This window comes from Streptomyces sp. YKOK-I1 (assembly GCF_054660435.1).
Window position 1 is genome coordinate 2,446,390 of the sequence record NZ_BAAGDR010000001.1, and the last position, 55,093, is coordinate 2,501,482.

Below are 55,093 nucleotides of genomic sequence, written 5' to 3' on the forward strand. Positions count from 1 at the left end.
GTGGCCGCCGCCGTTGTCGCAGTCGTTGCCGAAGGACGGGTTGAGGACCCCGACGGCGTCGACGCTGTTGCCGCACACGTTCACCGGGACGTCGATCGGGGCCTGGACGTGGTTGCCGGAACCGACGCCGGGCGAACCACCGGTGTGACCGCCCGCCTGTGCGCCCCCGGAGCCCGGGTACGCGCCGTAGCCGCCGTCGTGACCGCCCCAGTGGCCTCCCCCGTTGGCCCCGTTGCCCCCGTTGCTGCTGTGACCGCCGCCGTGCTGACCACCGCCGGGCCGGCCGCCGTGCTTCCCGCCGCCGTACGCGTGGTCGTCGGCGCCGTAGCCGCCCGGTGCGCGGTGGCGGCCGCCCTGGTTGGCGCAGGAGTTGCCGAACGCCGGGTTGAGGAGCCCGACGACGTCGATGGTGTTGCCGCACACGTTGACCGGGACGTTCACCGGCGCCTGCACCGTGTTGCCGGACGCGACGCCGGGCGAGTCGGTGGCGAAGCCGTTCGCGCCCGAGTCGGCGTGCGCGTAGCCGCCTGCGGCGGCGATCACCCCCGTGGCCGCCGCCACGGTCATGAGGCTTTTGCGGGTGACCTGTCGCATTGCTGTTTCCCTGCTTTCGATCTCGTCCTCGACCTGAATTCCCGCATCATTCCAGTTCCCGGGAAGACTCTCGGGGACATTCGGGCCGTTCGAATTCTTCGGCCATTCCTTCGGAAAACACTCCTTCGGAAAAGACCGGTAGGCCCCGGAGCGCAGGGTGCGCTCCGGGGCCGACGGTGTGGACGACCCCTCAGCGGGTCGACGTCACTTGTTGATGCAGACGTTGCCGAAGGCGGGGTTCAGCAGCCCGATCACCGAGATCGTGTTGCCGCAGACGTTCACCGGGACGTGCACCGGAACCTGGATCACGTTGCCGGAAGCGACACCCGGGGAGTGCACCGCGGCACCCTGGGCACCGGCATCGGCGACGGCCAGGCCCGCGCCCGCGAGAACCAGCCCACCAGTGGCAGCCGCAGCAGCGACGACCTTCTTGATCATTATTCCTCCTTGTTGGCAAAAGCGATCCTCAGCAGCGGACCGCATCACCAGTAACGAGGGGGAATTAATGAGGCTACGCGCTTATCGGCGCATTCACTCTTCTCAGTCGCATCCGCACGGGCGCGCGAATTTCCTCGGGTGATTCAGGACGCGTCGATGAACCGGTCGAGCACCCGCACCCCGAACTTCAGCCCGTCCACCGGCACCCGCTCGTCGACGCCGTGGAACATGCCCGCGAAGTCCAGCTCCGGGGGCAGCTTCAGCGGGGCGAAGCCGAAGCCGCGGATGCCGAGGTCGTCGAAGGACTTGGCGTCGGTGCCGCCGGAGAGCATGTAGGGGACCGCCTTCGCGGTCGGGTCCTCGGCGAGCAGCGCCGACTGCATGGCCTCGACGAGCGCCCCGTCGAAGGAGGTCTCCAGCGCCTTGTCGGAGTGCACGTCCTCGCGCCGCACGTTCGGGCCGAGGAGGCGGTCGAGGTCGGCGAGGAACTCCTCCTCGTACCCCGGCAGGAAGCGGCCGTCGACGTGCGCGGTGGCCTCGCCCGGGATGACGTTGACCTTGTAGCCGGCGCCGAGCTGGGTCGGGTTGGCGGTGTTGCTGAGGGTCGCGCCGATCAGTTTGGCGATGCCGCCGAGCCGGGCGAGGGTGGACTGCATGTCCTCGGGGTCCAGCTCGGTGCCGAGCGCGTCGCCGAGTTCGTCGAGGAAGGCGCGGGTGGTCTTGGTGACCCGGACCGGGAAGGTGTGCCGGCCGAGCCGGGCGACCGCCTCGGACAGCTCGGTGATCGCGTTGTCCTTGTGGATCATCGAGCCGTGGCCGGCGGTGCCGGCGACGGTCAGCTTCATCCAGTGCATGCCCTTCTCGGCCGTCTGGATCAGATAGAGCCGCCGCTCCTCGCTCACCGTGAACGAGAAGCCGCCGACCTCGCTGATCGCCTCGGTGACGCCGTCGAAGAGCCCTCGGTGCTGGTCGACGAGGTGGCGGGCGCCGTACAGGCCGCCGGCCTCCTCGTCGGCGAGGAACGCGAGGACGATGTCCCGGGGCGGCTTGCGCCCGGAGCGCATCCGGTCGCGCACGACCGCGAGGGTCATCGCGTCCATGTCCTTCATGTCGACCGCACCGCGCCCCCACACGCAGCCGTCCGTGACCTCCCCGGAGAAGGGGTGGTGGGTCCAGTCGACCGCGTTGGCCGGGACGACGTCGAGGTGGCCGTGGATGAGCAGCGCGGGCCGGGAGGGGTCCTCGCCCTCGATCCGGGCCACGGTGGAGGCACGCCCCGGGTGCGACTCGAAGATCTCCGGCTCGAGCCCGACCTCGGAGAGCTTCTCGGCGACCCACTCGGCCGCCTTGCGCTCACCCGGGCCCGAGTGGTCGCCGTAGTTGCTGGTGTCGATCCGGATGAGGTCGCGGCAGAGGTCCACGACCTCGTCCTCGCCGGTGACGTTCCTGGCCGTGTCGCTCACGCTGCTTCCTCCCGCTGTCCTGGCCGGTCCCCCACATCCTCCCTCCCGGTGCCGCCCCCGCCCAAGACCGGTCCCGGCCCGTCACACTCCGTTCACGCGGGGCGGCGCCTCCCGTCCGACCAGGCGTGATCGGGCACCCTCGAAAGCCTGGTAGTGTTTACGACGTCGCCGCGAGGGAAACCCCGCCGCGACAGACACCTTGTCCGGGTGGCGGAATGGCAGACGCGCTAGCTTGAGGTGCTAGTGCCCTTTATCGGGCGTGGGGGTTCAAGTCCCCCCTCGGACACTTTGAGAGGGACCTTCACGAGATCGTCCCGAAGCGTTCACGGATTACCGGTCGAGTCATGTGACTCACCGGTATTTCGTCGTTTCTGGGCCTCGACCCTCGTGATCGGCCCGGTGAGGGGGTGGGGCGGTAGCGGTCCAGGTACTGCGCCTCTCACCTGCGGAAACAGGACATGCCTGTGCGACGGCTGGTAGCCGTGGCACAGGCATGTGGGGTTTTCAGGGGGCGGAGCGCGGCGGATGTGTGTCACTCGCGTGGCGAAGGCTCGGCCTGCTCGGTCGGAAGCGGTCGCGCCCGGGGCGGGTCGGAGGGCTCACCGGGCTGGGTTGCGGCGCTCTGCGTGCTGGCTTCGCGGGGCTGGACGCCCTGGTCGCGGCGGAACCAGTCGAGGTCTTGGCATCCAGGAAGCGCATCTACGACGCCGAGTTCCGCGATTGTCCAGTCCACGAGCAGAGTCGGGTCTTGGTACGACAACGCCGTGAGCGAGGCGTTCAACAGCGTCCTCAAAGTCGAGTACGTCCACCGCCGTGCCTTCCGCACCCGCGCCGAGGCCCGCCTCAAGATCGCGACCTGGATCACCGACTTCTACAACGCCAGGCGGCTACACAGCGTGTGCGGGTTCAAGAGCCCGATCGACTGCGAACGTGACTACCGAGCCCCCGAGGGGACGACACCGCCGGAACGGCCTGCCTCCAGCACGACGGGCAACTCCGGCCGTGGGTCGACGGCTAGCATGAGCGCGAAGTCCGCCTGTAGTCGAACAAACACACCGGCATCGGAGGAGCGTCTGGTGCTCGTGCGCGCGTCGACCATCGAAACCGTGCCGCAGGACGAGGTGACGGTCTCGACTTATCGCTCCGCCGACCTCGGGCCCATCAACATCGGCGAGGTCGTCATCAACGGCGAGTTCCGCCTGGAGTGCGACGACATCGGAACCGGCTTCTATGTCCAGTTGCCGATCACGGGGCGCTTCGAGTCGCGGCACCGGGGCGTGGACATGATGATCAACCGCCTGTCCTCGGCGCTGTACCGGCCCGACGGCGGTGCGTTCACGGCCCGTTGGCCAGCCGGCTACCACGCGCTGTGCGTCCGCATCGACAGGCCCGCCGTGGAGACCGTGATGGCCCGTCTGATCGGTGAGCGCGCCGCCAGTCGGGTCGTCTTCGATCCCGTGATGAACATCGCCGACGGTTTCGGGCGCAACTGGGCCCAGTTGCTGCTGTCCGTCAACCGGCAGCTCACCGCCCCGGACAGCCTCCTGTCCCAGCCGCTGGTCGCCGCACCACTGGCGGACAGCATCGTGAACGGGTTCTTCATGGCGGCGACGCACTCGCAGACCGAGGCGCTGACGGCGCCGGTCGCCGCGGTAAGGCCGGCTTCGGTCCGCACCGCCGTCGACATCATCGAGTCGGATCCGCAGGCCCCGCTGACGCTCTCGCTCCTGGCGGACCGCTGCGACGTCGGTCCGCGGACGCTGCAGAAGGCGTTTCAGCTCCATCTCGGCATGTCACCGATGGAGTATCTGCGTGATGTGCGGCTGCGCCGGGCGCACGAGGAGCTGCGCGCAGCCGATCCGTCCACCTGTTCGGTCGCCGTGGTTGCCCGCCGCTGGGGCTTCGCTCACCTGGGCCGATTCGCGGCGGCGCATGAAGCGAAGTTCGGCCAGAAGCCGCTGCGTACGCTTCGCGGATAACCGGATTCGCGTACTGGACATTCGCTTTCCTGGTCCGGGCCTAGTTATTACATTTTCAATCACCAAGCCCTTCCGGGAACTTCTGGCACCTTCTGGGAATGTGAACTATGAACAACGAACCCCTCGCCGACGTGCGTGACATGTACATGTCTCACACCATGTTCCGTCGCGAGATCGGGCTCGCCCCAGCCCTCATACGCGGCGTGGCCGACGGTGACGTCGCACGCGCCGGAGTCGTCGCCGACCATCTCCGGATCGTCGACAACGGCCTTCACCACCACCACGTCGCCGAGGACAAACACCTGTGGCCCCGGCTGCTCGAACGGAACGCCGCCGACGCCGAGCCCGTCGTACAGGTCATGGAGGAGCAGCACGACGTCGTCGACAAGCTCCTGGACGAGGTGCGCGTCGGGCTGGCGCAGTGGCGTGGCACGGCCGACGCCGCACAGGGGCAGGCGCTCGCCGCGACTACGGCGCTGCTCGCCGACCGGCTCGCCGAGCACCTCGCGGCTGAGGAGGACCTCGCGGTGCCGCTGCTCGCAAAGCACGTCACCGCCGCCGAGTGGGGGCAGATGATCGCCGACAGCGCGGGGGACGTCGCGCCCGAGCAGATGCCCCTGATCTTCGGCATGATGGCGTACGAGGCCGACCCGAGCACCGTCCGCGACATCATCGCGCAGATGCCGCCCGAGATCAGCGGTGTCATCGGCGATCTGGCCGCACAGGCCTACGCCGCGCACGCGGAGCAGGTCTACGGCACCGCCACCCCCGAGCGCATCGGTACCCGCGACGGGGCTGCCAGGTGACCACGTACGACGTAAGTTTCGGCGCCCTGCTGGAACCGACTGCGGACCGTCCGCAGGACGTCGTCGAGCTGGCCGTGCTGATGGAACGGCTCGGATACGACGTCGTCACGCTGTCCGACCACCCGTACTGGCCCGAACGGCTGGACACCCTCTCGCTGCTGACCGCCATGGCCGTCAGGACCGAGCGCATCACGGTCATGTCCAATCTGCTGAACCTGCCGCTGCGCCCGCCCCCCGTACTGGCCCGCGCCGCCGCGACCATCGACATCCTCAGTGGTGGCCGCTTCGAACTCGGCCTCGGCACCGGCGCGCAGCAGATGTGGCCGTCCATCCTCGCGGAGGGAGGTCCGGCACGCACTGCCGGACAGTCGGTCGAGGCACTGGAGGAGGCCACCCACCTCATCCGAGCGCTGTGGACGTCCAAGATGGACGTCACGTTCGAGGGCAGGCATTACCGGCTCGACCACGCGAAGCCGGGACCCGAGCCGCTGCACGAGATCGGCATCTGGTTCGGGGCTTACCAGCCGCGGATGCTGCGGGTCGTCGGAACGATCGGTGACGGCTGGATCCCCAGTTCGCCGTTCTTCCCTCCGGCCGCGCTGCCGGACGCCAACCGCGTCATCGACGAGGCGGCCGCCGCCGCGGGCCGGTCCCCGCGGGACATCCGCCGCGGTTACAACATCGAGGGCACCTTCGACGGCGGATCCGGGTTCCTCCAAGGTCCCGCGAAGGTATGGGCCGAGCAGTTGGCCGAACTCGTGCTCGGCAAGCAGGCCGACACGTTCTTCCTCTACCGCGTGAGCTCGTCCGACTTCCTGCGCCGCTTTGCCGCCGAGGTCGTACCCGCCGTCCGCGAACTCGTCACCCCCGCCTGACCGTTCCGGGCTCGGTGCGAGAGGCGGGCCGGCGTTCCGGCCGGTCCGCGTCTCACACCCCCCGAAGCCAGTGGAACGCGGACTGGAACTCGGCGCCGTTGTCCGTCTGGATGACGCAGTCGAGGAACTGGATCGCGGTCGCCTGGTTCAAGGTCGGGTAGATCCGCAGGACCGCAGCCGGGTGCAGTCGTCGACAGCAGAACGGGAAGTTGCTTCTCGTAGCGCTTCCACCGGTGGTCGTGGCGCTTGAGGTACATCGCGATCTTCTCGCTGTGCTCGGGTGCCTTGGAACGGGTACGCAGGAAATGGCGACGTTGCCGCTGGCCTCTTCGACATGGCGTATCACCGACAAGCGCCGCTTGGCCTCACGGTCAGGCGGCGGAGTGGGGTTGGAAATACGCACGGCAGTCGTCGGTGAACTCAGCTCTTCTGGGTTTCCGAAGTGGTCTGCACGACCGTCACTACTGTGTCCGCCGGTGTCATGGTGTGGCCGTCAGCGCAGTGGACCTCGACGACGACGGGTTTGCCGCAGTCGGCATGGGTGAGTGTGACTGCTCGCCCCTGGTCGTGTGGCAGTCCGTCGGCGAACTGGACGAGGGCGGCGACGACGGGGAAGATTTCCAAGCCGCGTTCGGTGATGGTGTACTCGTAGCGGGTCCGTTGTCCTGGTTCCTTGTAGGGTCGGCGTTCCAGGAGTCCGTGGTCGACCAGCTGGTGCAGACGCTGGGAGGCGATCGCTGCAGTCACTCCGGCCCGGCGGGCGAGGTCGTCGAACCGGGTGGCTCCGTAGAAGACCTCGCGCAGCAGTGTCATCATCGAACGGGTGCCGATCAGGTCGAGCGTGCGTTCCATGGGACACCAGTCCGCCGCCGTCCAGCTGTCCCGATCGGAGAGCGGCGATGCCAGCGTGAAGACGTCATTCATCGTTTCCTCCGGTCGGCTCGCTTCACTGAAGTATAGCCAAGGCGTGACGGCCTCACCCGGCTGTTCCAGCGGGGCGGATCCTCGGCGAGGCGGGACACGCATCACTGGGCTTCTTCGAGTTGGCCACCGATCAGGTGACGGTCCATGAAGCGCAACGAGCGAGGCCCCCGGGGCTGTTGATCGAGATGTCCGACGTCTCAACCACGCTGCTCGGGGCCTCGTTGGTCATCTGTCCTGCCGCACTCGAGCTGCCGCGTGCGCTCGTGGAGTGGGTGACGATGCTCGTCGTCACCCGTGAGGGTGACCGGCGCTGCAAGCTCCGCCCGTCCCGGCGCGCGATGGTGACACTGGTGCACCTACGCGAACACACCACCCTGGCAAAGACCGCTGCCGGGTTCGGGATCAGCGAGTCCACCGGCCGGGTCATCCACCTGCTCGCCGAGTGCGACCGGGTCGGCGACGGACGGGCCGACTGCTCCCACTGTGAGGATGGTGACTGTGTCGTTCTGGTCATGGCTTGACTCGTACTCTCACTGGCCGTTTGTGCCTTGTGCTTGATCTGTCGGCCTGGCCGGAACGACACGTACCGGCACCGGGCTGGCGGAGCGTGTCCCGATAGGGGCCTTGGCCTCGAAGGCACCGTCACAGTTCTGACCGTTCCACCGACCGGCGTCGGCTATCGGTACGTCGTCGAACAGGAGCATCGTGACCACCCTCGGCATGCCTGCGGTCTTTCCTGCGGTCTTTCCTGCTGTCCACGCTGTCGAGCCAGCGGCCGAGCCACGCGCCGTGGTGCTCGGCGTCGACACTCACAAGGACATGCACGTCGCTGCCGTCCTTGACCACCTTGGCGGGCTGCTGAGCAGTAGGGAGTTCCCGGCCACCGCGGCTGGCTACCGCCAGCTTCTCGACTGGGCGCACCGACACAGCGGCCGTGGGTCGTCGCGGCACTTCCCGTAGCAGCGGGCCGACGGTGCCGTCCTGCGTTTCCACTGCCGCCGCCCGGTGACGGCGACCCCCGATCCACCTGAGTTGCGTTGACTATAGTCAGCGACTACAGTCTGGGTATGGTCGAGTCAAGTCAGGGCCAGGTGTCAGCTTCGCGGCCCGCGTACCACCCGAATGTGATTCTTCTGGTTCTCTGCCTTGCGGCGTTCATGGCGAGTCTGGACGTATTTATCGTCAATGTGGCGTTCGAGGACATCGGTCACGACTTCCGCGTGCAGTTGTCTGACCTGTCGTGGATTTTGAATGGATACACCATCATTTACGCGGCGCTGTTGGTCCCGGCCGGAACGATTGCGGACCGGTTCGGCCGCAAGGGCGCGTTCATGGCAGGCCTGGGGTTGTTCACGGCTGCCAGTGCGGCCTGCGCAGTCACGGACGGCGTCTGGTGGCTGGTGGTCTTCCGAGGCTTCCAATCCGTCGGCGCCGCTCTGCTGACACCGGCGAGTCTGGGCTTGGTCATCGGAACTGCGCCGGCGGAGCACCGCGTCAGGTCGGTGCGGATCTGGGCCGCGAGCGGGGCTTTCGCCGCCGCGCTGGGCCCGGTCATCGGAGGCCTGCTCGTTGAGGTGTCCTGGCGGTGGGTGTTCCTGGTCAACGTTCCGGTCGGGATCGCGGCGCTCGTCGCGACCGTTCTGATCGTGCCGCGCATGCCTATCGAGGCTGCAAAGAAGCTTCCGGACGCTCTGGGGGCGGTGTTGCTGATCGTCGCGACCGGGGCGCTGACGCTCGGGCTCGTCGAGGGATCCGACTGGGGCTGGACCGATGCGCGGATCTGGGTCGCCTGGGCCGTCACGCTCGTCGCACTGTGCGGATTCCTGTTGAGTTCGAGCCGTCACGCCGCACCGGTGATCGACCCCGCCTTGCTCAAGGTGCCAACATTCACCTGGTCGAACGTGACGGCCCTGCTGTTCTCGGTGCCGTTCGCAGCGGCTCTCCTTGCCAACATCCTGTGGCTGCAGCAGGTCTGGAACTACTCGGCAATCAAGACTGGCTTCGCTGTGGCGGCCGGCCCCCTCATGGTCCCGCTGTTCACCATGATCGCGCACCGGTTTACCCGCCGAATACCGATCGGCTACGTCGTCGCAGCAGGAAGTCTGATGTACGCGATCGGCACCTTCTACACCGCCGTGACCGTCACCGCCCAGCCGAACTACGCGACGTCGTTCCTGCCGAGTCTTCTGCTGGGCGGTGCAGGTGTAGGTCTGGCACTTCCGGCGATCCTTTCCTCGGCCACCACTGACCTGGCGCCGGCACAGTCGGCCACCGGCAGTGCCATCGTCAACATGAGTCGGCAGCTTGGGACCGCACTGGGCGTCAGTATCCTTGTCGCGATCGTCGGCAATCCGGTCGGTTATGCCGCTACGCACACCGTCTTTCAGCACGCCTGGATTGCTTTGGCGGCAACTGGGGTCATCGCCGCTGTAGTGGCACCCGCGATGACCCCGAAACTTCAGCAGACCAAGTCTCATGCCCTGAGCGCGGTGGAGAAGAACGAAAAGGCTGAAAGCCTACCCTCTCGGCTTACTTCACCCTGATCGACGGGAAGCCGGGCCGACCATTCGCAACCATGTCTGCGCCGGAATCAATCCTTTATATAATCGGAGGTAATCATGACTGCAATCAAGGGTGCCAATGTGTTCGTTACGGGGGGCGCCCGAGGCATCGGAAAGGCGATGGTCTCGGAGCTTTTTGCGCGCGGCGCCGCGAAGGTGTACGCCACGGCCCGTGACCCCCGCAGCGTGGCGAACTCGGATGCCGTTGCGGTGGCACTCGAGGTTACTGATCCGGCATCCGTGGCGGCTGCTGCCGAGCAGGCCCAGGACGTCACCATCCTGATCAACAACGCCGGCGCCACGTCGCGCGCTTCGTACCTGGACTCCTCGATGGACGAGGTGCGCAAGGACCTCGAGACCAATTTCTACGGTCCGCTGCTGGCCACCCGGGCCTTCGCCCCCATCATCGAGCGTAACGGTGGGGGCCACATCCTCAATGTGCACTCTGCCCTCTCCTGGCTTGCTGAAGGGACGCCCTACAGCGCTTCGAAGGCAGCCTTGTGGTCGCAGACCAACTCCCTGCGCCTGCGTCTGCAGGGGCGTGGCATCGCAGTGACCGGGCTCCACATGGCATATGTGGACACTGACATGACGTCAGGTCTCGAGGTACCCAAGGCAACGCCCCGTGACATCGCTGTGGCTGCACTCGACGGCATCGAAGCGGATGCCAACGAGGTCCTGGCCGACGACACCACGCGCTGGGTCAAGTCTCAGTTGTCCGAAAACCTGGAAGCCCTGTACGCGCAGCTGAAGAAGTGACGCTTTCCCCCGGCGCCGCCGTGGCGGACCCCTTGTCCTTTGTCTCCACGGATATCCCGATCACGCGGCCAGTTGGGTAGGCATTCCAGACCGCCTGGCGCAGGAGGGCTATGGGGCGGTCGCTCCCGCGCAGCGCGGATGCTGCCCGGGCGGCCCATGCGGCGGCGAACCTGGAGGTGACGCTTATCCGCAAGCTCGTCGGTATGGCAGTTCCCTACGGCCCTCACATGCGGACCGCCTGGCTGGTCAACGGCGACCAGCAGCGACGCAGCCGGTACATGTTCCTCTTCTGAACTGTACGTGCGGAGTCGGCTATCGAGCACGACGACTTCGCCTTCTTCGACCGACTCCGGCGGGAATGGTCTCCTGATTACGAATGGCCAGACGTGGAGCATTCGGCGCTCAAGGAAAAGCTCCGCACTCCAGGGTTGGTGACCGAAACTCTGGGCTACTACCGTCAGTTGTTCTCAGCCCCTTCGGACCCGGCGACTCAGGCCTTGGACGAGCGGGCAAGTGGCGCCATCGCTGTCCCCTCACTCGTTGTGTGTGGCCGATCTCTCCCCGGTCGAAGATCATGCAGGTCACCGACCGTCGCGGGGGCGTCACGCGTCCCCCGGACGGCCTTCCCCGCTGGCCGACAGAAGCGGACGTGCATAGCGTCGTACTAAAATTTCCGGCTTGTTACGGAGCCGGCCCGGACAACCCCAGGCAGACCTGCGGGCCCGCCGGCGCCCCGGAGGCTTCCGGGATCGAGACGCGAGGACCGATGGCAGCGATTCACGAGAGCAGCGCTCTCGGCCTGCTCGACGAAGAAATCCGCGTACAGCTCGGTGACAGGGCACGCTTCTCCGGCGGGCCCGCCGCTTCCCCTCGCACGCTCGTCGACGTCTTCGAGGGGGCCGTGCGGTCGTACCCGGACGAGCTCGCCCTGGACGACGGCAGCACCCCCCTGACCTACCGGGCGCTCGCCGTGGAGGTGGAGCGGCTGCGGCGCCGGCTCGACGCCGCCGGGGTCGGGCTCGGAGACCGGGTGGGGGTGCGGGTGCCGTCCGGCACCAACGACCTCTATGTCGCGATCCTCGCCGTGCTCGCGGCGGGTGCCGCCTATGTGCCCGTGGACGCCGAGGACCCCGACGAGCGGGCCGAGCTGGTGTTCGGCGAGGCGGACGTGCGGGCCGTGGTCGGCGCCGGGCACGAGATCACCGCTCACGAGAACACCGCTCACAAGAGCACCGCTCAGGAGAGCACCGCTCTCGGGGCCTCCCGCACGCGGGCCGCCCGGCCGACGGTCGAGCACGACGCGTGGATCATCTTCACCTCCGGCTCCACCGGAAAGCCCAAGGGGGTGGCCGTCAGTCACCGCAGCGCCGCCGCCTTCGTGGACGCCGAGGCCGCGCTGTTCCTCACCGAGGAGCCCATCGGACCCGGTGACCGCGTGATGGCGGGCCTCTCGGTGGCCTTCGACGCCTCCTGCGAGGAGATGTGGCTGGCGTGGCGGTACGGCGCCTGTCTGGTGCCGGTGCCCCGGTCGCAGGTCAGGAGCGGGGCCGATCTCGGGCCCTGGCTGGTCGAGCAGGAGATCACCGTGGTCTCCACCGTGCCGACGCTGGCCGCGCTCTGGGAGCCGGAGACCCTCAACGACGTCCGTCTGCTGATCTTCGGCGGTGAGGCCTGCCCGCCGGAGCTGGTGCAGCGCCTGGTGACCGAGGGCCGGGAGGTCTGGAACACCTACGGGCCGACCGAGGCGACCGTGGTGGCCTGTGCCTCGCTGATGTCGGGCGAGGAGCCGGTCCGGATCGGGCTGCCGCTGCGCGGCTGGGAGCTGGCCGTCGTGGACGAGGCAGGCGAGCCGGTGCCGATGGGCGAGAGCGGCCAGCTGGTGATCGGCGGGGTCGGCCTCGCGCGCTACCTCGACGCCGAGAAGGACGCGGAGAAGTACGCGCCGCTGGAGTCGCTGGGCTGGGAGCGGGCGTACCGGAGCGGTGATCTGGTCAAGGCCGAGCCCGAGGGGCTGGTCTTCCTCGGGCGGGCCGACGAGCAGATCAAGCTCGGCGGGCGGCGCATCGAGCTGGGCGAGGTGGACGCGGCGCTCCAGGCGCTGCCGGGTGTCGCGGGCGCGGCGGCGGCGGTGCGGACCGCGCGCAGCGGCAACCAGCTGCTCGTCGGCTATGTCGTCACCCAGGACGGCTGGGACCGGGCGGAGGCGGTGGAGCGGCTGCGGGCCGCGCTGCCGGCCGCGCTGGTGCCGCTGCTGGCGCCGGTGGACGACCTGCCGACCCGGACGTCCGGCAAGGTCGACCGCAACGCGCTGCCGTGGCCGCTCGACGGTGTCGAGATGCCGGCGGGCGAGCACCTGTACGGCACCGAGGCATGGCTGGCCGAGCAGTGGGCCGCGGTCCTCGGTATGCCGGTGACCAGCCACTCCGACGACTTCTTCGCGATCGGCGGCGGCAGCCTGGCCGCCGCCCAGCTCACCACCCGGCTGCGCACCCGCTACCCGAGCGCCGCCGTCCTGGACATCTACCAGCAGCCGGTGCTGCGCAAGCTGGCCCGTCGGCTGGAGGAGTCGGCGCACGACGAGGGCGGCAGCCGTACGGTCGCGCCGGTCCCGAGGAAGACGCAGTGCGTGCAGCTCCTGCTGCTCCTTCCGCTGTTCACCCTGCTGGGGCTGCGCTGGACGGTCGTGCTGGCCGCGCTGGGCAATCTGCTGCCCGGGTACGGCTGGCTGCCGACCGCGTCCTGGTGGCTGGTGGCCGCCGGAGCGCTGCTCTTCTTCAGCCCGCCGGGGCGGATCGCCGTGGCGGCGGGTGGGGCGCGGCTGCTGCTGCGGGGGGTGACGCCCGGCCGGTATCCGCGCGGCGGCTCGGTGCATGTGCGGCTGTGGGCGGCGGAGCGGCTGGCCGAGTTCAGCGGGGCGACCACGCTGACGGGGTCCTGGCTGGAGCGGTACGCCCGGGCGCTGGGCGCCAAGATCGGCCCGGACGTCGATCTGCACTCGCTGCCGCCGGTGACCGGTCTGCTCAAGCTCGGGCGCGGCGCGGCCGTGGAGTCCGAGGTGGATCTGTCCGGGTACTGGCTGGACGGTGACCGGCTGGAGATCGGCACGGTCAAGGTGGGCGCGCACGCCGTCGTCGGCACGCGCAGCATGCTCTTCCCGGGGGCCCGGGTCGGCAAGCGTGCCGAGGTGGCGCCGGGTTCGGCGGTCACCGGGCAGGTCCCGACCGGTCAGCGCTGGGCGGGCGCGCCCGCGGTCAAGCTCGGCAAGGCCAAGCGGAACTGGCCCAAGGAGCGGCCGCAGCGCGGCACGTACTGGCGGATCATGTACGGCGTGACCGGTCTGGCGCTGAATCTGCTGCCGGTGGCGGCGGCCGGCGCGGCGCTCGCCGTGGCCCGGGTGTTCGTCACGCCCGGCGCCGGGCTGGGCGGTGCGCTGCGCGGGGCGGTCCTCGCCCTGGTCCCGGCGACGCTCGCCTACGGGCTGGCGTACGCGCTGCTGCTGCTGGTCGCCGTACGGCTGCTGAGCCTGGGGTTGCGCGAGGGCACGCATCCGACGCACAGCCGGGTGGGCTGGCAGGCCTGGACGGTGACCCAGCTGATGGACCGTTCCCGCGAGACGCTGTTCCCGCTGTACGCGGGGCTGGTGACACCGCTGTGGCTGCGGCTGCTCGGGATGCGGATCGGGCGGGGCGCGGAGGTGTCGACGGTGCTCGCGCTGCCGAGTCTGACGACGGTCGGCGAGGGCGCGTTCCTGGCCGACGACACGCTGACCGCGCCGTACGAGCTGGGTGGCGGCTGGGTGCGGATCGGGCGCGCGCAGATCGGGCGGCGGGCGTTCCTCGGGAACTCGGGGATGACCGCGCCGGGCCGGAGCGTGCCGGACGGCGGGCTGGTCGGGGTGCTGTCGGCGACGCCGAAGAAGGCGAAGAAGGGCAGCTCCTATCTGGGTCTGCCGCCGGTGAAGCTGCCGCGCAGCACGGCCGGCGGTGACCAGAGCCGGACGTACGACCCGCCGGCGCGGCTGCTGTGGGCGCGCGGGCTGGTGGAGCTGTGCAGGATCGTGCCGGTGTTCTGCTCGGCGGCGCTGGCCGTGCTGACGGTGGCCGCGCTGTGCGCCCTCGGGGTGTGGGCGCCGCTGCTGGGCGGGCTGGTGCTGCTCGGCACGGGGCTGGCGGCCTGTCTGCTGTCGGTGGTCGCGAAGTGGCTGCTGGTGGGGCGGCACCGCGCCGGGGAGCATCCGCTGTGGAGTTCCTTCGTGTGGCGCAACGAGCTGGCGGACACGTTCGTCGAGGTGGTCGCCGTGCCGTGGCTGGCGGGCGCGGTGCCGGGTACACCGGTGATGACGGCGTGGCTGCGCGGGCTCGGGGCGCGGATCGGCCGGGGTGTGTGGGTGGAGAGCTACTGGCTCCCGGAGGCGGATCTGGTGACACTGGAGGACGGGGCCACGGTGGGCCGCGGGTGCGTCCTGCAGACTCACCTCTTCCACGACCGGATCTTGCGGACGGATACTGTGGTCCTCCGTGAGGGCGCCACCTTGGGCCCTGGCGGGATCGTGCTGCCCGGCAGCACGGTCGGGGCCCGTACGACCCTGGGTCCCGCGTCGCTCGTCATGGCCGCGGAGTCCGTCCCGGACGACACCCGCTGGCTGGGCAATCCGATCGAGGCATGGCGTCCCTGAACGCGGGCCACTCGGTGGCTGCGGGCGGCGCACCGGCAAGTTCGAGTACGGCGCAGGGAGCGGACGCGGAAGTGGCAGTGCAGCAGTCAGTGGGTTCGGACCCGTATTTCCCGGACAACGGCGATCCCCGTTACCGGGTGCATCGCTACGAACTCACGCTGGACTACCGTCCCGGCCCGAACCGGCTGTCGGGCACGGCCCGGATCAACGCGATCGCGGGCCGGGCGCCGCTGGCCGAATTCCAGCTGAACCTTGCCGACTTCAGGATCGGGCGGGTCCGGGTGGACGGCCGGCAGCCGCACTACACGCACCGGGGCGGAAAGCTCCGTATCCGCCCCGCCAAGGCGCTGCGCGCGGGGGCCGCCTTCACCGTCGAGGTGCACTGGGCGGGCAACCCCAAGCCGGTGTCGAGTCCGTGGGGCGGGCTCGGCTGGGAGGAGCTGACGGACGGCGCGCTGGTGGCGAGCCAGCCGGTGGGTTCGCCCTCGTGGTATCCGTGCAACGACCGTCCCGCCGACAAGGCGTCGTATCTCATCTCGGTCACGACGCCGTCGGCGTACTCGGTGGTGGCGGGCGGGCGGCTGCTGACCCGGACCACGAAGGCGTCGACCACGACCTGGGTGTACGAGCAGTCGGCGCCGACGTCGAGCTATCTGGTCGGGCTGGCGATCGGCAAGTACCAGACGGTGCTGCTGGGCGATCCCGGGCTGGGCGGGGTGCCGATGCACGGGCACATACCGGCGCATCTCCTTGCGCAGTTCTCTCGGGACTTCGCCCGGCAGCCGGGGATGATGGACCTGTTCCAACGGCTCTTCGGGCCCTACCCGTTCGACGAGTACGCGGTGGTCGTGGCCGACGAGGAACTCGATGTCCCGGTCGAGGCACAGGGGTTGTCGCTGTTCGGCGTCAACCATGTGGACGGGGCCCGGGGTTCGGAGCGCCTGGTGGCGCACGAGCTGGCCCACCAGTGGTTCGGCAACAGTGTGTCGATCGCCGACTGGCGGCACATCTGGCTCAACGAGGGCTTCGCGAAGTACGCGGAGTGGCTGTGGTCGGAGCGGTCGGGCGGCCGTAGCGCCCAGCAACTGGCCGCCGCCGCACACCGGTTGCTGTCCTCGCGGCCGCAGGACCTGAAACTGGCCGACCCGGGCCGCAAGACGATGTTCGACGACCGGCTGTACCAGCGCGGCGGGCTCGCCGTGCACGCGCTGCGGTGCGCGCTCGGCGACGACGCGTTCTTCCGGATGCTGCGCGGCTGGCTCGGGCTGCACCGGGGCGGCGCGGTCACGACCTCCCTGTTCACGGCCCACGCGGCCCGGTTCACCCCGGAGCCCCTGGACGACCTGTTCGAGGCCTGGCTGTACCGGCCCGCGCTGCCGCCGCTGCCCGGGGCCGAGACCCGCGCGACGGCCTAGGACAATGGCCGGTATGACCACGCGTACCTGCCCGTGCGGGCTGCCCCAGTCGTACGACGCCTGCTGCGGCCGTTACCACCGTGGCCCCGTAGGCGCGCCCACCGCCGAGGCGCTGATGCGGTCGCGGTACTGCGCCTTCGTGAAGGGGGACGCGGCGTATCTGCTGCGGACCTGGCATCCGCGGACCAGGCCGGCGCGGCTGGACCTCGATCCGGGGATGCGGTGGACGGGGCTGGAGATCCTCGCGACGCAGGACGGGTCCGCGTTCCACACGAGCGGGACGGTGGAGTTCCGGGCGTCCTTCCGGGGCGGCTCGCTGCACGAGGTGAGCCGGTTCGAACGGGTGGACGGGGCGTGGGTGTACGTCGACGGGGACTTCCGCGACTGACCTACGGCGCCAGGACGTCCAGTTCCTGGAGGGCGCCGGCCATGATCTCGCGGGTGAGCTCCTCGGCGCCGGGGCCGTCGCCCGCGCGGATCATCTCGGCCAGCCGGACGTGCAGGGTGACGGCCGCCGGGTCCGGGTCCTCGAACATGACCCGGTGGTGGGTACGGCCGGTGAGGACCTCGGCCACGACGTCGCCGAGGCGGGCGAACATCTCGTTGCCGGACGCGGTGAGGATCACGCGGTGGAAGGCGATGTCGTGCAGGAGGTAGCCCTCCAGCCGGTGGCCCCGTGAGTGGGCCACCATGCCGAGGGCGCACTCGGTGAGTTCCGCGCACTGCTCGGCCGTGGCGTGGCGCGCCGCCAGGCCCGCCGCGACCGGTTCGATCGCCGAGCGCAGCACGGTGAGCGAGCGCAGCTGGTGCGGACGGTCGGCGCCGGCCAGCCGCCAGCGGATGACCTGCGGGTCGTAGACGTTCCACTCGGCCTTGGGGCGGACGGTCACGCCCACGCGGCGGCGGGACTCGACCAGGTGCATGGACTCCAGGACCCGGACCGCCTCGCGCATCACGGAGCGTGAGACGTCGAAACGCTGGGCCAGCTCGTCGGTCCGCAACACGCTGCCCGGAGGGTATTCGCCCGCGGTGATGGCGGGGCCCAGGGTGTCCAGTACATGGCCGTGCAGACCCCGGCCCGGAGTGGTCATGCACTCAGCGTACGGGGTGGATCACCGGGCCAAAAAGTCAGACTTATTTGTCACAGGCCCTTGATTAGTCGTACCTAATCGGTTTCAGTGTCCGTCGACATCAGGTGTCGTCGGAAGACAGCGAGGCAGAGATGCGTACCCCCCACGTCGTCGCGGTGATGGGCGTCGCCGGCACGGGCAAGACCACGATCGGTCCCCTGCTCGCCGCCCGGCTCGGCGTTCCCTACGCCGAGGGCGACGACTTCCACCCGCAGGCCAACATCGCCAAGATGTCGGCCGGCGTCCCGCTGGAGGACGCGGACCGGTGGCCCTGGCTGGACGCCATCGGCGCCTGGGCGCACGGGCGGGCCGGGCGGGGTGGCGTGGTCAGCTGCTCGGCGCTGAAGCGGTCGTACCGGGACCGGCTCCGCGCCACGGCGCCGGGGCTGGTGTTCGTGCACCTCGCGGGCGACCGGGCGCTGATCGAGGACCGGATGGGGCACCGGCGGGGCCACTTCATGCCGACCGCGCTGCTGGACTCGCAGTTCGCCACGCTCCAGCCGCTCCAGCCGGACGAGGCGGGGGTCGTCGTCGACGTCTCCGGCTCGCCCGAGGAGATCACCGACCGGGCCGTACGCGCGCTCGCCGGCCTGCCCGACGACGGCCACCTGTAGTCCGCACCCTCCTCTCCCCTCCCCTCCTTCACCACTGCAAGGGACACCCGTGACCAGACTCAGCGTCGAGATGCTGGCAGCGGACACCGCCGAGCCCATCACCTCGGCCGGCCACGCCCAGCTGGGACTCGCCGTGCTGGCGGGCATCGCCGTCATCGTGCTGCTCATCACCCGCTTCACACTCCACCCGTTCCTGTCGCTGACCATCGGCTCGCTCGCGCTCGGCGCGTTCGCCGGGGCGCCGCTGGACAAGGTCATCGCCAGCTTCACCACCGGACTCGGCGCCACGGTCGCGGGTGTCGGCGTGCTGATCGCGCTCGGCGCGATCCTCGGCCGGCTGCTCGCGGACTCCGGCGGCGCCGACCAGATCGTCGACACGATCCTCGCCAGGGCGGGCGGGCGTTCGATGCCCTGGGCGATGGTGCTGATCGCCTCGGTGATCGGTCTGCCGCTGTTCTTCGAGGTCGGCGTGGTGCTGCTGATCCCCGTCGTGCTGATGGTGGCGAAGCGGGGCAACTACTCGCTCATGCGGATCGGCATCCCGGCGCTGGCCGGCCTGTCCGTGATGCACGGACTGGTGCCGCCGCACCCCGGCCCGCTGGTCGCGATCGACGCGGTCGACGCGAACCTGGGCGTCACGCTGGCGCTCGGCGTGCTCGTCGCGATCCCCACGGTCGTCATCGCGGGCCCGGTGTTCTCCCGGTTCGCCGCCCGCTGGGTGGACGTCCCCGCCCCCGAGCGCATGATCCCGCAGCGGCCCTCGCAGGAGCTGGAGCGCCGGCCCGGCTTCGGGGCCACCCTCGCCACCATCCTGCTGCCCGTGGTGCTGATGCTGTCCAAGGCGCTGGTCGACATCGTGGTGGACGACCCCACGCACACCGTGCAGCGCGTCTTCGACGTCGTCGGCTCCCCGCTGATCGCGCTGCTCGCGGCCGTCCTCGTCGGCATCTTCACGCTGGCCCGGCCCGCCGGGTTCGCCAGGGACCGAATATCCGCCCTGGTCGAGAAGGGGCTCGCGCCCATCGCGGGCATCCTGCTGATCGTCGGCGCGGGCGGTGGCTTCAAGCAGACCCTGATCGACAGCGGGGTCGGTCAGATGGTCCTGGACATCTCGAAGGACTGGTCGATCCCGGCCCTCCTGCTGGCCTGGCTGATCGCGGTCGCGATCCGGCTGGCGACCGGTTCGGCGACCGTGGCGACGATCTCGGCGGCCGGTCTGGTCGCCCCGCTCGCCGCCGACATGTCGACGACCCACACGGCCCTGCTGGTCCTGGCGATCGGCGCCGGCTCGCTGTTCTTCAGCCATGTCAACGACGCCGGCTTCTGGCTGACCAAGGAGTACTTCGGCCTCAGCGTCGGCCAGAACATCAAGACCTGGTCGGTCATGGAGACGATCATCTCGGTGGTCGCGGGCGGGCTGGTGCTGCTGCTCTCACTCGTCCTGTAGGGGTTCCGCCGGGCGGTGCGGGCGGCCCATGATGACCCCGGGGCGACGACTGGGGGGACGTCATGGCCGTATCACTGGGGACACGTGTGTCCGCGCTGCTCTTCGTGGGGGCGATCGCCGTGGCCACGGCCGCCGTGACGGACCCGGGCGGTACCGCGGCGCGGGGCGCCGCACGGGCGGACGTGTCCGGCGGGACGGCCGGGGGCCCGGGCGGGAGCGGGGCGTTCTCCGACGGGCCCGTCGCGGAGACCCCGCCGGTGTCGCCGTCGCCGGGGCCCAGCGCACTGGGGTCCGGGGGCACGGAGGCGGACACGAGCGCCCCGCGCGCCCCCGGGGGCTCGCGTGCCCCGTCACCGGGCGGGAGTACGACGGCGGCGCCCGCCGCGCCCGCCTGGTTGCCGCCCGGCCCCGTCTCCCCCGACACCGATCACCGGCCCGACCCGGACAGCGTGTACGACCTGCTCCGCTCACCGGACCGCTGCCGGGACGCCCTGACGCTGATCTCCCGCACCTCCCCCCTCGGCGACGACTGGAAGGTCCTGCGGGGGCTCGCCCATGCCTGTCTCGCCGTCCAGGGACGCGAGAGCGGGGGCTGGGCGGCGGCGGAACGGGACCGCGCCGGGCTCACGGGGGTGCCGGACACCTGCAAGGGGCGGGCCGCCCGGCGGGTGCTGGACGGTCTCCTCGCCTTCCACCGGTCCCGTCCGTCAGCCGTCGCCCGGCCCAGGGCCGTACCCGCCACGGCCACGCCCGCCTGCGCCTACGCGATCGCCTCGGTCGACGTGGGCGGCGACGGCGAGGCCCGGCCCGGCGATCCCCTCCGGATCGAGCTGCGCGGCACCTACTTCGACCAGGCGGAACTGCTGCGGGCGGGGACGGTGCTCGTCGGGGGACGGCCCACGGGCGGGCCGCTGCACGCCGTCACCCGGTCCGGGGACGGGCTGGTGCTGGCCACGGTGGTCCCGGACCTCGGCCTCGGCGCCGCGCAGGGGTCCGTCGGGGTGACCGTGAGCGTGCGGTACGCGACGACGGAGGCGGTGAGGGTGAACGCGTTCCGGGTACCGGGACCGGAGGTGAGCGGCCCGACCGAGGGGCCGGGAGCCACAGGCTCACCGGGCGCGTCCGTCGGGCCGAGCGGCTCAAACGGGGTGAGTGGGTCAGATGCGTCGGCCATGTCCGACTCCCGCTCCCCCTGGGGCTAGGGCCGCCAGAGCGGGTGTTCGCGTTCCGCCCACTCGCGGCTCACCGCGCCGGTGCGCATGCCATGGCGGGCCTCCGGGTCGGCGAGGGCCATGCCGATGTGGCCGGCGAGGACCACGCCGATGGTGAGGGCGAGCCAGTCGTGGACGAAGGTCGCGCTGGTGCGCCACATGATCGGGGTGAGATGGGTGAACCACATCATGAGACCGGTACCGAGCATCACCAGCGTCGCCCCGGCGATCCAGGCCGCGTAGATCTTCTGACCGGCGTTGAACTTGGCCGCCGGACGCGACTCGGGCCGTCTGTCCCGGCGCAGCACGGACCGCAGCCAGCGGCGGTCCTGCGGGCCGAAGCGGTTGAGGTGACCGAGGTCGGCGCGGAACGCGCGGGAGGCGAGGCCCCCGAGCACCGGCAGCGGAAGCAGGACCCCCGCGATCTCGTGGACGCGGACCACCAGCTCACGGCGGCCGACGAGTTCCGCGAGCTCGGGGACGTACAGGAAGGCGGCCGTCAGCACGCACACGCCCATGAGGAGGGCGGTGGTGCGGTGGACCCACCGTACGGCGCGGGTGAAGCGGGGGATCCGGGTCATGGGCGGTGTCTCAGCTCGTAGGCTCATCGTCCCGCCCGTTCGAACGGCCGACCCAGGCGTCCACATCGTAGCCCCGGTCCTCCCAGTACCCCGGCTTCACGTCCTTGGTGACGGTGATGCCGGAGAGCCATTTGGCGGACTTGTAGAAGTACATCGGGGCCACATAGAGGCGGACCGGGCCGCCGTGGTCGTGGCCGAGGTCCTTGTCCTGCATGCGCAGGGCGACCAGGACGTCGGCGCGGCGGGCCTGGTCGAGGGTGAGGCTCTCGGTGTAGGTGCCGTCGAAGCAGGTGAAGCGCAGGGCGCCGGCCCCGGCCTTGACCCCGGCGGCGTCGAGGAGATCGGCGAGCCGTACGCCCTCGAAGGCGGTGTCGGGCACCCGCCAGCCGGTGACGCACTGGACGTCCTTGACCATGCGGGTCTGCGGCAGCGCCCGGAGCTGGTCCAGGGTGTAGGTGGCGGGGCGGTCGACCAGGCCGTCGACGGTGAGGCGGTAGTTCGTGGCGTTCTTGTGCGGGACGGAGGACGCCACCGAGTAGTAGCGGAAACCGCCGCCGTTGGGGAGCAGTCCGGTCAGACCGGTGGGGTCCTTCCCGGCGGCGCTGCCGAGGAAGGCCTCCAGACCGCGCTGGAGCGGGGGCGCGGCGACGACCCCCAGGGCGCCGAGGGCGAGGGTGCCGAGGAAGACACGGCGGCCGACGGGGGTGCCGCGTTCCTCGGGCTGTTCGGGGTTCACGTATCCATTCGAACACTCGCGGGCGGGGCGGGGCCAGGTTTCCTCGGAGCCGTCAGACTTCCGTCATCACTTCTTACCGAGCTCTCAGACGGGCTCATCTCTGCGGGACCGGAGCCGGCACCGGCCCGAGCGCTGCCGCCCGCGCCGAGCGGAACGCCGGACCGGGGGCCCGGTCCGGGTAGGACCAGGGCTCGGGCGTGAAGTGGTCGCCGATGTGCTGGAAGAGGGCGGCCGCCTCGGCGCCCCGGCCCTCGCAGACCTTGGCGTGGGCGAGGAAGTTCAGGTCGACCAGCCGTCGGGGGTGGCCGTCGTGCTCCCACTCCAGCCACCAGTCGAAGGCGGCCTTCATGACGTCCCCGGCGCGGTCGTCGCGCCAGTGCCCGGAGGCGGCCGGGTCGGCGGGGGCGAAGCCGTGGCCGGCCAGGACGCGGTAGCGCTCGGCGTGCGCGACGACCGGCAGGATGGCGAGCGGGGAGTCCGCGGGCGCCTGTTCGGCGGCCCACGCGGCGAAGTCGTACACCTCGTGCAGCGGGTCCGGGCCGCGTGCGGCGCGGCGCTCGGCGAACCGGGCGACCATCAGATGGTGGGCGTGGTGGTGGTCGCGGTGGCGGGCGCGGATCTCCTCGAAGATCCGCACGGCCTCGGCGCCACCGGCCCGCTCCAGCAGGAGCAGGCCCAGCCAGGGGGTGGGGTCGGCGGGCACGCACTCGGCGGCGGTGCGGCAGGCCGCGCGGGCGACGGCCGGGTCCTCCCGGCCGCGCAGGGCGCGGTGGACCTGGGCGAGGGCGTGCAGGACGCGTCCGTCGGGGCAGCCGGGGTGGGCGAGGAGCCAGTCGTGCGCCCAGGCGGCGACGTACGGTTCCCGGGCGAGGACGGTGAGGCGGTGGGCGCGGCGGTCCCAGTCGTCGCCCGTGTGGGCGAGCAGGGAGCGGGCGGCCTGCCAGCGGCCCTGGGACAACGCGGCTCGGGCGGCACCCAGTTCGGTGTCGTCGAGGGCCGGGTCGGGGGTCCGGGCGGCGGCGCGTCGGCGGCCGCGACGGGTGGGTGGGGGTAGGGGCACCGCGGGACTTCCTCATCCTCCTCGGTGACGGCTCTGGCATCGGCCCGCGATCGACCGATCACGCACAGCAAACCCCTCGTCACCGCCCGCGTCAAGGGCCGGGCGCCTGTGACAGGTGTCAACTACCGTGACGGCCAAGGAACTTGAGAATGCGCTTGCCCTGGTGGGGGGTGCGGTGCCGGGGCCGGCGCCGGGCCGGTGTGGCGTACGCCATGGCGCGGCCCGGCGGGAGCGCCCACCATGGCCTTACGGCCTCCCGGGGGCATGCAGGGCGCTGGGAGGCTACAGTCGGGCACCTACGCACCCCGTCCGTGGCCCGACCGGATGATCGAGGTACGCAGCGTGTCGGTTCTGGTTCTTGTTCTCGCCGTGAGCGCCGCCTGTTGCCTGGGCTTCGGGTTCGTGCTCCAGCAGAACGCCGCCCAGAAGGCACCGCTCGGCGACTTCCTGTCGCCCCGGCTGCTGCTCGACCTGATCAAGGTGCCGCGCTGGCTGGGCGGTATCGGTCTCATGGTGGCGGGCATGGTGCTCGGCGCGATCGCCCTCGGGCAGGGGGAGGTCTCCCTGGTCGAACCGCTGCTCGCGACGAATCTGCTCTTCGCGCTCGCCCTGTCCCGCCATCAGACCCGGCAGCCGCTGGGCCGCCAGGGCTGGGCGGGCCTGGCGCTGCTCGCCGGCGGGGTGACCGCGTTCATCGTGGCGGGCCAGCCGCGCGGCGGCACCGCGGTCACCGATCCGCTGCGGCACTGGCTGATCATCGGCGTGATGGTCGGAGTGGCGCTGCTGCTCACCGCGTACGCCAAACGCTCCCGGCTCAGCTCGGGCCCGGTGCTGCTGTCCCTCGCGGCCGGGCTGCTCTACGGCGTCCAGGACGCCCTGACCCGGGTGAGCGGCCAGCGTTTCTCCGCGGGCGGACTCGGCGAACTGTTCACCGGCTGGCAGCCGTACGCGGTGCTCGCGCTCGGTGTGACCGGGCTGGTGCTGGTGCAGAGCGCCTTCGAGACGGCACCGCTGCGGATGTCGCTGCCCGCGCTGACCGCGGCCCAGCCGCTCGCCGGGATCGTCTGCGGGGTGGGCTTCCTCGGCGACCGGCTGCACACCGACACCGGCGCGCTGGCCTGGGAGGCGGCGGGGCTGGCCGCGGTGGTCGCGGGAATCGTGCTGCTGGGCATGCACCCGGCGATGCCCTCGGGTGCCGCACCGCGTGAGCGGGTCAGCAGCCTCCAGACCCAGTAGTCCCGGGGCGGGCCCGGTCCCGCCGTCGGCGCGCGGCTGCTTGGATGGGCGTATGAGCGCTGCTGACGAGATCCTCGACATCGTCGACGAGAACGACCGGGTCGTCGGACAGGCCCCGCGGGGGCGGGCGTATGCCGAGGGGATGCGGCACCGGTGTGTGTTCATCCAGGCCCGGGACGCCGAGGGCCGGCTGTTCGTGCACCGCCGCACCTCGTCCAAGCTGGTCTTCCCCTCCCTGTACGACATGTTCGTCGGCGGGGTGGTCGGGGCGGGCGAGACCTACGACGAGGCCGCCCTGCGCGAGGCCGAGGAGGAACTCGGCGTGAGCGGGCTTCCCCGCCCGGGGTTCCTGTTCAAGTTCCTGTACGACGGCGGCGCCCGCGGAAGCTGGTGGTCGGCGGTCTACGAGGTGCGCTGCGAGGCGCCGGTCAGCCCTCAGGTGGAGGAGGTCGCCTGGCACGCCTTCCTGCCCGAGGAAGAGGTCGAACGGCGGCTGCCGGAGTGGGAGTGGGTGCCCGACGGACTCGCGGCGTACGAACGACTCAAGGAGTACCGGGCAGCGCGCTGAGCAGGGCCTGGCGTATCGGCGGGTGTGCGGCGCCGCCGCTGAGCGGGCCGGCGCCCGGTCCCGGCCAGTACGGGCTCTCCCAGAAGGGGTGGTCGAGGAACCGTACGGCCGCGGCGGGGGCCGCCCGCGGATCCACACCGACGGCGACCAGCGCGGCCGCTATCCGCTCCCGCGCCTCCTCGACCGGCGTGTCGGCGTCGCCGTAGGCGGGCAGCAGCAGGAGCAGCCGCCGGTCCGGGTCGCCGACCCCCTCGGCGTCCGCCGGTGCCGCGTGGGCCAGGGCGACCAGGTCCGGCCAGGACAGCCCCGGTCCCCTGAAGTGCCCCTCGATGGCCGCCAGCTCCCGCTCGCGGGGCAGGCCGGGGTCCGTGAGCAGGTAGTCCGTGCCGGAGTCGTCGGGGAGGTTGCGGTGCACCACCCACACCGTCCGCCCCTGCGGCAGCGGTATCCGGAACGCCGGCCACACGGCCGTCCCCTCGTACAGCGCCTCGGCCGCCGCGTCCACGTCCGCGTGGTCCGCGCCGAAGGGCTCCGGGTCGTCCGCGAAGGCGTCCCAGACCGGGCCGTAGTACGCGGGCCAGAACCCGGGCAGGCCGAGGAGGTGCTCGGCGGGGGCGATGCCGTGCCCGGGTGTCGCGTACCCGGCCAGTGCCGTGGGGTGGTCCAGGAGGTCCATGTCCGAAACCGTAACGGGAGGCACTGACAACGCCCCCGCGAGAGCCGCCGGGTAGGGTCCTGGGCGTGATCGCCTTCGTACGGAACGTCCGGTTGTGGTTCGCGCCCGCACAGGTGCGGGAGGAGGGCAGCACCCCGGACTACCGGTTCTCGCTGGCCAACGAGCGCACGTTCCTGGCGTGGCTGCGGACCGCGCTCGCGCTGATCGGCGGGGGCTTCGCGGTGGACCAGTTCCTGCCGGACCTGCGCTGGGGCTGGCGGGTCGGTCTCGCGCTGGCGCTGCTGGCGGCGGGCGTGCTGTGCTCGCTGCGCGCGGTGAACCACTGGATGCGCTGCGAGCGGGCGATGCGCCGGGGCGAGGATCTGCCGGCGTCGCGCTTCCCGGCCCTGCTGAGCGTGGTCGTCGCGCTGGTGGCGGTGGCGATGGTGGTCGTGGTGCTGCTCGGCTGGGCCGGATGAACGGGGTGGGCGGGGTGAGCGGGGTGGCGGACCGGGATCCGGGACTCCAGCCGGAGCGGACGCGACTGGCCTGGCGGCGGACGACCCTGTCGAGCACCGTCGCCGCCGTGCTCGCCGTGAAGACCGCGCTGCACGGCGGCGCTTCGGCGGCCGGGATCATCTCCTGCGCCCTCGTGTGTGCGCTGTGGCTGGCGTTCCTGCTGCTCGCCCACCGCCGGATCCGCGCCCTGGCCGCGGCCCCGGCACCCTCCGCGCTCCCTCCTCGGCAGGCCGCCCTCGCGGTGCTGTGCGCGGTGGCGACGGCGGTGTGCGCGGCGGCGCTGGTGGTCTAGCCCGCCCGGCCCTACGAGCTGTCGCGTTCGTCCTCCCACGGCACCGTCACCACGATCTTGCCGCGGGTGCGTCCCTCCTGGCTCAGGCGGTGCGCGTCCGCCGCCCGCTCCAGCGGGAACGTCTCGGAGACGTGCACGGAGACCACGCCCTGTTCGACCAGCTCCGCCAGCCGGGTGAGGTCCTCGGCGTCGGGCCGTACGAAGTAGTAGACGCCCCCGTAGCCGACGACCTCCCCGTCGGCGATCGACGCCAGACGGCCCTCCGGGGCCAGCAGCTGGGCGGAGACCTTCAGCGTGTCGCCCCCGACGGTGTCGAACACCGCGTCGACCCCTTCGGGGGCCAGCCCGCGCACCCGTTCGGCGAGCCCCTCGCCGTAGGTGACCGGTTCGCCGCCGAGCGAGCGCACGAAGTCGTGGTTGGGCTCGCTCGCCGTGCCGATCACCCGGGCGCCGACGTGCCGCGCGAGCTGGACGGCGATCGAGCCGACGCCGCCCGCGGCCGCGTGGACGAGGACCGTCTCGCCGCGTCGGACCTTCAGCACCCGGGTCAGCACCTGGAGGGCGGTGAGGCCGGTCAGGGGCAGTCCGGCCGCCTCCTCCCAGGTGAGGTTGCGGGGCTTGCGGGCCAGGGTGCGCACGGGGGCGGCGACGAACTCGGCGAAGGTGCCGCGGGAGAGGAAGTCCTCGCGGACGTACCCGACGACCTCGTCGCCGGCCGTGAACTCGGAGACCGCGACCCCCGGCCGGACGACCACTCCGGAGACGTCCCAGCCGGGCACCACCGGGAAGACGGCGTCGAGCACGGGGTCCACATATCCCTCGCGGCACTTCCAGTCGACGGGGTTGACGGCCGCCGCCCGGACCCTGACCAGCACCGAGTCGGGGCCGACCTTGGGGTCGCGGATCTCGCCGTACTCCAGCACCTCGGGACCGCCGTAACGGCTGTAGCTGATGCCCTTCATGTCACCGACCCTCCGGGGTGATCGAGTGCCGCGCAACCCGGATGCCCGGCGGGAGCGGCCGGAAAGGCCTAGGGTGGGGCCGATCACGTCGCGTGCCGCCACTGGACTACATACCGACCGGTCGGCATGATGGGTGGGTAGTCTTCACCCGTCCGTAGGAGCGATGTCATGAGCCCCGACCACCCGCCAGGTCTCGACCTCGACCGACTGCGCGCCCTGCTGGAGCGCGAGCGCCCCGGTCTGGTCGCCGGGCCCCTCACCGGCCGGCTGATCGAGGGCGGACGGTCGAACCTCACGTACGAGATCGGCGACGGCACGGACAAGTGGGTCGTACGGCGGCCCCCGCTCGGCCATGTGCTGGCCACCGCGCACGACATGAAGCGCGAGCACCGGGTGATCAGCGCCCTGCACCCGACGAACGTGCCGGTGCCGCGGCCGGTGCTGCTGTGCGAGAACCCCGAGAACGAGGCGGCCCTCGGCTCGCCCTTCTACGTGATGGAGTTCGTCGACGGCACCCCGTACCGCACGGCCGCCGAGCTGGCCCCGATCGGCGCGGAGCGCACCCGGGGCGCGGTGCTGTCGCTGGTGGACACGCTGGTCGAGCTGCACGCGGTGGACCCGGCCGAGGTGGGACTGGCCGACTTCGGGCGTCCCGAGGGCTTCCTGGACCGCCAGCTGCGCCGCTGGGGCAAGCAGCTGGACGCCTCCCGCAGCCGTGACCTGGCCGGGATCGACGAGCTGCACGCGGCGCTCGGCCGCGCCCTGCCCTCCTCTCCCGCCCCGGCCGTGGTGCACGGCGACTACCGGCTCGACAACGTCCTGATCGACGACGAGGACCGGATCAGGGCGATCCTCGACTGGGAGATGTCCACGCTCGGCGACCCGCTGACCGACCTGGGCCTGCTGGTGATGTACAGCGTGCCGCTCCAGCTGCCGGACTCCCCCATCTCCACGACCGCCTCGGCCGCCGGTCACCCGTCTCCGGCCGAGCTGATCGAGCGGTACGCGGCGCGCTCGGGGCGTGATGTCTCGGCCGTCTCCTGGTACACGGCGTTCGCCTGGTTCAAGCTCGCCGTGATCCTGGAGGGCATCCACTACCGGTACACGCTGGGCCAGACGGTCGGGCGCGGCTTCGACCGGATCGGGGAGCTCGTCCCCGTCTTCATCGAGCACGGACTGACCACTCTCCAGGAAGGCTGACCGCCATGGACTTCGCGTTCGACGCGCGCACCGAGGAACTGCGCGGGAAGCTGCTCGCCTTCATGGACGAGTACGTCTACCCGGCCGAGGCCGTCGCGGAGGAGCAGCGGGCCGCGCTGGCGTCCCCCTGGGACACGCCGGCCGTGGTCGAGGAGCTGAAGGCGGAGGCGCGCAGGCAGGGCCTGTGGAACCTCTTCCTGCCCGACGCCGAGTACGGCGCGGGGCTCACCAACCTCCAGTACGCGCCGCTCGCCGAGATCACCGGCCGCTCCCCGCAGCTCGCGCCCACCGCCCTGAACTGCGCCGCTCCCGACACCGGGAACATGGAGGTGCTCACGCAGTTCGGCGACGAGCAGCAGAGGAAGCAGTGGCTGGAGCCGCTGCTGTCCGGTGAGATCCGCTCGGCGTTCGCGATGACCGAGCCGGAGGTGGCCTCCTCCGACGCCACGAACATCACCACGCTCATCCGGCGGGAGGGCGACGAGTACGTCATCTCGGGCCGCAAGTGGTACATCTCCGGCGCGATGAACCCGGACTGCAAGATCCTCATCGTGATGGGCAAGACGGACCCCGAGGGCGCGGACATCCGCCGTCAGCAGTCGATGGTGCTCGTGCCGCGCGACACCCCGGGCGTCACCGTCAAGCGGGCCATGCAGGTGTTCGGCTACGAGGACCACTACCACGGCGGTCACGCCGAGGTGATCTTCGACGACGCGCGCGTGCCGGTGACGAACCTGATCGGCGAGGAGGGCGGCGGCTTCGCCATCGCCCAGGCGCGGCTCGGTCCGGGCCGGATCCACCACTGCATGCGGCTGATCGGCATGGCGGAGCGGGCGATCGAGCTGATGTGCCGGCGGGCGGTGTCCCGGACGGCGTTCGGCAAGGCCCTCGGCCAGCAGGGTGTGGTGCACAACTGGATCGCGGACGCGCGCGTGACGGTCGAGCAGCTGCGGCTGCTGGTGCTGAAGACCGCCTGGATGATGGACACGGTCGGCAACCGGGGCGCCCACACCGAGATCCAGGCCATCAAGATCGCCACGCCCCGCGCGGTCGTCGACATCATCGACCGGGCCATCCAGCTGCACGGCGCGGGCGGGGTCAGCCAGGACTTCCCGCTGGCCGAGCTGTACGCCGGGGCGCGCACGCTGATGATCGCGGACGGGCCGGACGAGGTGCACCAGCGGTCGCTGGCGCGGCGTGAGCTGAAGAAGTACCTGTAGGGCACACGGTAGCGGTAAGGGGCGGTCGCCATGGACGACCGCCCCTTACTCATGCCTCACTCATGCCTCATAGCTTCTCTCGCGCTCTACGGCCGCAGGGCCCGCAGCAGCAGGTCCGCGAGGTGGTCGGCGACCTCCTGGGCGCCCATCGGGCCGTCCGGGCGGTACCAGGTGGACAGGTGGTGGACGGAGCCGAAGTGGTAGTCCACCACCAGGTCGGCCGGGGTCGCCGTGGAGAAGACGCCGGCCTCCTGGCCCTCTTCGACGAGCGCGCGGAAGCGTTCGTGGTAGCGCCGGCGCTCGGCGCGGACCTGCTTGTTCTTCTCCGGGCTGAGATGGTGCATCGAGCGGAAGAAGATCATCGCGTCGTCGAGGTTCTCGATCGTCGTGACGACGACGTCGGCCGCCGCGCCCCGCAGCCGCTTCTCGATCGGCTCGTCGGCGTCCGCGAAGGCGTCCAGGCGTTCCTGCTGCACGCGCAGCACGCGCGCGTACACCTCGTGCAGGAGATCGTCCTTGGATCCGAAGTAGTGGTACAGCGCTCCCTTGGTGACGCCGGCCGCCTCGACGATCTCCTGCACGGAGGTGCGGTCGTAGCCCTGCTCGGCGAAGAGCCGGGTGGCGGCGGCGAGGAGCCGTTGCGGAACAGGGGCCTCCGAGCCGTCCGTCGTCCTGGGCACTGCCGCCACCCGCCTTCCTTCTCGTTCTACTGGTCGTGCGCTCGGGAACGCGGTTCCCGACGGAGAATCTTCCCACTCGCCGTCTTGGACAGGTCGGGGAGGATCTCCACCTGACGCGGATACGTGTAGGCCGCCAGTCTGTCCTGGCAGTAAGCGGCGAGCGTATCGGCATCCGCGTCCGTGCCGGGACGGAGGTCGACCGGGGCCTCGTGCTGCGGCGGGACGGCAGCGCAGGTGGCTGCGCACTTGGCGAAGTGGTAACACATCGTGAGCCGGCAGACCATGCCGGTGGTTCGGCCTCCTCCTCGCACCTCCGGCAGGCCCTGCCGCGACGCCCCTGCCGGGACGACCACAACCTGCCATCGCGCCCGATTCCCGCCAGAACGGCGCCTTGTGGCCGGCGCGGGCCACGGCGGTCAGGTCGTCGGCGTCCGGGGCCTGCGGGAGCCGTTCGAAGGTCAGCACGCGCGCGTCGCCACGGGTCTGGAAGTCCAGCTCACAGGCGGTGAGCACGATCCGCACGGCTTCCCCCACCTTGTACATGGGGTTGACCGGGACGACGATCGCGCCCGCCTTCCAGGCGCCGAACAGGGCGAGGACGAAGGCCGGGGAGTTCTGGAGCAGGACCGCCACCCGGTCGCCGCGCTCCAGGCCGCGCGCGGCGAGGTGCCCGGCGACGGACCGGCGCAGCGCCTCCACCAGTGAGTCGGCGGGGTCGATCGGGGCCCGCTGGACGTCGTCGAGCAGGGCCACCCAGGGCTTGGCCGCGTAGCGGGAGACGGTCATTCGACGGCCTCCCACTTCCGCTGGAGGTGGTTCATGTTGCCCAGCCAGCGGTCGGGGTCGGCGGCGCGCGCCTGGTAGTAGCCGGCCACCTCGGGGTGCGGCAGGATCAGGAACCGGTCCTCCTCGATTCCCTTGAACAGGGCGTCCGCCACGTCCTCCGGCTCGATCGCGGTCGGCTTGAGCACCAGGTCGCCCGCGCTGCCGGTGGCGTCCAGCATGCCGGTGCGCACACCCTGCGGACAGATCGCGTGGACCTTGATCCCGCGGTGGCGGTAGGTGAGCGAGAGCCACTCGGCGAAGGCGTAGGCGCCGTGCTTGGTGACGCTGTACGGCGCGGCGCCGATCATCGTGAGCAGTCCGGCGGCGGAGACGGTGGAGACGAACCGTCCGCCGCCCCGCTCCAGCCAGTCCGGCAGCAGGGCCTCGGCCGCCCGCACATGGGCCATCACGTTGACGTCCCAGGCCTGCGCCCACACGGCCTCGCCGGCCGCCTCGGAACCGCCGGAGGCGACCCCGGCGTTGGCGCAGTAGACGTCCACGGTGCCGCCGAGCGCCTCCCGGGCCGGGCCGACGATCGCCGAGGCGTCCCCGGGCACGGCGGTCCCGCCGATCTCCTCGGCGACGGCGCGTGCCCGCCCCGCGTCCAGGTCGTTGACGACGACTCTGGCCCCCTCGGCGGCGAACCGCCGGGCCAACGCGGCCCCGATCCCGCCTCCGGCTCCGGTGACGACCACTCCAGCACCCTGCACGGCTCCCACCATCGGTCTCCTTCGACACGACGCGACACGGCTCAGCAGCCCCAGACTAACCGGTCGGTATGTAGCAGGAAAGGGGCTCCCGAGGCGCCGCCGAAGGGGCGCGGGGAACTGCGCGGACAACCCCCACATACCCGCGCCCGAAACCCAAGCCGTGACGTATGGCCAACTCCCCTGGTTAGCAGGACGATACGCCGCACATCGCACTGCCCCGGGGGACGGGAGCCAACCATGGCACGACCGACGATGAGCGTGAGCCCGTACTGGGAACTGACCTTCGACGCGGACGGCGACGCGGACACCGCACAGCGCGACCGCCTGCTGACCGGCGTGAAGCAGCGGAAGATCCGCGACCTGATCCTCTTCTCGCACGGCTGGAACAACGACCGCGACGGCGCCACCCGCCTCTACAGCGGCTTCTTCGCACCGGTCCCCGCCCTCGCCCCGCCCGCCGCGAGGATCGGCTACGCGGGCGTGGTGTGGCCCTCGATGCGGTTCTGCGACGAGCCGATCCCCGACTTCCCGCACACGGCGACGGCGCTCTGGACCCCGGGGCTGGACGACGGCACCCGGCACGCGCTCCTGGAGACCTTCCCCGGCCGGGCCACGGTGGTCGAGAGCATCGCGCGGCTGCTGGAGCAGCGGCCGCCGGAGGCGAGCGAGCTGGAGGAGTTCGGCCGGCTGGTGCGGGAGCTGGTGGACGCGGTCCCGCCGGGCCCGCAGGCGCCGTTCGCCGCCGACACGCTCGCCGAGGGCGTGCCGCAGGACGAGCCCGAGATGTTCACCGGGTCGACGGCGACGGCCTGCGCCGCGTTCGCGACGGCCCTGGCCGGCCTCGGCGGAGAAGGCGACGGCGAGGTGCGCGGCTTCGCGCTGCCCAACCCGTGGGACGGGGCGAAGGAACTGCTGCGGCAGGCGACGTACTACGCGATGAAACGGCGCGCGGGGACGGTCGGCGAGCGGGGGCTCGGGCCGCTGATCGGACGGCTGGCCAAGGCGGCGCCCGGGGTGCGGGTGCATCTGGTGGGGCACAGCTTCGGCGGACGGCTGGTGTCGTTCGCGCTGCGGGGGCTGCCCGAGGGGGTGCGCACGGTGAAGTCGGTGACGCTGCTCCAGGGGGCCTTCTCGCACTACGCGTTCGCCGCGCAAGGGGTGCTCCAGGGGCATCAGAACCGGATCGACGGCCCTCTGGTGTGCTGCTACTCGCGGTTCGACCAGGCGCTGAGCACGATGTACCCGCTGGCCTCCCGGATGGCCGGCGACGACCGCGGGCTGATCGGGGACGTGCTGGGCGCCAAGTGGGGTGCCATGGGACACGACGGGGTGCAGTCGGTGCCGGGTACGCGCGCGTACCGGCTCGCCGAGGTGCTGGCGCCCGGGAGACTGCCGCCCACGGGGTGCGTGAACGTGGACGCCGCCGAGGTGGTCCGGCGGGGCGGGGCGCCGGCCGGGGCGCACAGTGACATCGTGCACCCCGAGCTGGCGCGGGTGGTGCTGGCGGCGGGCCGCATCACCTAGGACGCGGCCCGCCGCCGCAGGACGTGCCGGTGGCGCCTAGCGGTGGGACGTGAACTCGACCACCTGCTGGAAGGTGGGCCGGTTCTGCCAGCTGATGTTGTAGTGCTTGATGCCGCCCAGGGTGCGCTGGACGATCGAGTCGGCGCACCACTGGTCGCCCGCCGAGCACAGGGTGTCACCCGGGTAGACCTGGGCCGCGGTCTTGCCGGCCGCCGTCTTCAGGGTGCTGATCAGGACGTCCCGGCAGCCGCTGAGCGTGCCGCCGCCGCAGTACTTCTGCGTCAGCCCGCCCTGCACCGTCTGACCGAGCACGGCCCGGATGTCCTTGTCGACATAGCTCCACCAGCCGTACTGGAAGGAGCTTCCGGCGTGCGCCCCGGTCGGGCCGTGGGCGGCCGACGGGGACTCGTCGATCGGCAGGTTGGCGGTGAGCGCGGTGTACAGGTCGGTGCCGAGACCCGATTCGAACTCGCCCTGGACCAGCAGCGGCCACCACGCGTCCAGGATGCGGATCGCGTCGGCGTTGGCGTACGCCTTCGAACCGGCCGAGGTCTCGGTGCGCTTGGCGCCCGCGGTCAGCCAGGTCTGGAGTTTGGTGACCGCCGCCGCGGCCGTGGAGTCGGTGACCGTGGAGCTGTTGATCACCTTCAGCAGGTTGGGCAGGACGTTCTCGGCGCGCAGGTCCGCGAGCGAGGCGTCCGCCATGGCCTTCACCAGGGAGGCCCGGGTGACCCCGCCGGCCGCGACCAGCGCCTTGACCCGGCTCTCCAGGAGGTTGCCGCGGTGCACGGAGCCGTCGCCCCAGGAGGCCGTGGTGTAGTTCAGGGCCTGTTTGTTGTTCCAGGAGACGTAGTAGTCCTGGTCGATGGAGTTGGGGTGCTCCGAGGCCGCGGTGTAGGTGGCCGTGTTGGTGGCCGGCACCCAGTTCTTCCACTCGTACGCCGCCTGGGCCCACACCGGGAACTCGGAGTCGACGCCGGTCGCGCGCACCGGGTTGTCACCGCTGTTGTAGTACGCGGTGTGCGTGGAGTCGGCGTAGAACCAGTTGAAGGTGTAGTTGATGTGCTGCACCGCGCTCTGGAACGTCTGCGGGCTCTTGACGTAGTCCGGGTCGTTCAGCATCTGGAAGCCGATGATGGAGTCGGCCTCGTGCATGAACGACGAGCGCAGGGTGGTGTAGGCGACCTTCTTGCCGCCTACGGTCGCCCGGTACTCCACGGGGCCGTACTTGGTGCGGTACACCCGCATCGTGTACGAGCCCGCCGCGGTGTCGTCGGCGGTGGTCGGCTTCCAGGAGTTCTTCTGCTCGACCACGTCCATGGCCGTGCAGGTGCCGTGGTAGAGGTAGTGGTAGTCGTCCTGGCACAGTTCGACCGCGTAGGTGTCGATGATGTCCTGGCCGGAGGTCGTGGCGGACCACGCGTAGTCCTGGCCGCGGCCCAGTTCGACGTACATGCTCAAGCCCGCGAAGGAGGCGCCGCGGGCGCTGATGCCCGGGCCCTGGATCTCCTGGAGCATGAGCAGCTGCGGGGCGAAGTAGCCGGTCTGGGGTCCGAAGACGGCGATCGGGTGGCCGCTCGCGGTGTACTTGCCGCTGACGACGAGGGCGTTGGACATGCCGCGCTTCGCCGAGCTGAGGGCGGTCGCGGTGGCCGCCGCGGCGGTGGCGGAGGCGCTCTGGTCCGCGCCGGTGCCGGTGGCGTCGTAGACCAGCGGCTGGGTGCCGACCGTGCCGGAGTCCGGCAGCGCCTGGCCCTGTGCGGTGTCGGGCTTGGCGCCGTACGGGAAGCTCTCGCCGTTGTGGACGGTGAGGACGGCCTCGGGGTCGTTGCGCTCGCGGAACGCCTCCCAGGCCTTGGTGCCCTCGGTCACGCCGTACTTCTCCTGCGCCTCCAGCAGCGAGATGGCGTTGTTGACCTCGCCGCCGCCGCCGGAACCGAAGAGCGCGCCGATCACCGAGGCCAGCGCCACCAGGTCGGTGATCTTGAAGTGGTCGATGGTGCCCGCGTTGGTGATTGAGTCCTTGTGGCCGGTCAGGACGTACTCACCGGGGAAGTAGCGACCGCTGTCGGAGGCGTCGATGTAGGAGTTGATGCCGTCGAGGTAGGCGTTCGCGTCCGCGAGGGCCTGCTGGCCGCGGGTGCCGTTGTTCGCGACGGCGTTGTCGATCTGGGCCTGGAGGTCTGCCTCGGTGTACGGAGCGTTGCGCCAGAACTGCTGCTCGAGACCCTGGTTGGAGGGGTCGCCGCCGGCGAAGGTGGTGAGCTGGCCGCGGCCGACGTGGCGGAACACGTCCATCAGCCACAGCCGGTCCTGGGCGGCGGCATACCCGGCGCCGAACTCGGTGCCGTATCTGGTGGTACCGGTGATGTGCGGAACGCCCGTCTTCTTGTCGCGGACGATCGTCACATCGCTGCGGCCGGCCGGACTCAGGGTGGAGGCGACTTGATCGGAAGCGACACCGAACGACGCGTCGTTGAAGAAGGTGTTGATCGTCGCGTTGGTGAGGCCGGAGTAGCCCTTGGCCAGGTTGGCGTAGGGGCCGAGCTGGTCCTCGGCGTGGTCGGGCTGGGTGCCGAAGGCCTGGTTGAGCAGGATCTGCGCGAGGGTGGCGTTGCCGTTCTCGCCGGGCGGCAGGATGTCGGAACACTGGCCGCCGCAGTAGTCGTTCGCCGCGGTGACATCGGCCGCGGCGGCGGTCGTCTGGGCAAGGGGCGACAAAAGACCGGCAATGAGGGCGCATACGGATGCGGTCTTCAGGAACCCGGGGAATCTGCCGGGAGTTCTCAGTCTGTCGAGAGTGAAGCGGGGGGTTCGCCGTGGCATCGGCTGCTCCTAGCGACGCGGGGGAATCGGCGGAAGGTTACCGGCGGTATCCCCGGGATTGAAGATGAACATGCGTCAAGTTTTCGGCAGGTGGCTGCCCGTGAAGATCGGAGGGAGCCGAATCGCATGTCGATACGTCTATTCGACGACGTCCGTACGACGACGCCGAAGTGACCGAAGTACAGGTGCAGATGTGACGGAGGTGCAAGGCGATGGCGGGTTTCCGGAGTCTGGCGAGACAGGCGCGAGACGCTCGGTGCGATCTGGCACTGCGGCGTTACTCGCTCCGCAAGTGCCTTGAGCGGTTCGCTCCCTACGGGCACAGGGCGACCTGGGACCATCTGTGCTCCCGGGCCGGGTTCGGACCCGAGGACCGCTCCCCCGACCCGGCGCGGCTCGTGGCCGCGTTGGACGAGCTGGAGGAGGCGCGGGTGGTCTGGCTGGCCTACGAGGTCGAGTTCGCCGAGCGCCGCAAGAAGGAGAAGCACGACGGGCTGCGCAGGCCGGGCAGTGTCGACGACTGGCACCGGCTCACCTGGGGCGGCTTCGGCGTGGCGTGGTGCGACGACCCGCGGGTGCACCCCCGTGCGCCGCTGGCCGAGGTGCTGCGCCGGCTGATCAGCGCGCTGGAGCGCGAACCGGGCCACTCCTGCCCGGTCTGCGGGGGTGAACGCCTCCAGTGGAAGTACGACCTGGACCACGAACCGTCGTCGGGTCCGGTCTGCACGGACTGCGGCATCCTCGTGCCGCGGCCCGTCCTCACCCCTGAGGCCCTGGCGTACGCCCGGCGCGGACGGCTGCTGGTGTCGGTGTCGGCCTGAGGTCCCCCACCGGGGGTGCGCCGGGGATGCCGCACCCCCCTTGGTACCAGGTTCTAAACGGTTCGCTCCAGCCCTTTCCCACAAGGACAGTTGGGGGTGATGAAACCGAACCGATGAACCGAAGGAGCTCCTCGATGTCGACGCTGCGCGTCACCGCCGAAGTCCTGACCGTGCACGAACACCCCAACGCGGACGCCCTCGAACTGGCCCAGGTCGGCCTGTACCGGGCCGTCGTCGCCAAGGGCGCGTACCGCACCGGTGAGGCCGCCCTCTACATCCCCGAGCAGGCGGTGCTGCCGCTCGAACTGGTGGAGGAGCTGGGGCTGTCCGGACGCCTGGCGGGCAGCAGGTCCGACCGGGTGAAGGCGGTGCGGCTGCGGGGCGAGCTGTCGCAGGGGATCGTGTGCCGGCCGGGCGCGCTGGCGGAGGTCGATCTGCTGCGGGCGGCCGCGGAGGGCACCGACTTCGCGGAGCGGCTCGGCATCGTGAAGTGGGTGCCGCCGATCCCGCCCACCATGAGCGGGGACGTCGAGGCGGCGGCGGATCTGCTGCCGTGGGTCGACATCGAGAACATCCAGCGCTACCCCGGCATCTTCGAGCCCGGCGAGCCCGTGGTCCTCACCGAGAAGCTGCACGGCTCGGCGTGCCTGCTGACGTATGTCGCAGGCGACAAGCGGGTGTACGTGTCCTCGAAGGGCTTCGGCGCGAAGTCGCTGGCGCTGACGGAGGATCCGCGGAACCTGTACTGGCGGGCGGTGCGCGGACACGGCGTCGCCGAGGCGGCGGCCCGCGTCGCCGAGCGGCTCGGGGCGCGGCGGGTCGGTGTCTTCGGGGAGGTGTTCGGCGCGGGGGTGCAGGATCTGACGTACGGCGCGGACGGACGGCGCGAGACCCTCGGGTACGCGGTGTTCGATGTGTCCGTGGAGGTCGGGGGCGTGGTGCGGTGGCTGGACACGGCGGAGGTGACGGGGCTGCTGGAGGGCGAACTGCCGCTGGTACCCCGGCTGTTCGAGGGGCCGTACGACAGCGATGCCGTCCTCGGGATCGCGACCGGCCGGGAGACCGTGTCCGGGCGCGGGCTGCATCTGCGGGAGGGCGTGGTGATCCGCCCCGCGGTCGAGCGGTACAGCACGGTCACCGGGGGCCGGGCGATCGCGAAGGCGGTGAGCGGCGCCTATCTGACACGGAAGGGCGGCACGGAGTACGAGTGACCCTGGGGCCGCGCGGGCCGGGGGTGGGTCGCGCGGTCCGGCGCTGACGGGGTGCCGCCGCGCCCACCCGTGCCGCTCCCCAGCAGCACGACTGCCCGCAGCTGGGCGGTTTGGGGTTTGAGGGGTGCGGGGAACTGCGCGAAGGGCCACGACGGCGCCGCAGCCGTTCGACGGACGCCGCGCCCCCTACTTCCGCCGTTCCCCGAGCAGTCGCGATCCCGTGAGGCGGTCGCCGAACACGTCGTCCGGGTTGGACAGCACGCACGTGTCCAGCGAGAGGCAGCCGCAGCCGATGCAGTCGGTCAGGTGGTCGCGGAGGCGGTTGAGCTGCTGGATGCGCCGGTCCAGTTCCGCCCGCCACCGCGCGGAGAGCCGCGCCCAGTCCTCCCGGGTGGGCGTGCGCTCCTCGGGAAGTTCCAGCAGCGCCTCGCGGATCGTGGCGAGCGGGATCCCGACCCGCTGGGCGGCCCGCACGAAGGCGACCCTGCGGAGCGTGTCGCGGTGGTAGCGGCGCTGGTTGCCCGCGGTACGGCGGCTGGCGATCAGCCCCTTGGACTCGTAGAAGTGCAGCGCGGAGACGGCGGCACCACTGCGCGCGGCGAGCTGCCCGACCGTGAGCTCATGGACCTTCTCGGGAATCTGCGGCACCCCTCGAACCCTACCGCCCCCGTCCGCTACCATGCTAAGCAGTCGCTTAGCAGATGAGACCGCGCGAGAGGGCCCGAGACGACATGGCAGAGCCGAGGATCTTCACGTCCGCCGAGGAACTGAGGGCGGCGGTGGGTGAGCAGCTGGGGTACACCGACTGGCTGGAGATCGACCAGAAGCGGATCGATCTGTTCGCCGACGCCACCGGTGACCACCAGTGGATCCACATCGACCCGGAGAAGGCCGCGGCGGGCCCGTTCGGGACGACCATCGCCCACGGCTATCTGACGCTGTCCCTGCTGCCGCTGTTCGGACCGCAGCTGATCACCGTCGAGAACGTGAAGATGGGCGTCAACTACGGGACGAACAAGGTGCGTTTCCCCTCCCCCGTCCCGGTCGGCTCCCGGCTGCGCGCCACCGCGACGATCACCGGCGTCGAGGACGTGACCGGCGGCGTCCAGGTCACCGTCGCCTTCAGCGTGGAGCGCGAGGGCGGGGACAAGCCGGTGTGTGTCGCGGAGTCCGTCTCCCGGTACTACCTGTAGGGCTACTCCCCCGCGCCCACCATCCGCAGCACGAGGTCGGCGTAGAGCGCGCCGACCTCCTCGGGCGTGCGGGGACCGTCGACGTTGAACCAGCGGGCCACGTCGATGCAGAGGGAGAGCACGGCGAGCGTGGTGCCGTGCACGTCGATGACCTGGAACTCCCCCGCCGTCACACCGTCCTGGATGATCCCGCGCACCTCGGCGTCGACCTGCCGGCGCAGTCCGAGGATCTCGGCGCGGGCGTCGGGACCGAGGGCGTCCAGTTCGTACTGGACGACCCGGGCCGTGGTGCGCCGCCCGGCATGCCAGCGGACGAAGGAGCTCACGGCCTCCGCGAGCCGCTGGGTCGCGCTGCCCTCACCGGCCGCCGCCGTGCGCAGGATGTCCAGCGCACGGTCGTGACCGATCCGGCTGATGCGGTGGAGCAGCTCTTCCTTGGTCTTGTAGTGGATGTACAGGGCGGCCGGGCTCATGCCCGCGCGTCCCGCGATGTCGCGGGTCGTCGTCGCGTGGTAGCCGCGTTCGGCGAAGGCCTCCACAGCGGCGACGAGCAGTCGCCGGGCCGCGTCAGGGGTGACCTCGTCCCACGGCTCGATCTCGCCGCCGGCCGTCTCCTGAGCCGTACTCATCCCTCGCTCGCCCCTCTCGGTACAGTCGCTCCACCATACCGCCGAAGGTGAGCGGCCGCTTAGAGTGGCCGCTCAGCGCAGGGGAAACCCTCGGGTCCCGCGGAGCGCTCAGATCTTCTCGAAGGGGTCGTGCTCGGCGAGCAGCTTCTCCAGCCGGGCCTGGTCGACCCGGCTGACGATCGTCCCCGCCTCCTGCCGGTCACGGATCACCTTCGCCAGGGTGAAGGAGGAGGTCACCAGGTACAGGACCGCGACGGCCAGGAACGCGCGCACCCAGGCGTCGGCGTTCATCCGGTAGATCCCGATCGCCGTGGCCGCCATGGCGACGGCGAAGGACGCGACGGCCTGCCCGTAGAACGCGGCCGTGTTCTGCTGTTTGACCGGTGTGTCACTCATGGGCGACAGGATCCCGCCGATGTGGCGCGCACCACATCCGTTCGGGTACTCAGACGGATACTCAGAACGCCGAGACGCCCGTCAGCGCCCGCCCGATGACCAGCTTCTGGATCTGGCTGGTGCCCTCGTACAGGGTCATCACCCGGGCGTCCCGCAGCAGCTTGCCCGCCGGGTACTCGTCGATGTAGCCGTAGCCGCCGAAGACCTGGAGGGCGTTGTTGGCGGCGCGCACGGCGGCCTCGGAGGCGAAGAGCTTGGCCTTGGAGGACTCGACGGCGAACGGCAGCCCGCGGTCGATCAGATCGGCGACCCGCCAGGTCAGCAGCCGGGCCGCGTCGACGTCCACGGCGATGTCGCTGATCAGCTCCTGGATCAGCTGGTGGTGGGCGATGCTCCGGCCGAACTGCTCGCGCTCGCCCGCGTACCGCACGGCCGCGTCCAGCGCGGCCTGGGCGATGCCGACACAGCCCGCCGCGACCGACATCCGGCCCTTGGCGAGGGCGGACATGGCGACCGAGAAGCCCTTGCCCTCCGCGCCGAGCAGGGCGGACGCGGGCACCCGCACGTCCTCGAGGACCAGTTCGGCGGTGGCCTGGCCGCGCAGACCGAGCTTGCCGTGGACGGTGCGGCGGGTGAGGCCGGGGGTGTCGGTGGGGACCAGGAAGGCGGAGACGCCCCGGTGGCCGGGGGCGTCCGTGGAGCGGGCGAACAGCAGGACGACGTCGGCCCAGGTGCCGTTGGTGATGAACATCTTGCTGCCGTTGATCACGAACTCGTCGCCCTCGCGAACCGCCCGGGTGGCGAGGTTGCCGGCGTCCGAACCGGTGCCGGGCTCGGTGAGGCCGAAGCAGCCGACGAGCGCGCCGGAGGTCAGCCCGGGCAGCCAGCGCCGCTTCTGCTCCTCGCTCCCGAAGGACGCGATCGTCTTCGCGACCAGCCCGAGCGAGACGGAGACGATCCCGCGCACCGACGAGTCACCGCGCCCCAGCTCCTCCGTGACCAGGCAGTACGCCAGATGGTCGCCGCCGGATCCGCCGTACTCCTCGTCGATCGTCAGCCCCAGGAAGCCGACCTCGCCGAGCTTCTTCACGATGCCCCGGTCCACCTCCTCGGCGCGGTCCCAGGCGACGACGTGCGGGGCGATCTCGCGCTCGACGAAGTCCCGGGCCAGCTGCCGTACGGCCTCCTGCTCGTCGTCGAGCCCCAGATGCACCACGAGATCACCCCAGCCGTAAATTAGCACTGCTAGTTTATTTCCGCAGCTCTACTATGTGCGCCATGGCCCGACCGCGCAAGCCCCTTCTCAGCACCGACCGGATCGTCGAGACCGCACGGATGCTGGTGGACGCGGAGGGCCTGCCGGCCCTCTCCACGCGCCGGCTCGCCGCCGAACTGGGGGTCAGCGGGCCCTCGCTCTACAACCACTTCCGCACCAAGGACGAGATCCTGGAGGCCGTCGCCGACTCGGTGAGCGCCCAGATCGACCTGTCGATGTTCGAGGACGGCCGCGAGTGGCGGACCGCGCTGCACGACTGGGCGGTCTCCTACCGCGCCGCCCTGCGCGACCACCCGAACATCGTCCCGGTCCTCGCCCAGGGCCCCGGCCGCCGCCCGGCCGGACTCCGGGTCGCCGACGCCGTCTACGGCGCGATGGTCGCGGCCGGCTGGCCGCCCGCCCAGGCCACCTCCATCGGCGCGCTGATGCGCTACTTCATCATGGGCTCGGCGCTGGGTTCGTTCGCCGGCGGTTTCGTGGACGACGCGACGGCCTACGACCCCGCCGACTACCCCCACCTGGGGCAGGCCCACCTCCTGGCCGAGCAGCAGGAGAAGATCGACGAACGTGCGTTCGAAACGGGCCTGACGGCCCTACTGGACGGGCTGGCAACACAACATCGTCAACTGTCCTGACCTCGCCGGCATCGTTCGGCGCCCGCCGAACCGTCCGTCCCCCATCCTGGAACACATGACCACCAGGGACGCGAGGGCACCGGGGCTGGCCGCCCTCGCGGCCCTCGTCGCCGACGAGACCCGCGCCACCTGCCTGCTCGCCCTGCTGGACGGCACGGCCTGGACGGCGGGTGAGCTGGCCCGCCACGCGGGCGTGGCCGCGTCCACGCTGAGCGAGCACCTGGGCAAGCTGGTCGCGGGCGGGCTGCTCGCCGAGGAACGGCAGGGTCGGCATCGGTACGTCCGGCTCGCCGACGCCCGGGTCGCCCAGCTCGTGGAGGACCTCGCGGCCCAGGTCGCCCCGGACCCGGACGCGCGGCCGCACACACTGAGAGCCGCGAACGCGGGGTCGGCGATGGCGCGTGGCCGCACCTGCTACGACCATCTCGCCGGACGCCTCGGCATCGCGGTCACCGACGCGCTCACCGCGCGCGGGCTGCTGCGCCAGGACACCGGCTTCGCGCTGACCGACGCGGGGCTGGCCTGGTTCGCCGGCGCCGGCATCCCGCTGGACCGGGCGGGCCGCCGTCCGCTGGCCCGGGCCTGTCTCGACTGGACCGAGCGCCGTCCGCACCTCGCCGGTGTCGCGGGCGCGGCCCTGTGCCGGCACGCCCTCGACGCGGGCTGGTGCGAGCGGATCGGCTCCGAGCGGGCGGTCCGGGTGACCTCGGAGGGCGAGCGCGCCCTGGCCGAACTGCTGGGCATCCGGCAGGGCGCGTTGGCCTGAGCCGAGCGGGAAACCCGGACGTCCCCGTCCGAATGCCGCGAGCTCCGTCCCCCCGCACGTCTCCAGCCTCGGGAGCATGATGAACACCGCACGTCGTCCGGAGCTGCTCGCCGCGGGTGCGGCCGGCTTCACCGTGGTCGCCTGGGCCTCCGCCTTCGTGGCGATCCGCAGCGCCGGGGACGCCTACTCCCCGGGCGCGCTGGCGCTGGGCCGGCTGCTGTCCGGTGCGCTGGTGCTGGGGGTCCTGTGCGCCGTACGGCGTGAGGGGTGGCCGCCGAAGGCCGCCTGGCGGGGGATCACGGTCTCGGGCGTGCTCTGGTTCGGCGTGTACATGGTGGTCCTGAACTGGGGCGAGCAGCAGGTGGACGCGGGAACGGCGGCCCTGGTCGTGAACATCGGCCCGCTGCTCATCGCGCTGCTGGGCGCGCGGCTGCTCGGGGACGCCCTGCCGCCGAGGCTGCTGGCGGGGATGGCGGTGTCCTTCGCGGGGGCGGTGACCGTGGGGCTGTCGATGTCGGGCGGGGGCGGGTCCTCGCTGCTCGGCGTGGTGCTGTGTCTGGCGGCGGCCGTGGCGTACGCGGGCGGGGTGGTGGCACAGAAGCCGGCGCTCGGGCAGGCGAGCGCGCTCCAGGTGACGGCGTTCGGGTGCGCGGTGGGGGCGGTGCTGTGTCTGCCGTTCGCCGGGCAGCTGGTGCGGGAGGCGGCGGACGCCCCGCTGTCCGCCACCCTCGACATGGTCTATCTGGGGGTCGTCCCGACCGCGCTGGCCTTCACCACCTGGGCGTACGCGCTGGCCCGGACGACGGCCGGGCGGATGGGGGCGACGACGTACGCCGTGCCCGCGCTGGTGGTCCTGATGTCGTGGCTGGCGCTGGGCGAGGTGCCGGGGCTGCTGACGCTGGCGGGCGGGGCGCTGTGTCTGGCGGGTGTGGCGGTGTCGCGGTCGAAGGGACGGCGGGCCGCGGCGGTGCGGCCGCGGCCCGCGCAGGAGGACGTGTCAGCGTGAACGGGCCCGGCCCGCGAGGACCTTGATGGAGATCAGCGCGAGCACGGCGAGGGCGACGAGGTAGGCCGAGACCGCGAGCGAGGTGCCCGTCGCCTCCAGCAGCAGGACCATGACGAAGGGGGCCAGGCCGCCGCCGGCGACCGCGGCGATCTGGTAGCCCAGGGAGGCGCCGGTGTAGCGCATCTCGGGGGTGAACAGTTCGGCGAAGAGAGCGGCCTGGGGGCCGTACATGATGCTGAGGAAGCAGCTGGCGACGAAGGTGCCGACCGCGAGCCACAGCAGTGAGCCGGTGTCGATCAGCAGGAACAGCGGTACGGCCCACAGGGCGATGCCGACCGCGCCGAAGGCGTAGATCCGGATGCGGCCGAGACGGTCGGAGAGCGCGGCGGAGACCGGGATCAGGGCGAGCTGGGTGAGGCTGACGCCGAGGGAGACGGCGAGCACGGGTCCGCGGTCCATACCGAGTTCACGGGTGGTGTAGTCGAGGACGCCGGTGATGAGGATGTAGAAGGCGGCGGTGTTCACGGCGAAGGAGCCGCCCGCCAGCAGGACCGTGCCGAGGTGCTCGCGCAGGATCGTGCGCAGCGGGGAGCTCTGCTCGGACTTCTCCTGCTCGTTCAACGCCCTTTCGGCGGCGCGGAATTCGGGGGTCTCCTCGACGCGGGTGTGGATGTAGCGGGCGAGGACGAGGACGAACAGGCCGACGACGAAGGGGACGCGCCAGCCCCAGGCGGCGAAGGCGGTGTCGGTGGTGAGGGCGCCGGCGAGGAGGAAGGCGGTGTTGGCGGTCACCACGCCGATGGGGACGCCGAGTTGGACGACGCTGCCGTAGAGGCCCCGCTTGCCCTCGGGGGCGTACTCGGTGGCCAGCAGCATCGCGCCGCCCCACTGGGCGCCGACCGCGACGCCCTGGACGACCCGGAGGAGGACCAGCAGGATCGGCGCGGCGACGCCGATGGTGTCGTAGGTGGGGAGGAGGCCGATGGCGGTGGTGGCCACACCCATCAGGGTGAGCGCGAGGACCAGCATGGGCTTGCGGCCGCGTTTGTCGCCGAGCTGGCCCGCGACGATGCCGCCGAGCGGGCGGGCCAGGAAGCCGACGCCGAAGGTGGCGAAGGCGGCCAGGACACCGGTGGTGGAGCTGCCGGCCGGGAAGTAGAGATCGCCCAGGACGAGGGCGGCGGCGATGCCGAAGACGAAGTAGTCGTACCACTCGACGGCCGAGGCGAGGGCGGCGGCGGTGGCGACGCGGCGGCGATGGGTGGTCGCCGGGGCCGCGGTGGGGGTCGGGTGAGCGGTGGGGAACGTGTCCATACGAGCACACTCCAGTGGGTGCGGTGGGGACGTTCCCGGGAACATACTGACCGGACGGTATGTGGTCAACGACTTGCGCACGGGGCTTTTCGGCCGGGCCCGCAACCGGGTCCGGCCAAAGGGAGGGGAAAGAGTCGGAAAAGGACCGGGAGCGCCCCCCCGGAAGGCCTAGAAGACCACCAGGGACCGGCCGCCCTTGCCCGCGAGCATGTTCTCGAAGGCCGCCGGGATGCCGTCGAGGGCGATGTGTCCGGTGACCAGGGCGGAGAGGTCGAGACGGCCGGCGCGGACGTGGTCGGCGAGCACCGGCAGGTCCTCGGCCGGGTTCGCGTTGCCGTAGACGCAGCCGGACAGGGTCCTGCCCCAGTGGAAGAGCTCCAGGGCGTTGAAGGTGACCTGCTGGTCCTTGCCGCCGATGCCGACGACCGTGGTGCGGCCGCCGCGCCGGGTGGACTCCCACGCCGTGCGGATGGTCACGGCGCGGCCCACGCATTCCACGGCCACGTCGACACCCTGCCTGCCGGTGAGGCCGCGGATCTCACGGGCCGTCTGCTCGGAGGCGACCACGTACGCGGTGGCGCCCGCCGCCCGCGCCAGCTCCTCCTTCTCCGGGGAGACGTCCACGGCGACGATCGTGGAGGCGCCGGCGATCCGGGCGGCCTGGAGGGTGGCCAGGCCCACCCCGCCCACCCCGAAGACGGCGACGGTCTCACCGGGGCGGACGCGTGCCGCGTGATGGATCGCGCCGTATCCGGTGAGGACCGCGCAGCCCAGGAGGGCCGCGTCGACGAGGGGGACGCCGTCGGGCAGCGGCAGGACGCAGGGGGCGCCGACGACGGTCTCCTCGGCGAACGCGGCGACGTTCAGACCGGGGTGGAGGTCGGTGCCGTCGGCGGTGCGGGCGTAGACGTCGGCGAAGCCGGTCAGCGCGTTGGCGCACAGCCAGACCTCGCCGAGTCCGCAGGCGTGGCAGCTCCCGCAGGACGGGGCCCAGTTGAGGACGACCCGGTCGCCGGGCGCCACCCGGGCGACCCCTTCGCCCACGGACACGACCGTGCCCGCGCCCTCATGGCCGAGGACCGCGGGGACGGGCACCCGCATGGTGCCGTCGGACAGGGACAGATCGGAGTGGCAGACCCCGGCGGCGGCGAGACGCACCCGGACCTGGCCGGGGCCGGGCTCCGGGAGGTCGATGTCGGTGATCTCCAGGGGAGCACCCACGGCGGGGAGCACGGCGGCGCGGACCATGGCGGCAACCTCCTCAGAACTGAAGGGACTTGGTCTGCAGGTACTCGGCGAGACCGTGCGCGCCGAGCTCCCGGCCGACGCCCGACTGCTTGTAGCCGCCGAACGGGGCGAGGGGGTTGAAGCGGCCCCCGTTGATGTCGACCTGGCCGGTGTCCATGCGCCGGGCGAAGGCGACCGCCTCGGTCTCCTCCCCCGCCCAGACCGCGCCGGCCAGGCCGTAGACCGTGCCGTTGGCGATCCGCAGGGCGTCCTCCTCGTCCTCGTAGCGCAGGATCGACAGGACCGGGCCGAAGATCTCCTCCTGGGCGATCGTCATCTCGGGCGTGACGTCGGCGAAGACGGTCGGCGCGACGAAGTAGCCGCGCTCGCGCGGCGATTCGGGGCCGCCCGCGACCAGCCGGGCGCCCTCGGCGAGGCCCTTCTCGATGTAGCTCCGCACCCGCGCGAGCTGCTGGGCGTTCACCAGCGGCCCGATGCGGTCGGCGTACTTGGCGGCGGCGGTCGCGGCACGTTCGACGGCCTCGTCGTAGTGGTCGCGGTGGACCAGCATGCGGGTCCAGGCGCTGCACGTCTGGCCGGAGTTGGACATCACGTTGGCGACGCCGACATGGACCGCCCTGGCGAGGTCGGCGCTCGGCAGGATGACATTGGCGGACTTGCCGCCGAGCTCCAGGGCCACCTTCTTGATCGCGGCGCCGGCGGTGGCGGCGATCTGCCGTCCGACGGCGGTGGAGCCGGTGAAGGAGACCAGGTCGACGCCGGGATGCCCGGCGAGGGCCTGCCCGGCGACCGGACCGAGGCCGGTGACGAGGTTGAACACCCCGGCCGGAACCCCGGCCTCGTGGACCGCCTCGGCGAAGAGCTGGGCGGTGAGCGGGGTGTCCTCGGCGGGCTTGAGGACCACCGTGCAGCCGGCGGCCAGGGCCGGGGCGGCCTTGGCGACGATCTGGTGCAGCGGGTAGTTCCAGGGCGTGATGGCGGCGACCACGCCGACCGGCTCGTGCAGGACGGTGGAGTTGCCGACCTTCTCCTCGAAGGAGTGGGTGGCGGCGAGTTCGGCGTAGGAGCCCGCGACCGCGATCGGCAGGCCCGCGTGGACCGCCTGGGAGAAGGCGGGCGGCGAGCCGAGTTCGGCGGTGACGGTCTCGGCGATCTCGTCCTTGCGGTGCGCCAGGACGTCCCGGAGCGCGGTCAGCCGGGCGGCGCGCGCGGCGGGCGGGGTGGCCGCCCAGCCGGGGAGCGCGGCGCGCGCGGCCCGTACGGCGGCGTCGACGTCCTCGGCGTCACCGGCCGGGACCCGGGCGATCACCTGCTCGTCGGCCGGGTCGACGACCTCGATCACATCCCGGCCGGCGGCGGGGCGCCAGGCGCCGTCGAGATAGATGCCGTCGTGTGCCTTCATCGCGTTCCCTCCGGCGGTGGTGGTCGTCCGCGCCCTAAACTAGCGTCGTTAGTTTTCCGGCACCAGGGCCGCCGGGGCGACCGCGTCACCGCACGGGAGTGCGCCTGCTCACTCCTCCAGGTCGGGCAGCCGCGCCGGGGCCGGGCAGATGCGCTCGCCGTGCTGGTCGAAGACGAAGAGATGGGCGGTGTCCACGAGGAGGGGGACCTGCATGCCGTACCGGAGGTCGAAGTCGGGGGTGGTGCGGACCACCAGGTCGCCGGGGACGCGCACCTGCGGGGTACCGGACGGCCGGTCCTGTTCCGCCGGCTCGTCCAGGGCGACGACGGGTCCGGCCCGCAGACCGCCCGCGCGTCCCCGCAGGCGCCCGAGCACCCCGCCCTCGCGGGGGCGGCGCCGGGTCGGGCGCGGCACCGGGCGGGGCGCCTCCAGCTCGGGGACGAGAGCGGGGCTCGAGCCGGTGTCGAAGTGGACGAGGACCTCGTGACCCTGGAACTCCACATGCTCCACGAGCCCGGTGATGTGGGTCTCCTCGGGGCGGGCCTCGGCGGCGGTGGCGATACGTACGGCCTCCGAGCGCAGCCCGACGATCACCTCGCGGCCCTGCTGCACCCGCAGCAGCCGGTGGTCCAGACAGAGCGGCTCGGGCAGCCGCAGGGCCTGCTTGCCGAGGCCGACCGTCATCGCCCCGTCGAGCGGGGCGCGGACCACACCGCGCAGGAGGTTGATGCGCGGGGTGCCGATGAAGGCGGCCACGAAGACGTTGCGGGGCAGGGCGTAGACCGCGCGCGGGGTGTCCACCTGCTGGAGGACACCGCCGCGCAGGACGGCGACCCGGTCGCCGAGCGACATGGCCTCGGCCTGGTCGTGGGTGACGTGGACCGTGGTGACGCCCAGGTCCCGGGTCAGTTTGGACATCTCGGCGCGCAGGTGGTTGCGGAGTTTGGCGTCCAGGTTGGACAGCGGTTCGTCCATCAGGAAGGCGGAGGGGTGGCGGGCGATGGCCCGGCCCATGGCGACCCTCTGGCGTTCGCCGCCGGAGAGCTGGGCGGGGAAGCGGTCGAGGAGGTCCTCGATGCCGAGCATCCGGGCGGTGGCCTCGATCCGCGGGCCCGGGTCGGCGCGGGGGGTCTCGATGCGCAGCGGGAAGCCGATGTTGTCGCGGCCGGTCATGTTCGGGTAGAGGGCGAAGTTCTGGAAGACCATCGCGATGTTCCGCTCGGAGGGCGCGAGGTCGTTGGCGTACGCGCCGTCGAGGAGCACCTCGCCCTCGGTGATGTGCTCCAGGCCGGCGATCATTCTGAGCACGGTGGACTTCCCGCAGCCCGAGGGCCCGAGCAGGACCAGGAACTCGCCGGGCTCGATGTCCAGCGACAGCCGGTCCACGGCCCGGACCCCTCCGGTGTGGACCTTGCTGACGTCGTGCAGGGATATGGCGCGTGTCATGGAAGTGTCCCCGGGGGCTCACTGATGTGGTGAGTCACGGAAGTTAACGGACTGTGCACGCCCGGGGGAAGAGAACGGCCCGGATCGGGCGTCGTGGTCCGACCGGTGAGAAACCGGACGGTCTGGTTCGGGTCAGCGGGGGCGGGGGTCCGGTTCGAGGACGCGGGTGAAATGGGCGAAGACGACGAGGTTGCCGTCGTAGCCGGTCCTGCGGTGGAAGGTGCCGCCGCAGGTGATCAGCCGCAGCTCGGGGCGGCCGCGGTCGCCGTACACCTCCCCGTTGGGGAAGTGCGCCTTCTCGTACTTGCGCAGGGCGTCGACGGCGTAGACGGCGGTACGGCCGTCGGCCCGGCGGACCTCGATCAGCTTGCCCCGCCTCAGCTCCGACAGGCCCGCGAAGACGGCCGGACCGCTGTCCGTGTCGAGGTGCCCGACGGCGACGGCGGTCCCCCGGCCGCCCGGTCCCGGACCGTCCGCGTACCAGCCGACCCGGTGGGCGTCGTTCTCGGCGGGCGCGGGCAGCCGGCGCCGGTCGTCGAGCCGGAGGTCCATGACCGGAGCGTCCACGCTGAGGTAGGGGATGAGAAGGCGGACGGCCCGCGCGGAGGCGAGGGGATGGGGGACGGCCGCCGGGCGGGGGTCGCCTGGCGTGCCGGGGGAAGGCGCGCCCCGGGGGCGGGAGTCGCCGTCCTGGGGACGGGGCGTGGCGAGCGGGCCCCGGCCGTCGGCGGGGTCGCCGGGTGCCGCCCCGGCGACCCGGGCGGAGCCCCCCGGGCCGGCCGCCGCCGGGCCCGGGGGTTCCTCGTCCTGGGTCCAGTGCACACATCCCGTGACCAGCGTGGCGGTCAGGACGACCGTCCGGGTCAGGCGGTAGGCGCGCGTCCGGTACCAGGGCCTGCGCCTGCGCCTCCGTCTACGCGGCGCCATGCGGACGGCGACGGAGCCGGAACCAGACCACTCCGCCGACCGCGGCCACGCCTACGGCCGCCGCACCGGCCACCGGCCCGAACGCGGCGTCCCGCGCGAGCCCGCCGCCACCGGCGGGGGGACCGCCGTGGGGGCCGCCGGGGTAGCCGTGCGGGCCGCTGGGGTAGCCGGTGGGGTAACCGGTCTCCGTCTCGCTCGGGCTGGTGCTGGGACTGGCGCTCGGGCTGCCGCTCGGGCTGCCGCTCGGGCTGGTGCTGGTGCTCGGGCTGCCGCTGGGGCTCGGCGAGCCGGACGCGCAGTCGACCCAGAAGACCTTCTGCTTGCCCGCGCCGTCGCCGTCGGCCGTCGTGAAGGTGAGTTTGTAGTGCCCGTTGGGGAGGGAGATGTCCTCGCTCCGACCCGCCCCCGTGGCGTCGAGGGCGATCTCGCCGGAGGCGCCGTCGGGGCCGGAGGACGGCGGCTGGGTCACGATGGTCCAGGAGGCGTTCTCGTTCGGGTCGAAGTTGAAGGCGTCGATGTAGAAGAGACAGACGTGGGGGTCGTTCTCGGGCAGTTCGACACCGGTCTCGGCGTCGTGGATCTTGACGTCTCCGTTGGCGGCGGCGAAGGCGTGCGCCCCGGTCAGGGCGCTCCCCGCGACGGTGAGGGCCGCGAGGGCGGCGATTCGGGCGCCGGCGCGGCGGGGGCGGGGCGTGACGTGCATGCGGGCTCCTCCGAGTCAGATGATTTTCATACAAATCACTCTTCTTCTGACTCTTTGTCACATGCGCGCACCGAACGACGGGAGCCTCGCCCTACGCTCCGTCGGCCTTCCCTCTTACTTCCCTCTTACGGCCCACCGGTGAGCCAGGGCCGGAACCGGAGCCGGAGCCGGAGCGGCGCGGCTCGGTGACCGCCTCGCGCGGCTCGGCCGGCTTCGCCGGGGAGCGCAGGGCCACCCCCGACGACACCAGCAGCAGCGCGCCCAGCATCACGAAGGGCGCCGCCACCCCGGCGACCCCGGCGACCAGCCCCGCCGTGGCGGGCGCGGCGACCTGGCCGAGACGGTTGCCGGTGAGCCGCAGCGCGAGGGCCGTGGAACGGGCACCGTCGGGCGCGGCCTGCACGACCGTCGTCATGGACAGCGGCTGCCCCACCCCGAGACAGAAGCCGAGGACGGCGAGGATCACACCGAGCGCCCAGACCGGCACCGGCAGCGCGATCCCCGCGCACAGCAGCGCCGCCAGCAGACAGGTCACGGCGAGCAGCAGCGCCCGGCCGAGCAGCCGCAGCAGCGGGGTGAGGACGAGCCGGCAGGCGATGGTGGCCGCCGCGCGGACGCTGAGCAGGACACCGATCACGGAGGGCGCGATGCCCCGGTGCTCGCCGACCACCGGCAGGTAGGCGGTGAGGATGTCGGTCGCGGAGAGCACGGCGAGGCTGACGAAGATGCCGGCCGGGACGCCCCGGGCGCGCAGGATGCGGCCGACGGGGACGCGATCGCCGCCTGCCGTACGGGACTTGGACGCCGTATCGCGGTGTTCGATGCGCCAGAGGGAGGTGAACGCGACCGCGCAGCCCGCGCCCGCGACGAGGAGGGCGAGCGCGCTGGTGTGCGTCATGTCGTCGCGGGCGATCAGAGCGCCCGCCGCGATCGGGCCGACCAGCTGGCCGAGCGAGGCGCCGATCGTGAAGTGGCCGAAGTTGCGGTCCTGTTCGTGCGGGGCGGACTGGCGGGCGACCAGCGACTGGGAGCCGATGACGAAGCACAGGTGGCCGAGGCCCATCACGCCGCTCCACAGCGCCATCGCCCACAGGGAGCCCGCGAGGCCGCTCAGGGCGCAGCCGCCGGAGATGAGGACCACGCCCACCGGCAGCAGCGGGGCGCACCGGCCGTGGTCCGTGCGGCGGCCGAGCGGTACGGCGGCGAAGAGCGGCAACAGGGCGTAGACGCCCGCGATGACGCCGACGGCCCGTTCGTCGGCGCCCAGCGCGAGGGCCCGGTAGGAGACGGCGGGCCGCGCCATCGACACCGCCCCCTGCGCGAAGGAGAAGGCGATGACGAGCCGGAGCAGCCAGCCGCGGTTCCTGCCGGGCCTCACGAAGTCCTCCATGGGGTAGCTCAGATGATGCCGAACAGCAGGCCCGCCCCGAGGATCACCAGACAGGTGAGGGCGGCCCACTTGACCACGAAGCGGGTGTGGTCGCCGAACTCGACCTTCGCCATGCCGACCAGGACGTAGACGGCCGGGACGAGCGGGCTCGACATGTGCAGGGGCTGGCCGACGAGCGAGGCGCGGGCCATCTCCAGCGGTGTGACCCCGTGCGCGGCGCCGGCCTCGGCGAGGACCGGCAGGACGCCGAAGTAGAAGCCGTCGTTGGACATGAAGTAGGTGAGCGGGAGGCTCAGCAGGCCGGTGACGAGGGCCATGTGCGGGCCCATGCCGGAGGGGATGACATCGACCATCCACCTGGCCATGTGGTCGACCATACCGGTGCCCTGGAGGACGCCGGTGAAGACGGCGGCGGCGAAGACCATGCCGGAGACGTTGAGGACGTTGTCGGCGTGGGCGGCGAGCCGGGCCTTCTGGTCGGGGATGTGCGGGAAGTTGACGGTGAGCGCGGCCGCGGCGCCGAGCAGGAACAGCACCGGGATCGGCAGCCACTCCATGATCATGGCGGTCAGCAGGGTGACCGTGAGCAGCGCGTTGAACCAGTACAGCTTGGGGCGCAGGGTGGTCCGGTTCGGGTCGAGACCCTGGAAGCCCTCGTCCTGCGGCTCCTCGGGCAGGGACGCGCCGCCGCTGCCGCCGGTGGCCTTCGTCTCGGTACCGCTGCCGGCGCCGGCGCCCACGAGGACGGTCTCGGCCTCCTGGGGCTCCAGCGCCTCGTCCAGCGTCAGCACGCCGAGCCGCGTGCGCTCGCGGCGGCCGAGGACGTACGCGAGGACGAAGACGAAGAGCAGGCCCACGGCCAGCGCCGGGATCATCGGCACGAAGATGTCGCTCGCGTCGAGCTTCAGCGCGGTCGCGGCGCGGGCGGTCGGGCCGCCCCAGGGCAGCGTGTTCATCACGCCGTTGGCCATGGCGGCCACACCGGTCATCACGACCAGGCTCATCTTCAGGCGCTTGTACAGCGGGTACATCGCCGAGACGGTGATCATGAAGGTGGTGGAGCCGTCGCCGTCGAGGGAGACGATCGCGGCGAGCAGCGCCGTGCCGACGACGATGCGCAGCGGGTCGGCCCTGCAGAACTTCAGGATGCCCCGGACGATCGGGTCGAAGAGGCCGACATCGATCATCACACCGAAGTAGACGATCGCGAACATGAGCATCGCCGCCGTCGGGGCGAGGCTGCCGACGCCTTCGATGACGTAGTCACCGAGTTTGGCGCCCTTTCCGACGAAGACGCAGAACAGCGCCGGGATCAGCACGAGCGCCGCGATCGGCGACATCTTCTTCATCATGATCAGGACCAGGAAGGTCGCGATCATGGCGAAGCCGAGGATGGTCAACATGAATGGATACCTAACGTTCGCCCTTGAACATCCCACCTGGGGGTCGGCGGTGCGTTGACGTTAGGTCCGTTCAATCGGCGTTAACAAGACGTTGACGTGCGAGCAATAAGCGCAATATTCCAGGTCACGGCGTTGCGACGAGCGCGGCGACTTCGACGGGCACGCCGTTGAGGACCGCGTTGCCCGACAGCGGGTCCAGCAGGCTGCCGTCGAGGAGCTGGTTGACGTTGACGCCGGGGTCGGTCGCGGCGTGGCTGAGCCGGGTGCCGGGCCGGTCGTGGCCCCAGCCGTGCGGCAGGCTCACCACGCCCCGGCGCACGCCCTCGGTGACCTCGGCCGGGGCGGTCACCTCTCCCCCGGCGCCCTTCACCCGCACCGGCGCCCCGTCCCGTACGCCGAGGCGCTCGGCGTCCTCGGGGTGGATGTGCAGGGTGCAGCGGTTGGTGCCGCCGGTGAGGGCGGGGACGTTGTGCATCCAGCTGTTGTTGGAGCGCAGATGACGGCGACCGACGAGGAGGAGTCCGTCGGGCCGCTCGGACAGGGCGGCGGTGAGCCGGGGGAGATCGTCGGCGATCGGCGGGGGCAGCAGCTCGATCCGGCCGCTCCTGGTCTTCAGGCCCTGCGGCAGGCGCGGGCGCAGCGGGCCGAGGTCGATGCCGTGCGGGTGCTCCAGGAGACGGGCGAAGGTCAGTCCGTCGGGGTCGGCGCCGAAGCCGTCGCCGTAGGGGCCGAGGCGGAGCATCAGGTCGAGCCGGCGTTCGGGGCCGGTCTCGCCGGTGAGCAGCGCGGCGAGCTCCTGGGGGTCGCGGCCGTGCACCGGTGAGTGGGCCTCCGCGACGGCC

The 55,093-nt window shown here is 71.5% G+C and carries 51 protein-coding genes, 1 tRNA gene and 4 pseudogenes (2 of these 56 running past the window's edge); 27 read left to right on the forward strand and 29 right to left on the reverse strand.

Annotated elements, in window-relative coordinates; genetic code table 11:
• From ACYQ8Q_RS10355 to ACYQ8Q_RS10365, 3 genes are all read right to left on the reverse strand, one after another.
• Positions 1-594, reverse strand: the 5' portion of a protein-coding gene (locus tag ACYQ8Q_RS10355; protein WP_460063836.1) for a chaplin. 327 nt of this gene lie to the left of the window's left edge; 594 of the gene's 921 nt are visible here — the first part of the coding sequence; it begins with the start codon at positions 592-594; its stop codon lies beyond the left edge, outside the window.
• 204 nt (positions 595-798) lie between these two features.
• On the reverse strand, positions 799-1,032 hold the full coding sequence (chpH, locus tag ACYQ8Q_RS10360; RefSeq protein ID WP_055638647.1) for a chaplin ChpH: 234 nt from the start codon (positions 1,030-1,032) through the stop codon (positions 799-801).
• Positions 1,033-1,175: 143 nt separating this feature from the next.
• On the reverse strand, positions 1,176-2,495 hold the full coding sequence (locus ACYQ8Q_RS10365; protein ID WP_460063839.1) for a M20/M25/M40 family metallo-hydrolase: 1,320 nt from the start codon (positions 2,493-2,495) through the stop codon (positions 1,176-1,178).
• A gap of 201 nt (positions 2,496-2,696) precedes the next feature.
• On the opposite strand from ACYQ8Q_RS10365, the gene ACYQ8Q_RS10370 reads away from it, so the two are divergent.
• The 4 genes from ACYQ8Q_RS10370 to ACYQ8Q_RS10385 all read left to right on the forward strand — a co-directional run bounded on the left by ACYQ8Q_RS10370 (position 2,697) and on the right by ACYQ8Q_RS10385 (position 6,155).
• Positions 2,697-2,781: transfer RNA gene (locus ACYQ8Q_RS10370), tRNA-Leu, on the forward strand.
• Between the two features lie 172 nt (positions 2,782-2,953).
• Positions 2,954-4,474 carry a helix-turn-helix transcriptional regulator gene (locus tag ACYQ8Q_RS10375; RefSeq protein ID WP_460063841.1) on the forward strand — a complete coding sequence of 507 codons (1,521 nt, stop codon included), beginning with the start codon at positions 2,954-2,956 and terminating at the stop codon, positions 4,472-4,474.
• 107 nt (positions 4,475-4,581) lie between these two features.
• Positions 4,582-5,280 (forward strand): hemerythrin domain-containing protein, encoded by a 699-nt coding sequence (locus ACYQ8Q_RS10380; RefSeq protein ID WP_460063842.1) that lies wholly within the window; start codon positions 4,582-4,584, stop codon positions 5,278-5,280.
• A complete protein-coding gene (locus ACYQ8Q_RS10385; protein ID WP_460063844.1) occupies positions 5,277-6,155 on the forward strand; it encodes an LLM class flavin-dependent oxidoreductase in 879 nt (292 codons plus the stop codon). Before ACYQ8Q_RS10380 ends, ACYQ8Q_RS10385 begins: the two co-directional genes overlap by 4 nt.
• A gap of 67 nt (positions 6,156-6,222) precedes the next feature.
• Here ACYQ8Q_RS10385 and ACYQ8Q_RS10390 read toward each other — a convergent pair.
• Positions 6,223-6,579, reverse strand: a pseudogene (locus ACYQ8Q_RS10390) (IS481 family transposase); the annotation flags it as partial.
• Positions 6,576-7,079 carry a winged helix-turn-helix transcriptional regulator gene (locus ACYQ8Q_RS10395; protein ID WP_460063845.1) on the reverse strand — a complete coding sequence of 168 codons (504 nt, stop codon included), beginning with the start codon at positions 7,077-7,079 and terminating at the stop codon, positions 6,576-6,578. The pseudogene ACYQ8Q_RS10390 and the gene ACYQ8Q_RS10395, both read right to left, overlap by 4 nt.
• 221 nt (positions 7,080-7,300) lie before the next feature.
• Between ACYQ8Q_RS10395 and ACYQ8Q_RS10400 the strand changes: the two are divergent.
• The 7 genes and pseudogenes from ACYQ8Q_RS10400 to ACYQ8Q_RS10430 form a co-directional block, all read left to right on the forward strand.
• Positions 7,301-7,561 (forward strand): annotated as a pseudogene (locus tag ACYQ8Q_RS10400) (transposase family protein); the annotation flags it as partial.
• Positions 7,562-7,784: 223 nt separating this feature from the next.
• A pseudogene (locus tag ACYQ8Q_RS10405) lies at positions 7,785-7,994 on the forward strand (IS110 family transposase); the annotation flags it as partial.
• 152 nt (positions 7,995-8,146) lie between these two features.
• Positions 8,147-9,622: a DHA2 family efflux MFS transporter permease subunit gene (locus ACYQ8Q_RS10410; RefSeq protein ID WP_460063847.1), complete on the forward strand. Its 1,476-nt coding sequence runs from the start codon at positions 8,147-8,149 to the stop codon at positions 9,620-9,622.
• A gap of 75 nt (positions 9,623-9,697) precedes the next feature.
• Positions 9,698-10,399 (forward strand): SDR family oxidoreductase, encoded by a 702-nt coding sequence (locus tag ACYQ8Q_RS10415; RefSeq protein WP_460063850.1) that lies wholly within the window; start codon positions 9,698-9,700, stop codon positions 10,397-10,399.
• Between the two features lie 766 nt (positions 10,400-11,165).
• Complete coding sequence (locus ACYQ8Q_RS10420; protein WP_460063851.1) at positions 11,166-15,074, forward strand: Pls/PosA family non-ribosomal peptide synthetase; 3,909 nt, start codon at positions 11,166-11,168, stop codon at positions 15,072-15,074.
• Positions 15,075-15,145: 71 nt separating this feature from the next.
• Positions 15,146-16,489, forward strand: a complete 1,344-nt coding sequence (locus ACYQ8Q_RS10425; protein ID WP_460063854.1) for a M1 family metallopeptidase — start codon at positions 15,146-15,148, stop codon at positions 16,487-16,489.
• A 13-nt stretch (positions 16,490-16,502) separates the two neighbouring features.
• Positions 16,503-16,877 carry a YchJ family protein gene (locus ACYQ8Q_RS10430; protein ID WP_460063855.1) on the forward strand — a complete coding sequence of 125 codons (375 nt, stop codon included), beginning with the start codon at positions 16,503-16,505 and terminating at the stop codon, positions 16,875-16,877.
• A 1-nt stretch (position 16,878) separates the two neighbouring features.
• On the opposite strand, the gene ACYQ8Q_RS10435 is transcribed toward ACYQ8Q_RS10430, so the two are convergent.
• Entirely contained in the window at positions 16,879-17,580 is a 702-nt protein-coding gene (locus tag ACYQ8Q_RS10435) for a FadR/GntR family transcriptional regulator (RefSeq protein ID WP_460063857.1), read from the reverse strand.
• A 131-nt stretch (positions 17,581-17,711) separates the two neighbouring features.
• Between ACYQ8Q_RS10435 and ACYQ8Q_RS10440 the strand changes: the two genes are divergently transcribed.
• The 3 genes from ACYQ8Q_RS10440 (at position 17,712) to ACYQ8Q_RS10450 (ending at position 20,882) form a co-directional block, all read left to right on the forward strand.
• A complete protein-coding gene (locus tag ACYQ8Q_RS10440; RefSeq protein WP_460063860.1) occupies positions 17,712-18,233 on the forward strand; it encodes a gluconokinase in 522 nt (173 codons plus the stop codon).
• Between the two features lie 49 nt (positions 18,234-18,282).
• Positions 18,283-19,680, forward strand: a complete 1,398-nt coding sequence (locus ACYQ8Q_RS10445) for a GntT/GntP/DsdX family permease (RefSeq protein ID WP_460063863.1) — start codon at positions 18,283-18,285, stop codon at positions 19,678-19,680.
• Positions 19,681-19,742: 62 nt separating this feature from the next.
• Positions 19,743-20,882 carry a hypothetical protein gene (locus ACYQ8Q_RS10450; RefSeq protein ID WP_460063865.1) on the forward strand — a complete coding sequence of 380 codons (1,140 nt, stop codon included), beginning with the start codon at positions 19,743-19,745 and terminating at the stop codon, positions 20,880-20,882.
• Here the strand turns inward: ACYQ8Q_RS10450 and ACYQ8Q_RS10455 are convergent.
• The 3 genes from ACYQ8Q_RS10455 to ACYQ8Q_RS10465 all read right to left on the reverse strand — a co-directional run bounded on the left by ACYQ8Q_RS10455 (position 20,879) and on the right by ACYQ8Q_RS10465 (position 23,268).
• Positions 20,879-21,499: a cytochrome b/b6 domain-containing protein gene (locus ACYQ8Q_RS10455; RefSeq protein WP_460063867.1), complete on the reverse strand. Its 621-nt coding sequence runs from the start codon at positions 21,497-21,499 to the stop codon at positions 20,879-20,881. The genes ACYQ8Q_RS10450 and ACYQ8Q_RS10455 overlap by 4 nt on opposite strands.
• A complete protein-coding gene (locus ACYQ8Q_RS10460; protein WP_460063869.1) occupies positions 21,483-22,208 on the reverse strand; it encodes a molybdopterin-dependent oxidoreductase in 726 nt (241 codons plus the stop codon). Before ACYQ8Q_RS10460 ends, ACYQ8Q_RS10455 begins: the two co-directional genes overlap by 17 nt.
• A 94-nt stretch (positions 22,209-22,302) precedes the next feature.
• Positions 22,303-23,268 (reverse strand): hypothetical protein, encoded by a 966-nt coding sequence (locus ACYQ8Q_RS10465; protein WP_460063871.1) that lies wholly within the window; start codon positions 23,266-23,268, stop codon positions 22,303-22,305.
• 342 nt (positions 23,269-23,610) lie between these two features.
• On the opposite strand from ACYQ8Q_RS10465, the gene ACYQ8Q_RS10470 reads away from it, so the two are divergent.
• Both ACYQ8Q_RS10470 and ACYQ8Q_RS10475 read left to right on the forward strand, forming a co-directional pair.
• Positions 23,611-24,504, forward strand: a complete 894-nt coding sequence (locus ACYQ8Q_RS10470; RefSeq protein ID WP_460063874.1) for a DMT family transporter — start codon at positions 23,611-23,613, stop codon at positions 24,502-24,504.
• A 52-nt stretch (positions 24,505-24,556) separates the two neighbouring features.
• On the forward strand, positions 24,557-25,072 hold the full coding sequence (locus ACYQ8Q_RS10475) for an NUDIX domain-containing protein (RefSeq protein ID WP_460063877.1): 516 nt from the start codon (positions 24,557-24,559) through the stop codon (positions 25,070-25,072).
• On the opposite strand, the gene ACYQ8Q_RS10480 is transcribed toward ACYQ8Q_RS10475, so the two are convergent.
• The gene (locus ACYQ8Q_RS10480) at positions 25,047-25,748 is read right to left on the reverse strand and encodes a hypothetical protein (RefSeq protein WP_460063879.1); all 702 of its coding nucleotides are present in this window, start codon (positions 25,746-25,748) and stop codon (positions 25,047-25,049) included. The genes ACYQ8Q_RS10475 and ACYQ8Q_RS10480 overlap by 26 nt on opposite strands.
• A gap of 65 nt (positions 25,749-25,813) precedes the next feature.
• Here ACYQ8Q_RS10480 and ACYQ8Q_RS10485 point away from each other — a divergent pair, with 65 nt between their 5' ends.
• Positions 25,814-26,206 (forward strand): YidH family protein, encoded by a 393-nt coding sequence (locus ACYQ8Q_RS10485; protein ID WP_460063881.1) that lies wholly within the window; start codon positions 25,814-25,816, stop codon positions 26,204-26,206.
• Positions 26,203-26,538 (forward strand): DUF202 domain-containing protein, encoded by a 336-nt coding sequence (locus ACYQ8Q_RS10490; protein ID WP_460063885.1) that lies wholly within the window; start codon positions 26,203-26,205, stop codon positions 26,536-26,538. The genes ACYQ8Q_RS10485 and ACYQ8Q_RS10490 overlap by 4 nt, the downstream gene beginning before the upstream one ends.
• Before the next feature lie 11 nt (positions 26,539-26,549).
• On the opposite strand, the gene ACYQ8Q_RS10495 is transcribed toward ACYQ8Q_RS10490, so the two are convergent.
• A complete protein-coding gene (locus ACYQ8Q_RS10495; RefSeq protein WP_460063887.1) occupies positions 26,550-27,500 on the reverse strand; it encodes an NADP-dependent oxidoreductase in 951 nt (316 codons plus the stop codon).
• Between the two features lie 168 nt (positions 27,501-27,668).
• On the opposite strand from ACYQ8Q_RS10495, the gene ACYQ8Q_RS10500 reads away from it, so the two are divergent.
• Positions 27,669-28,700, forward strand: coding sequence for a phosphotransferase family protein (locus tag ACYQ8Q_RS10500; RefSeq protein ID WP_460063889.1), 1,032 nt, complete (start codon positions 27,669-27,671; stop codon positions 28,698-28,700).
• Between the two features lie 5 nt (positions 28,701-28,705).
• Positions 28,706-29,920, forward strand: a complete 1,215-nt coding sequence (locus ACYQ8Q_RS10505; protein WP_460063892.1) for an acyl-CoA dehydrogenase family protein — start codon at positions 28,706-28,708, stop codon at positions 29,918-29,920.
• Positions 29,921-30,006: 86 nt separating this feature from the next.
• On the opposite strand, the gene ACYQ8Q_RS10510 is transcribed toward ACYQ8Q_RS10505, so the two are convergent.
• The 4 genes and pseudogenes from ACYQ8Q_RS10510 to ACYQ8Q_RS10525 all read right to left on the reverse strand — a co-directional run bounded on the left by ACYQ8Q_RS10510 (position 30,007) and on the right by ACYQ8Q_RS10525 (position 32,147).
• Complete coding sequence (locus tag ACYQ8Q_RS10510; RefSeq protein WP_067250669.1) at positions 30,007-30,600, reverse strand: TetR/AcrR family transcriptional regulator; 594 nt, start codon at positions 30,598-30,600, stop codon at positions 30,007-30,009.
• A 26-nt stretch (positions 30,601-30,626) separates the two neighbouring features.
• The gene (locus tag ACYQ8Q_RS10515) at positions 30,627-30,884 is read right to left on the reverse strand and encodes an AMP-binding enzyme (protein ID WP_460073245.1); all 258 of its coding nucleotides are present in this window, start codon (positions 30,882-30,884) and stop codon (positions 30,627-30,629) included.
• An 88-nt stretch (positions 30,885-30,972) separates the two neighbouring features.
• Positions 30,973-31,386: pseudogene (locus ACYQ8Q_RS10520) on the reverse strand (AMP-binding protein); the annotation flags it as partial.
• Entirely contained in the window at positions 31,383-32,147 is a 765-nt protein-coding gene (locus tag ACYQ8Q_RS10525) for an SDR family oxidoreductase (protein ID WP_460063894.1), read from the reverse strand. The pseudogene ACYQ8Q_RS10520 and the gene ACYQ8Q_RS10525, both read right to left, overlap by 4 nt.
• 225 nt (positions 32,148-32,372) lie before the next feature.
• Between ACYQ8Q_RS10525 and ACYQ8Q_RS10530 the strand changes: the two genes are divergently transcribed.
• Positions 32,373-33,659 (forward strand): serine-threonine protein kinase, encoded by a 1,287-nt coding sequence (locus tag ACYQ8Q_RS10530; protein ID WP_460063897.1) that lies wholly within the window; start codon positions 32,373-32,375, stop codon positions 33,657-33,659.
• Positions 33,660-33,695: 36 nt separating this feature from the next.
• Here ACYQ8Q_RS10530 and ACYQ8Q_RS10535 read toward each other — a convergent pair whose 3' ends face one another.
• On the reverse strand, positions 33,696-36,485 hold the full coding sequence (locus tag ACYQ8Q_RS10535) for a penicillin acylase family protein (RefSeq protein ID WP_460063899.1): 2,790 nt from the start codon (positions 36,483-36,485) through the stop codon (positions 33,696-33,698).
• A gap of 212 nt (positions 36,486-36,697) precedes the next feature.
• Between ACYQ8Q_RS10535 and ACYQ8Q_RS10540 the strand changes: the two genes are divergently transcribed.
• Together ACYQ8Q_RS10540 and ACYQ8Q_RS10545 are read left to right on the forward strand one after the other, a co-directional pair.
• Positions 36,698-37,306, forward strand: a complete 609-nt coding sequence (locus tag ACYQ8Q_RS10540; protein WP_460063902.1) for a hypothetical protein — start codon at positions 36,698-36,700, stop codon at positions 37,304-37,306.
• Between the two features lie 134 nt (positions 37,307-37,440).
• Entirely contained in the window at positions 37,441-38,517 is a 1,077-nt protein-coding gene (locus ACYQ8Q_RS10545; RefSeq protein WP_460063904.1) for an RNA ligase (ATP), read from the forward strand.
• Between the two features lie 186 nt (positions 38,518-38,703).
• Here the strand turns inward: ACYQ8Q_RS10545 and soxR are convergent, their stop codons facing one another.
• Entirely contained in the window at positions 38,704-39,165 is a 462-nt protein-coding gene (gene soxR, locus ACYQ8Q_RS10550) for a redox-sensitive transcriptional activator SoxR (RefSeq protein ID WP_460063906.1), read from the reverse strand.
• Positions 39,166-39,248: 83 nt separating this feature from the next.
• Here soxR and ACYQ8Q_RS10555 point away from each other — a divergent pair, with 83 nt between their 5' ends.
• Positions 39,249-39,710, forward strand: a complete 462-nt coding sequence (locus tag ACYQ8Q_RS10555; RefSeq protein ID WP_460063908.1) for a MaoC family dehydratase — start codon at positions 39,249-39,251, stop codon at positions 39,708-39,710.
• A gap of 2 nt (positions 39,711-39,712) precedes the next feature.
• Here the strand turns inward: ACYQ8Q_RS10555 and ACYQ8Q_RS10560 are convergent, their stop codons facing one another.
• The 3 genes from ACYQ8Q_RS10560 to ACYQ8Q_RS10570 all read right to left on the reverse strand — a co-directional run bounded on the left by ACYQ8Q_RS10560 (position 39,713) and on the right by ACYQ8Q_RS10570 (position 41,948).
• Positions 39,713-40,339 carry a TetR/AcrR family transcriptional regulator gene (locus ACYQ8Q_RS10560; RefSeq protein ID WP_460063910.1) on the reverse strand — a complete coding sequence of 209 codons (627 nt, stop codon included), beginning with the start codon at positions 40,337-40,339 and terminating at the stop codon, positions 39,713-39,715.
• 108 nt (positions 40,340-40,447) lie between these two features.
• Positions 40,448-40,735, reverse strand: coding sequence for a YiaA/YiaB family inner membrane protein (locus ACYQ8Q_RS10565; RefSeq protein WP_055634839.1), 288 nt, complete (start codon positions 40,733-40,735; stop codon positions 40,448-40,450).
• A 61-nt stretch (positions 40,736-40,796) separates the two neighbouring features.
• Positions 40,797-41,948: an acyl-CoA dehydrogenase family protein gene (locus ACYQ8Q_RS10570; RefSeq protein ID WP_460073247.1), complete on the reverse strand. Its 1,152-nt coding sequence runs from the start codon at positions 41,946-41,948 to the stop codon at positions 40,797-40,799.
• 65 nt (positions 41,949-42,013) lie between these two features.
• Between ACYQ8Q_RS10570 and ACYQ8Q_RS10575 the strand changes: the two genes are divergently transcribed.
• From ACYQ8Q_RS10575 to ACYQ8Q_RS10585, 3 genes are all read left to right on the forward strand, one after another.
• On the forward strand, positions 42,014-42,646 hold the full coding sequence (locus tag ACYQ8Q_RS10575) for a TetR/AcrR family transcriptional regulator (protein WP_460063913.1): 633 nt from the start codon (positions 42,014-42,016) through the stop codon (positions 42,644-42,646).
• A gap of 55 nt (positions 42,647-42,701) precedes the next feature.
• Positions 42,702-43,412, forward strand: coding sequence for an ArsR/SmtB family transcription factor (locus ACYQ8Q_RS10580; RefSeq protein ID WP_460063915.1), 711 nt, complete (start codon positions 42,702-42,704; stop codon positions 43,410-43,412).
• A gap of 79 nt (positions 43,413-43,491) precedes the next feature.
• Complete coding sequence (locus tag ACYQ8Q_RS10585) at positions 43,492-44,418, forward strand: DMT family transporter (protein WP_460073248.1); 927 nt, start codon at positions 43,492-43,494, stop codon at positions 44,416-44,418.
• On the opposite strand, the gene ACYQ8Q_RS10590 is transcribed toward ACYQ8Q_RS10585, so the two are convergent.
• From ACYQ8Q_RS10590 to ACYQ8Q_RS10630, 9 genes are all read right to left on the reverse strand, one after another.
• On the reverse strand, positions 44,410-45,732 hold the full coding sequence (locus ACYQ8Q_RS10590; RefSeq protein WP_460063916.1) for an MFS transporter: 1,323 nt from the start codon (positions 45,730-45,732) through the stop codon (positions 44,410-44,412). The genes ACYQ8Q_RS10585 and ACYQ8Q_RS10590 overlap by 9 nt on opposite strands.
• Positions 45,733-45,900: 168 nt before the next feature.
• Positions 45,901-46,980: a Zn-dependent alcohol dehydrogenase gene (locus tag ACYQ8Q_RS10595; protein WP_460063917.1), complete on the reverse strand. Its 1,080-nt coding sequence runs from the start codon at positions 46,978-46,980 to the stop codon at positions 45,901-45,903.
• A 13-nt stretch (positions 46,981-46,993) separates the two neighbouring features.
• Positions 46,994-48,382, reverse strand: coding sequence for an aldehyde dehydrogenase family protein (locus ACYQ8Q_RS10600; RefSeq protein WP_460063920.1), 1,389 nt, complete (start codon positions 48,380-48,382; stop codon positions 46,994-46,996).
• Between the two features lie 108 nt (positions 48,383-48,490).
• A complete protein-coding gene (locus ACYQ8Q_RS10605; RefSeq protein ID WP_460063921.1) occupies positions 48,491-49,828 on the reverse strand; it encodes an ABC transporter ATP-binding protein in 1,338 nt (445 codons plus the stop codon).
• A gap of 132 nt (positions 49,829-49,960) precedes the next feature.
• Positions 49,961-50,755, reverse strand: coding sequence for a class F sortase (locus ACYQ8Q_RS10610; RefSeq protein WP_460063922.1), 795 nt, complete (start codon positions 50,753-50,755; stop codon positions 49,961-49,963).
• Positions 50,742-51,458, reverse strand: a complete 717-nt coding sequence (locus tag ACYQ8Q_RS10615) for a hypothetical protein (RefSeq protein WP_460063925.1) — start codon at positions 51,456-51,458, stop codon at positions 50,742-50,744. The genes ACYQ8Q_RS10610 and ACYQ8Q_RS10615 overlap by 14 nt, the downstream gene beginning before the upstream one ends.
• A gap of 91 nt (positions 51,459-51,549) precedes the next feature.
• On the reverse strand, positions 51,550-52,836 hold the full coding sequence (locus ACYQ8Q_RS10620) for an MFS transporter (protein WP_460063927.1): 1,287 nt from the start codon (positions 52,834-52,836) through the stop codon (positions 51,550-51,552).
• Positions 52,837-52,856: 20 nt separating this feature from the next.
• A complete protein-coding gene (locus ACYQ8Q_RS10625) occupies positions 52,857-54,251 on the reverse strand; it encodes a CitMHS family transporter (protein WP_460063929.1) in 1,395 nt (464 codons plus the stop codon).
• A 124-nt stretch (positions 54,252-54,375) separates the two neighbouring features.
• Positions 54,376-55,093, reverse strand: the 3' end of a protein-coding gene (locus tag ACYQ8Q_RS10630; RefSeq protein ID WP_460063931.1) for a molybdopterin oxidoreductase family protein. It continues 1,523 nt past the right edge of the window; 718 of the gene's 2,241 nt are visible here — the last part of the coding sequence; the start codon falls outside the window, past its right edge; it ends in the stop codon at positions 54,376-54,378.

Excerpts from the sequence above, each read along its gene's own strand:
- ACYQ8Q_RS10580 (WP_460063915.1), top strand. The coding sequence starts at position 42,702 with ATGACCACCAGGGACGCGAGGGCACCGGGGCTGGCCGCCCTCGCGGCC.
- ACYQ8Q_RS10450 (WP_460063865.1), top strand. The coding sequence starts at position 19,743 with ATGGCCGTATCACTGGGGACACGTGTGTCCGCGCTGCTCTTCGTGGGG.
- ACYQ8Q_RS10420 (WP_460063851.1), top strand. The coding sequence starts at position 11,166 with ATGGCAGCGATTCACGAGAGCAGCGCTCTCGGCCTGCTCGACGAAGAA.
- ACYQ8Q_RS10555 (WP_460063908.1), top strand. The coding sequence starts at position 39,249 with ATGGCAGAGCCGAGGATCTTCACGTCCGCCGAGGAACTGAGGGCGGCG.
- ACYQ8Q_RS10490 (WP_460063885.1), top strand. The coding sequence starts at position 26,203 with ATGAACGGGGTGGGCGGGGTGAGCGGGGTGGCGGACCGGGATCCGGGA.
- ACYQ8Q_RS10560 (WP_460063910.1), bottom strand. The coding sequence starts at position 40,339 with ATGAGTACGGCTCAGGAGACGGCCGGCGGCGAGATCGAGCCGTGGGAC.
- ACYQ8Q_RS10605 (WP_460063921.1), bottom strand. The coding sequence starts at position 49,828 with ATGACACGCGCCATATCCCTGCACGACGTCAGCAAGGTCCACACCGGA.
- ACYQ8Q_RS10565 (WP_055634839.1), bottom strand. The coding sequence starts at position 40,735 with ATGAGTGACACACCGGTCAAACAGCAGAACACGGCCGCGTTCTACGGG.
- ACYQ8Q_RS10535 (WP_460063899.1), bottom strand. The coding sequence starts at position 36,485 with ATGCCACGGCGAACCCCCCGCTTCACTCTCGACAGACTGAGAACTCCC.
- ACYQ8Q_RS10440 (WP_460063860.1), top strand. The coding sequence starts at position 17,712 with ATGCGTACCCCCCACGTCGTCGCGGTGATGGGCGTCGCCGGCACGGGC.
- ACYQ8Q_RS10625 (WP_460063929.1), bottom strand. The coding sequence starts at position 54,251 with ATGTTGACCATCCTCGGCTTCGCCATGATCGCGACCTTCCTGGTCCTG.
- ACYQ8Q_RS10530 (WP_460063897.1), top strand. The coding sequence starts at position 32,373 with ATGGCACGACCGACGATGAGCGTGAGCCCGTACTGGGAACTGACCTTC.
- ACYQ8Q_RS10375 (WP_460063841.1), top strand. The coding sequence starts at position 2,954 with ATGCCTGTGCGACGGCTGGTAGCCGTGGCACAGGCATGTGGGGTTTTC.
- ACYQ8Q_RS10500 (WP_460063889.1), top strand. The coding sequence starts at position 27,669 with ATGAGCCCCGACCACCCGCCAGGTCTCGACCTCGACCGACTGCGCGCC.
- ACYQ8Q_RS10495 (WP_460063887.1), bottom strand. The coding sequence starts at position 27,500 with ATGAAGGGCATCAGCTACAGCCGTTACGGCGGTCCCGAGGTGCTGGAG.
- ACYQ8Q_RS10525 (WP_460063894.1), bottom strand. The coding sequence starts at position 32,147 with ATGGTGGGAGCCGTGCAGGGTGCTGGAGTGGTCGTCACCGGAGCCGGA.
- ACYQ8Q_RS10435 (WP_460063857.1), bottom strand. The coding sequence starts at position 17,580 with ATGACCACTCCGGGCCGGGGTCTGCACGGCCATGTACTGGACACCCTG.
- ACYQ8Q_RS10590 (WP_460063916.1), bottom strand. The coding sequence starts at position 45,732 with ATGGACACGTTCCCCACCGCTCACCCGACCCCCACCGCGGCCCCGGCG.
- ACYQ8Q_RS10415 (WP_460063850.1), top strand. The coding sequence starts at position 9,698 with ATGACTGCAATCAAGGGTGCCAATGTGTTCGTTACGGGGGGCGCCCGA.
- ACYQ8Q_RS10475 (WP_460063877.1), top strand. The coding sequence starts at position 24,557 with ATGAGCGCTGCTGACGAGATCCTCGACATCGTCGACGAGAACGACCGG.
- ACYQ8Q_RS10430 (WP_460063855.1), top strand. The coding sequence starts at position 16,503 with ATGACCACGCGTACCTGCCCGTGCGGGCTGCCCCAGTCGTACGACGCC.
- ACYQ8Q_RS10610 (WP_460063922.1), bottom strand. The coding sequence starts at position 50,755 with ATGGCGCCGCGTAGACGGAGGCGCAGGCGCAGGCCCTGGTACCGGACG.
- chpH (WP_055638647.1), bottom strand. The coding sequence starts at position 1,032 with ATGATCAAGAAGGTCGTCGCTGCTGCGGCTGCCACTGGTGGGCTGGTT.
- ACYQ8Q_RS10455 (WP_460063867.1), bottom strand. The coding sequence starts at position 21,499 with ATGAGCCTACGAGCTGAGACACCGCCCATGACCCGGATCCCCCGCTTC.
- ACYQ8Q_RS10585 (WP_460073248.1), top strand. The coding sequence starts at position 43,492 with ATGAACACCGCACGTCGTCCGGAGCTGCTCGCCGCGGGTGCGGCCGGC.
- ACYQ8Q_RS10615 (WP_460063925.1), bottom strand. The coding sequence starts at position 51,458 with ATGCACGTCACGCCCCGCCCCCGCCGCGCCGGCGCCCGAATCGCCGCC.
- ACYQ8Q_RS10540 (WP_460063902.1), top strand. The coding sequence starts at position 36,698 with ATGGCGGGTTTCCGGAGTCTGGCGAGACAGGCGCGAGACGCTCGGTGC.
- ACYQ8Q_RS10395 (WP_460063845.1), bottom strand. The coding sequence starts at position 7,079 with ATGAATGACGTCTTCACGCTGGCATCGCCGCTCTCCGATCGGGACAGC.
- ACYQ8Q_RS10480 (WP_460063879.1), bottom strand. The coding sequence starts at position 25,748 with ATGGACCTCCTGGACCACCCCACGGCACTGGCCGGGTACGCGACACCC.
- ACYQ8Q_RS10545 (WP_460063904.1), top strand. The coding sequence starts at position 37,441 with ATGTCGACGCTGCGCGTCACCGCCGAAGTCCTGACCGTGCACGAACAC.
- ACYQ8Q_RS10410 (WP_460063847.1), top strand. The coding sequence starts at position 8,147 with ATGGTCGAGTCAAGTCAGGGCCAGGTGTCAGCTTCGCGGCCCGCGTAC.
- ACYQ8Q_RS10575 (WP_460063913.1), top strand. The coding sequence starts at position 42,014 with ATGGCCCGACCGCGCAAGCCCCTTCTCAGCACCGACCGGATCGTCGAG.
- ACYQ8Q_RS10380 (WP_460063842.1), top strand. The coding sequence starts at position 4,582 with ATGAACAACGAACCCCTCGCCGACGTGCGTGACATGTACATGTCTCAC.
- ACYQ8Q_RS10505 (WP_460063892.1), top strand. The coding sequence starts at position 28,706 with ATGGACTTCGCGTTCGACGCGCGCACCGAGGAACTGCGCGGGAAGCTG.
- ACYQ8Q_RS10595 (WP_460063917.1), bottom strand. The coding sequence starts at position 46,980 with ATGGTCCGCGCCGCCGTGCTCCCCGCCGTGGGTGCTCCCCTGGAGATC.
- ACYQ8Q_RS10515 (WP_460073245.1), bottom strand. The coding sequence starts at position 30,884 with ATGGTCTGCCGGCTCACGATGTGTTACCACTTCGCCAAGTGCGCAGCC.
- ACYQ8Q_RS10600 (WP_460063920.1), bottom strand. The coding sequence starts at position 48,382 with ATGAAGGCACACGACGGCATCTATCTCGACGGCGCCTGGCGCCCCGCC.